Genomic DNA, 55,188 nt, shown 5'->3' on the forward strand with positions numbered 1-55,188 from the left:
GCTTCGAGGCGGCCCTGGGAAATTTCCGGCTGGTACGGCGTGTAGGCCGTGTACCAGGCCGGGGATTCGAGGATGTTGCGCCGGATCACCGGCGGAGTGACGGTGTCGTAATAGCCCTGGCCGATCATCTGCACAGCCGTCTTGTTCTTGGCCGCCAGCTTGCGAAGCTCAGCCAGAACCTCCACCTCGCTGAGGGCATTCTGGAGCGTCAGTGCGACGTCCTGGCGGATGTCATTGGGAACCGCGGTGTCTACGAGCGAATCGACACTGTCGTAACCAACAGACTTGAGCATGATGTCAATGTCGGCCTGGCGGCGGGCGCCGATATGCCGGTCAACGAACGTAGTGGAGGTTGAACTAACCGTCACGAAGGAACTCCATTAATAAGGCGGCGCAGGGTACGCCACAGCTAATCGGGTTCCTCCCCACTCTGTATTGGACCTGAGAGTTTCCGCGAAACCGTGCTCGTGGCACTGTTCCGCTTGCACCGTCGGTGAGCACGCGTCAGCGTGCTGCTTTCCAGAGTTGCCTTGCCGCGGCGGTGCGTGGGCCTGAGAGATTCCTGGGGAGGATTTGCTCCTACGGCGCCTGCATCACATGCCTGCAGGACTCTCCCGCCGCAGATCAAAGGCGTATTCAGTTATGTGAATCAGATCGTGGTTGCCGGTGACGGCTGCCACAACTCTCAATTGTCCTATGGACTGCCCGCGTCTGCAAATGTGGTCACCGACCCCGCCCGGCTTTCCCAACTAGCTCGCACTAAATGTCGTTTTGGAGCGTCTAAACGACAACAAGTGCGAGCTAGTTGGGCCCCCACTCAGTTACGGAGGCGTTCGACGGCGGCCAGCAGCGCACCGACGTCGGCGCTCCTCGCGCTGGCCTTGACTTCCGTATCACCGGCGCCGCCTTCAAGCATTGCGTTGAAGTAAAGTCCATCGCCCATGTACCGGACCGCTTTGGCCATCTCGGGCCCCACTTCTTCGGCGAGCACATCGAGCCATTGTTGCTGGATCCCGGCGAAACGCCTGCGGGTTTCTTCATGGGCTACTTCCGCGAGCCGCGTGGCTGCCACGAACACCCTGTCCAAAGGGGTATCCGCCCACAGTGAAGACTTGATGAAGAATGCGGCCGCACCTTCGGGCGCTGCCTTCATTGCTTCGATGTCCAACGCGGCCAGCCCGTCCATGCGTTCGAGCAAGGAGCTGATCATGGCTTCCTTGTTGGGGAAATGGTAGAGCAGGCCGCCCTTGGAGACGCCTGCGCGCTTGGCGACGGCATCCAGGGTGGCAGCCCGCTCCCCCACCTCGATCAACAGGGCTTCAAAGGCATCCAGGACAGCGTCCCGGGCAATAGGTTTTCGCGGCATGGTGTCCATCATCCCTTAGTTCGATGCGGCAGTTCGATGAGTCAGATTGAAACTATACCGTCCAGACGGTACAGTTATTTTCATGTTCAGCCCGTCCACAACCCAGCACCCTCGCACCCCTTCGATCCAATCCGCCCCGTGGCGCGATTGGGCTGCCCTGGCACTCCTGATGTTCCCCGTGCTGCTGGTGGCTGTGGACAATACGGCGCTGACATTTGCCCTGCCGCAAATCGCCCGTTCGCTGGAAGTCGGGGGCGTGCAGCTTCTGTGGGTCGTCGATGCGTACCCGCTGGTTCTCGCAGCCCTGTTGGTGTCCATGGGAAACCTGGGAGACCGGATCGGCCGCCGCCGCTTGCTGTTGATCGGCAGCACGGGCTTCGCCGCCGTTTCCGCGGCCACCGCCTTCGCGCCGTCGGCGGAATGGCTCATCGCCGGACGTGCCAGCATGGGCGTCTTCGGAGCCATGCTCATGCCGTCCACGTTGTCCTTGATCCGCAACATCTTCCCGGACCCGAACCGCCGCCGGCTCGCCGTGGCAGTGTGGGCCGCAGGATTCTCCGGCGGCGCCGCCCTCGGGCCGATCTTCGGCGGCTGGCTCGTGGAGCACTTCTGGTGGGGTGCCGTGTTCCTGGTTGCGGTGCCATTGTTGCTGCCCCTGCTCGCCTTTGGCCCCTCCCTCATTCCCGAGTCCAAGGATCACAACCCTGGCAAGCCGGACGTTCCCAGCGTCGTGCTGTCCATCCTGACCATGGCCCCCGTGGTTTATGGCATCAAAGAGGCCGCCGTGCACGGTTTTGGCCCTGGACCCGCGGCCTTCATGGCTTTCGGCCTGGCCATGGGAATCGTCTTCGTCCGGAGGCAGGGCTCTTTGGCATCGCCCATGTTGGACGTACGGCTTTTCCGGAACAAGGTCTTCAGCACGGCCATCACGGCCAACGTCTTGTCCCTGTTCTCAATGACCGGCTTCATTTACTTCTTCGCGCAGCACTTGCAGCTCGTGGAAGGCCAATCCCCCATGCAGGCGGGGATCTCGATGGTTCCGGCATTGCTGGCCACCATCGTGGCGGGCCTGGTGGTGGTTCCGCTGGTCAACCGGATCCGCCCGGGCCTGGTGGTGGCATCGGGCTTGGCGCTGAGCGCAGTGGGATACCTCGTGGCCGCCCTGGGCAACCACAGCCAGGGTCCGGGGTACCTTTTGACAGCACTCCTACTGCTGGCCATAGGGGTTGGCTCGGCGGAGACCATCTCCAACGACCTGATCCTCGGCGCGGTTCCTGCCGACAAGGCGGGCGCTGCATCGGCGATCTCCGAAACGGGTTACGAGCTCGGTTCATTGCTGGGCACAGCCGTCCTTGGCTCCATCCTGACAGCGTCCTACCAACACCACTTGCTGCTTCCAGGCGAATTGTCCGGCCATGCAGCCGAACGCTCGCGGGAGACGCTCGCCGGAGCCGTGGACACCGCGGCCGCACTGCCCCAGCCATTGGGTGACGCCCTGGCCACCGCCGCGCGTGCCGCCTTTGAATCGGGCGTCCACATCACGGCAGCGATCGGGCTGATACTGATGGCCGGAGCGGCAGTCCTTGCCGCCGTCGTGCTCCGCCGCGTGCCGACCGCAAAGTAGGCCAAGGCGCCCTTCAACGAAGGCTTGGAGGGCATCGACGAGTTGTCGGTGCCCTCTTTTGCGTCCTTCCACATTTGTCTTCGTCGGCGAAGTGGGATCTGCAAGGCAGCGGATCGAGCCTGCGATTTGCAGTGTGATTTGTTTGTGATATCACTGGAAAAGACATGTGATCCCCTTGTTTTTATTTCGCTTCAGCGCGATTATGGTGGAATGAGCAATCCAGCAGGGCCGCGCATTGGCCTGCGCGCCCACTTCGACGCCATGAACATGGAGGTGCCTGAACTGATTCAGGCACTCAGGGACATTCTCGGGGCCCGACTTGTTGCTTACCTTGGATCAGTCAAGGAAACGCGTGCAGTCCGGCAATGGGCTGACCCAGAAGATCCACGCAAGCCCTCGGCTGCCGTAGAGCAGAGGCTCCGCGATGCCTATCAGATCGCCGGTACGCTTCGCGAGGTAGACTCCGCCACAGTCATCCAGGCCTGGTTCCAAGGGATGAACCCCTACCTGGAGGATCATTCCCCTGCCATGGTGCTGCGGGAGGGGCCTCCTGAAGAATCCAGGATCAGGGTGTTAGCCGCCGCGAGGGCGTTTTCATCCCCATCAGCAGCATGATTGGAGGCTTGCTGGAGGGAGAATTCATCGAACGCAGGGTTTGGCGCGTCGGTTTCCGTCCAGAGCCCTGGGCATGGTCCGACTGGAGCTGGGCCGAACATGGACGGTTCCAGGGTAGATGGGACGACCCGGACGGAGAATTCCGAACGATGTATGCCGGCGCTACTCTCCAAGCATGTCTCGCCGAAATCCTGGCAGGTCTTCGCCCCTCGATAGAGACGTCCGCAGAACTGGCCGAAATCCAAGAAGATCCGCTCGATGCCGCAATGTATCCCACCTGCCCTGCCGAGACTGTCAGTTACAGCTGGCTGGAGCCCCGGATCGCCTCCAGGGCCACGTTGTCCGGCCACTTCTGCGTCATCACGTCAATGGCGTCTATTGCCGCACTGCGTCCTGTTTTCAAGCAAATGGCAGCCGGGCAAGGATTTGACGACTTCGACGCAGCCACGCTGAAGGACCAGAAGGCGCGCCCCATCACCCAGGCGGTCTCAAAGTTCGTTTGGGGTCTAGGCGATTTCAACGGCATAAGTTTCAATTCTCGTCTGGGCGATGACAACACTCTTTGGGCCATCTACGAACGACCGGACGAGCCAAACCACGTCAGCCCTCAACTGAGTCACCTTGAGACCCATTCACTCACGCCAGAGGATCCGGCAATTGTTGAGATCTTTGCACTATTCAACCTGCGGTGTGGCGAGTAATTGAGGCTCCGCACAGGAGTCGTTGAGTCTAGACAGCCCGGTTCAAGGCAGCATCAGGCGAACTGAAACTACGGGTAATTCCGCCCAAGGTAGCGGTGGCAAGCGTCGAGAGGTAGTCGTGCCGGCGTCGGGCAGTAATGCGCGATTGGGGCTCGAAGGATTGCCCGGGATCGTCGGCGTAATGCGCGGACAGCCCATCGCGCATGAGGCGGATGCCCTCGGCGCGCTGTTGGGAGACCGCAGCGTGCGTGGAACCGAGTTCCTCGGCTAGCTCCTTGACAGTCCGCCCGCCGAAGTAGATCTCCTCGACGATGTAACGCATCTTTTCCGGGAGGGCCTCGACGGCGGCGCGAAGGTACTTGAGACGCTCATCGGCCAGGACCGAGTGCTCCGGGGAGATGGTGTCCGCGGCGACAGTGTCCACGACGACGTCGTCCAGCGGCGACAGCGTCCGTGCGGCATCGGCCAGGGCGGCTTCCACCACGCTGCGTTCGACACCCAGGGCTGATGCGGTTTCGGCCACCGAAGGCGTGGCCAAGGACGCCGGACAGCGTCTCCTGGACCGACATGGTTTCCTTGATGCGTTTGCGCGCAGATCGCGTGGCCCAGTCGCTGGCCCGCATCTCGTCCGCAAAGGCTCCGACGATCCGGCGGCGCGCAAATGCGCCGAAGGGGACTCCGAGGTTCGGATCGAAGGAATCGGCGGACGTTATCAACGCCACGGACCCTACCGATGCGAAATCGTCGCGCGACAAATGAGAAGCTCTCGCGCAGAGCTCCGACACCAAATAGCCAACGAGTGGCAAGTGCTGCAGCACCAACTCGTTGCGTTCTTCGCGATTCAAATTAGTCCCCCCATGAGACCTGTTTATTGAGTTGCCAAGCCTGATTCCAAGGGCTTCATGGGCGAGCTGCTGAGACGATGCAACGTGCCGAAGATTACATGGAACAGACATGTATTCAGTGAACATATCATCTGAAAAATAACAATGCGTGTACGCTCATGAAAAAGATACAAAAGAGGCCTCGGAATCATGTTCCGCTGGCCAAACCGGGGAATGGGGAACCGTGGGGGCGGATGAGCTTTCGGCGACGCTGTGGCGTGAGCGGAGACAGCTGGAACTGCTGTTGTACCGGCTCGAAACCCAGTTGCTGCACGTTCGGGCAGGCAACTGGCATTGGTTGAAATTCACTGCCGCTGACGTGGAAAAGGTCCTGGAAAACCTTCGGTTCGACACCCTTGCCCGGAACATCGAGTCGTCGGCCGTGGCTATTGAATGGCGCTTGTCGGCCAATGCCACGCTGCCGCTGATCGCTTCAGTGGCCCCGCCCGTAATCTGGCCGGAACTGCTTCAGGAACACCACCGTGAGCTGGTCTCGGTGCTCAAGCAAGTGGAAACAACCGCGGCCGCCAACGTCGAGGCTCTCCAGATGGGGCTGCAAGGGGCTGGGAACCCGCCGCTTGGCTCCGCTCAGCCCGGCGACGCGGCCCCGGCGGCGCCGGGAGCGGTCGCATGTGCTGACACCGTGGATGACGTGATGCTGCTTGCGGAAAACGCCAATATCGAACGGGCCCTGGCCGTGACGAGGGATTGCTCACTGCCGCTCCTCAAGGAGTTCCTGGGCTTGGACTAGGGACGGCTACCGGTGGACGACAGTGTGCAAGAGAATAAAGCTTGGCTGTCCCGAGTTCGGGTTTGCATCGAAGGCGTAAACCTCCGAAAAGTTGCACGATTGCCTGTCCAATTTTGCCCACTCAAGGACTTCCAAGAGGCTGCCAGACGCAATATCGAAGGCCTGCGACTTGTCCCAAGCACCACTGTTGGGGTCGAGCCAGACGTCTATCACTCGAAAAGACGGATCGACACAGATCAAGTTCATGTCCCGCTCGTCAATCGTCCGAATCTTCATCGCAATCAGTCAGATCGCATTCTTGTAGACAACTTGGGTGACTTACGCGCCTAATCCGCCTTCGACTTCCGGACAGGCGGACGCAGCCCGGCAACGAGTTCCTCGGCTTCGGGGCCGGCCTGGGCAGCAGCAAGGTTGGCAGCGGCGATCGCCTCAACCACTTCGCGACGCTGGATGGACACCCCGCGGGGGGCCTCGATCCCGATCCGCACGCCGTCGCCGCGGCCTTCCATGACGGTGATGACAATGTCCTCACCAATCATGATCTGTTCGCCCGGCTTGCGTGTCAGTACCAGCATGCTCTCAATCTACCTTTCCGAGCACTGCAACGCGGGCGGGCTTGCCGTCCACCCACCCGATAGGAAGACCGAGCCCGTTGACCGTCTCGGGGCTTGCGGTCTCTGACGCGCCGAAAACAGCAAGGGCGTCGACACGGACACGCTCGGCGGTCAGTGCGGTGGAGAGCGCCCGCACCCAGGCTGCCGTGTCTTCCGCTTTCCGTCCGGCGTCGGCAACCAGCCACAACTGGTCTGCGGCGAGCGCTGCGATGTCCGCCGCATGCGTCACGGCTTCCCCCGGCATGCCGAGTCCGTACGCCACCAGCACGGTGTGGCCGGTGAGCACCGCTTGGGCGCGCGCCGCCGTCGCGCCCTGGCGCCCCGCCACGTGAAGGTGCCCGAAAGCGGTCAACGCTCCGGCCGTCCGGACGTCGGAACCGCCCTCGGCGATGGACATTTCCAGCGCTGGTCCCAAGGCATCGTCGCCGAGGCCAAGCAAGACGATCAGGTTGCCGCTGCCGGCAAGTGGCATTGGCACGGACACCGGAACGGCGTGCCCGACGGTGGCGGCCGGCAACGCGGTCAGCACCCCTTGCGTTTGCGGTCCGGCGACCGGCGCCTGGAACTCGCCGAATGGATCCAACTTGCCTAGCTGCTCCAATATCCCGGCAAAATCCGGGGAGGCGGTTGATACCCCTGCCGAGGGCCGGTGCAAGTCCATCTCGGCAGCGTCGGCTTGCTCCAGGAGCGCGGCGATAGCGGGCCCCTGCAACGCATGCGCCGCCCCGGCAAGGTGTGCCTCCCCGCCAACGTGGGCATCCCAACTAGCTCGCACTTGTTGTCGTTCTGAGCCGTCAAAACGACAACTATTGCTAGCTAGTTGGGTGGAACCGTCTGCCGGAACCTCGATAGTCGCCTCGTAGCGATTGGCTGCGAAGAGCCCGGCGATCCCCGGATTGGTGACTTTCTCGGCGGAGACGATCCGCGCCCCGGACCCGTACTGCTGCTCGGCTTTCACCCGGATGGCGTCCAGGGATGTGCCCTTAAGCTTGTATTGCTTCGGCATGGCGGATCACCCCCACGGTTTCGATCTGGATGTTTGCGGACGTCACTTCGCGGTAGGACAACACGGGAACACCGCCGTCGGGAGCCGCCACGAGCCGTCGGACCGCGGGCCGCAACGCCGGGGCACACACCAGAACGGCTTGCCGTCCGGCATTTGCTGCGGCCTCCACCGAAGCCTGCACGGAGGCCAGGACGGTGTCCAAACGCGCTTGGCTCATGACGATCTGGGTACCCCCTTCGGCCGGGCGCATGTCTTCGAGCATGGACTGTTCCAGGAGGGGATCGATCATGATCACATTGAGCACCGAGCCGTCCAGGAACTTGGCTGCGAGCGCGGGCCCCAGGGATTGCCGGGCGGTTTCGACCAAAGCCTCGGGCTCCGTGGAAACCTTGGCACGCAGGGCAAGGGCCTCGTAAATACGCGGAAGATCGTTGATGGGGACCTGTTCTTCGAGGAGGCCCTGCAGCACCCGCTGCACCTCGGCCAGTGACATGAGCCCGGGAATGAGTTCCTCGACCGCGGCGGGGCTCTGCTTGCGCACGCCTTCCGTCAGCACCCTGACGTCCTCGCGGGTGAGTAGCCTTGAGGCGTTGGCCGAGACGATCGACGACAAGTGGGTCACCAGCACGGAAACCCGGTCGATCACGGTTGCCCCGGTCATTTCGGCGCTGTGGCGCATCTCTGTGGGTATCCACTTTCCGACAAGCCCGAAGACCGGTTCCACCGTGGAGGTACCGGGCAGGGCGTCAAGATAATCGCCGAGGGCCAGTAACTTGCCCGACGGCGCCGTGCCGCGTCCGGCTTCCACCCCGGCAATGCGGATGGCATAGGTGGCCGGTGGCAGCTCGACGTTGTCGCGCGTGCGGACGGGCGGAATCACGATCCCCAACTCCATGGCGATCTTGTGGCGCAAAGAGCGGACGCGGGCCAGGAGGTCGTCCGAGGCGCCGGAGACCATGTCAACAAGGTCCGGAGCCAACAAGATCTCGAGGGGGTGGACGCGCATGTCCTGCATGAGCCGCTCGTTGGGGTCTTCTTCGGAGCTCGGGGTGGCTGCTTCCTGGGCGTCCTCCGCTTCACTCTGCTTCTTCTGCTGCGCAGCCAGGCGCCTCGAGCCGAACAGCAGGGCAGCGCCCACCAGCAGGAAGGGCACGATGGGCATGCCGGGGATAAGGGCCATGGCCACTGCGGCGAGTCCTGCGATGAGCAAGGCGTTGGGCGACTGCATGAGCTGCGAGGAGGCCGTGCGGCCCATGTCTTCTTCGGCATTGGACCGGGTGACGATCATGCCCGTGGACACGGCCATGAGGAGGGCCGGGATCTGGGTGACGAGCCCGTCGCCCATGGTCAGCAGGCCGTAGGAGTTCAGCGCGTCGCCCACGTTCATGCCGCGCTGCAGGACGCCGATGGCAATGCCGCCAACGAAGTTGATGATGATAATGATGATGCCCGCGATGGCATCGCCCTTGACGAACTTCGACGCACCGTCCATGGCGCCATAGAAGTCGGCCTCGGCGGACACCTCGGCGCGGCGCTTGCGGGCCTGGGCGTCCGTGATGAGGCCGGCGTTGAGGTCGGCGTCGATGGCCATCTGTTTGCCGGGCATGGCGTCGAGTGTGAACCGTGCCCCCACCTCGGCCACGCGTTCGGCGCCCTTGGTGACCACCACGAACTGGATGACCACCAGGATCAGGAACACCACGGCGCCGATGATCATGGAGCCGCCCACGGTGACCTTGCCGAAGGCATCGATCACTTGGCCGGCGAATCCTTGTCCCAGCACGAGCCGGGTGGACGCGACGTTGAGCCCCAGTCGGAACAGCGTGGCCACGAGCAGCAAGGACGGGAAGACGGAGAAGTCCAGGGGCTTCTTGACGAACATGCTGGTGAGCAGGATCAACAGGGCCAGCAGGATATTGCAGACGATCAGGAAGTCCAGCAGCGGTGCCGGAACGGGAACCACCAGCAGCAGCACGATGCCCACGATTCCCACCGGAACGGTGAGCCTGGCGAATCTGTTGTTCATTGCTGTGTCCTGTCCGGGGTGGTCTGGTTGCTGAGTGCGGTTCGGGGGCTGCGGTGCCGGCTCATGCGGGCGCTCCGGCCATGGTTCCCGCCACGCCCGGCAAGCGGTGCATTCCGCGCGCCGCTCCCCTGGCCTTGAGCGACATGACGAACGCCAGGACTCCCGCCACGGCGCGGTACAGCTCCACGGGGATTTCCTGGCCCAGCTCGCAGGCCGAGTGCAGTGCCCTCGCCAGCGGGATGTCCTGGACCATCGGGATCGATTTCACTTCCGCCTCCTCCCTGATGCGGGCAGCTATCACCCCCGCTCCCTTGGCCACCACGCGCGGTGCCGCTTTCCCGGCGTCGTACTTCAGCGCTACGGCGACGTGAGTCGGGTTGACGATCACGACGTCGGCGTCCGCGATCGCGCCGATCATGCGGTTCCGGCTCATGCTCAATTGGCGCGAGCGCCGCTGCGACCTGATGAGGGGATCGCCGTCGCTATTCTTGTTTTCGTCCTTGATTTCCTTCTTGGACATGCGCGTCTTCTTGCGGTTGCGGCGCATGACCACGAAGATGTCCGCGGCGGCCAGGACCAGGCCCGCCAGCACGGCGAACTGGATCAACGAACCGATGCCCCCGGCCGCTGCCGAAAGGATGCCGGACACCGGCAGTCCCCCTGCGGTGAGCAGCACCGGGATGAGCCCCTGCACCACCGCGTAGAGGACAAGCCCGACGACGGCGGTCTTCAGGAGCGCTTTCAGGCCGCCCCAGAGTGCCTGGCCGCCGAAGATCCGCTTGAGGCCGCTGACTAGGTTGAAGTGTTCGAACTCAGCGCGGAACTTTTTGAAGTGGATGCCGCCCTGCAACGCGGATCCGGCCAGCACTACCACCATGACCACCACGAACAAGGGCCCCAGCACCTGGGCCAAGGAACCGAACCCGGCTTCGAGCGCTGCCACGGCCTTGGCAGGCTCGGGGTTCGCGATGACTCCGCGGACGGTGAACAGTTGGTCGGCCGCAGCATTGGAGGCACGCTCGATGGTGGACGGGATCATCGCTGCCGCGGACCCGACAGCGAGCCAGGCGGTGAGGTCCTGCGAGCGGGAAAGCTGCCCCTTGGACCGGACTTCCCGCATCCGTTTGTCAGTGGCTTGCTCGGTCTTCTCCTGTGAATCCGACATCAGCCCACCCCCATCAGCGTGTTCGCCGCTTGCTCGGCGAGCATGGCAACGAGCCGCGGCAGTGCGAGGAACAGGAACCCTGCGAGCCCCAGGGTGATGAAGACCTTGAGCGGGAACCCCAGGGCGAAGGCGTTAAGTGCGGGCGCCACACGGGTGAGGAGCCCCAAGCCGATGTCGGCGAGTACCAACACCACCAGGAGCGGCCCGGCGATTTGCACCGCGGAGAGGAACATTCCGGTGACAGCCGAAATCATCGCGTGTACCGGCTGTGCCATGTCCAGTCCCCCGGCCAGCGGCAAGGCCGTGAAACTCCCGGTCAGGCCGCCGATCACGAGCTGGTAGCCGTCCGAAGCGAAAAGCAGGGCGAGGGCGGCCATCTGCATCAGCCGGGTGAATTGGGCGCCGCTGATCATCATCTGGGGATCGAAGCCCTGGGCCATCTGGAAGCCGCTGAAGAGGTCAATCAGGCTGCCGGCCGATTGGATGGCCGCGAAGACGAGCATGACGAGGAAGCCAAGGACCAGGCCGCTCACGAGCTCAATGACCACCGCAGTGATGAAGCCTGCGGTGTCCTTGGACGTGTAGCCAACGGAGAGACGCTGGGAAACGGCCAGCCCCAAACCGATGCCGAGCATGCCTTTGATGCGCAGCGGGATTGCCCGGTGTGAGAAGGGCGGGGCCACCACCAGGAACGCCGTCATGCGGACGGAGGCCAACAACATGACCTCAAGCCAGGACTGGTTGAAGGGGAGCTCCACTTCACGCTCCGCCGATCAGCCCGGGTATCCGGGCAAAGAGCTCGTTGGTGAAGGAGACGGCTTCGGTGATCATCCAGTGTCCGCACACCACCAAGGCCACGGCCACGGCGACTGCCTTGGGCACGAAGGAGAGGGTGGCTTCCTGAAGCTGGGTGATGGACTGCAGGAGCGAAATGGCGAGGCCCACCACCAGCGCGGTCACCAAGGCGGGCGCAGCCAGCTTGGCCGCGAGGATCAGGGCCTGGAGGCAAATGTCCAGGACTGCGTTGGTATCCATCAGCCGCCCGAATAGCTCTGGATCAGGGCGGTGATCACGAGTCCCCAGCCGTCCACCAGGATAAACAGCAGGATCTTGAAGGGCAGCGAGATCATCACCGGCGGAAGCATCATCATGCCCATTGACATCAGCGCGGCCGAGACCACCAGATCGATCACGAGGAACGGTATGAAAATGACGAAACCGATAATGAACGCTGCCCGGAGCTCGGAGATCATGAACGCCGGGATAAGGGTCTGCAACGGGACCGATTGCGGGTTGGCCGGGTTTTCCAGCTTGGCCGCCCGGGTCATGAGGGCAATATCTTCTTGCCGGGTGTGGGCCACCATGAAGTGCTGGAGTGGTCCGGATCCGGCCGAAACGGCTCCGTTGAAGTCCAGCGTCCCGTTCAGGTAGGGCTGGATGCCAACGTTGTTGATCTCGGAAATCACAGGCCACATCACGAAGAGGGACAGGAAGAGCGCCAGCCCGGCCAGCACCTGGTTGGGCGGGATGGACGGGAGGGACAAGGCGTTGCGGGTCATGGCCAGCACCACGAATATCTTGGTGAACGAGGTCATCATGAGCAGGAGGGCAGGAGCCACGGAGAGCAGGGTGATCCCGATCAGGGTTACCACTGCGGTGGACGGCTTTCCGTCCAACCCGTTGATATTGATGCTGACATTGCCGCTTGACGGCTGGGCCGGTGCCGTGGGGACCGCGGGTGCGGTTGGCGGCGTCGGGCTGATCGGTGCCGCATGTCCGGTGGACATGCCCAGCCACAGGAACAGGGCCGTCAGCAACAGGGTGCAAAGCACAGCCAGCAATATCCTGCCGGCGCGGCGGCCATCGGCAGGCCCAAGGGTCAGAATCAATTCCGGCGTCCCCTGATGGCCTCGGCGGCCTGCCGCCAGGTGGAACCGGCAAGGATGGAGCCGTGCATTGGCTGTGGTTTGTCCGGTTCGCTGCGGCGGTGGATCTCGCTGCGGCGCGTGAGTCCACTGCCACCGGCGTCGCGGAAGATGTCGGCGAAACTCTCGGGCGCAGGAGCGGTCTCCGGAACCTCCACGGGGACGTCGCTGCTGTGCAGGACGTTGATGGCGTGCTCGGTGACACCCAAAAGGAAGCGCTTGTCGCCAGCGTCGACCACCACTACGGAGGCCTTTTGTCCGACACTCTGCCGGCTGACCACCGTCAGCGTGGTGTTGGCCCGGCGTCGGCCCTTGGCCTTTCCTTTGAGAAGGCGGCGCTGCAGGACCCAAATGAGCCCCAGCACCGCACCCAAGGCCACGAGCACGCGCAGCCCGAGGATGAGCGAATCCATCTAGTAGATACCCTCGGCGACGTCCAGGATGCGGGTAATGCGCACTGCATAGTCCTGGTCCACGACGACCACTTCACCGTGGGCAATCAGCCGTCCGTTGAGGAGGACATCCGCCGGTGCTCCGGCCGAGCGGTCCAGTTCGATCACTTTGCCCGGTTCCAGGGCAAGGGCATCGCGCACGGACATGCGAGTGCGGCCGATTTCCACGGTGAGGGCCATTTCGACGTTGCTGATCAGTCCGAGGCGGGCCGAAACCGCACCGGACTGGGCGTTCCGTGCGGCAGCGGCGTCCTGCACGGTCCCGTGTTCGCGGACCCGGACGGCGAACCAGCCGAACGCCTGGCCGCCGCCGGACGAGGGAGACTGGCGCAGTTCAAAAACTGCGGTTTCGGAGTCGGACAGCAGCCCGGCGGCGTCTTCTTCGCGCAACTCCCCCAGCACGCCGGCGTCGAACGCGTCAGCTGCGTGTTCCATCGCCGGGCGCAGGACGTCAATGGCCGACACAACCGCGGAGTGTCCTTGCTGGGTCCCGCCGGCAGCGGCCAGGAAGGAACGGTCCGTGAGGATGAGTGCGAAGTCCGCGGTCACGGCGCCGACGAAAGTGGCCGTGATCGCGAGGGGTGCATATGGCGCAGCGGCTTGGGACGGGACAATGCCGGAGACGTGCAGCGTGGCAGGGGTCGGCAGCTGCATCGCCAAACGCTCGGCCGCGGACTCGTGCAGGGTCAGGGTGATGCTCATCGCTGGTTCTCCTCGATTGTGACGATGACGGCGGCTGCACGGGAGCCGTTGCGGGCCGGCGCTGCGGTGGCCAGGCGGGTGCCGTTGATGGCGACGTCGAACGGCCGATTCTCCAGGTGCGGCAGCGCAATGACGTCCCCGACGGCGAGGCCCAGGATCTGCGCGGGCGTCACCGGAGTGGGGCTCAACTGGATGGCGACGTCCACCGGCACCTGGGTGACCTGGGCCCGGACCAGTGCCTCGGTGTCGCGGCTGTGGACAGTGGGATTCACGTCGCCGAGCCCGGAAAGGAGGATGTCGGCGGGAATGGCGAGACTCGCTGCGGCAAGGCTTTCGCCCACCTTCACGGTGAATGAGGCCACGATCATGAGCTCCGCCGGAGCAGCGGCTTGGGCGAACTGGGAGTTGTATTGGATGACGTCCATGCGCACCGGGGTGGTCAGGAGGGCGCCAAGCGAATAGCTCAGGTCCTCCAGTCCGTCTTCCACCATGCGGCTGATGAGGGCCTGCTCGATCTGGGTGAACTTCCGATCCGGGACCGCCGTCTCACTGGCCCCACCCAACATGCGGGTGACCCAGGACAATGCCGCCGTGGCAGGAAACTGCATGACCAGCCGCGACTCGCTGCCCTCAATGCGGCACAGGACCATCGAGGTGACCGAAGGCAGGGATGCGGCGTATTCGTCGTAGCTCTGCATGATGAGCTGTTCAAGGGTCGCGGTGGACTTCACGCGCACCTTGGCCGTGAGCTGTGTTCCCCACTGGCGGGCGAATGTCTCGAAGGCGACTTCCAGGACGCGGCTGTGCTGGCGCGGCAAGGTGGTGGGCCTGCGGAAGTCATAGACGTCCACGGTGCGCTGCCGTCCCGCCGATTGATCTTCCTGTTCACTCACGGTTGCCACTATCGGCAAGGAAAGTGCGGGCGTAAGGGACTAGTTTTGGGCGGGCTCAGGCTGGCTTAGGCGGCCGGCGCCTGGTTGATCCTCACCATGTTGCCCGAAGGATCGCGGAAGGCGCAGTCGCGGGGACCCCACGGCTGGTCGATCGGCTCCTGCATGACCTCCGCGCCGGAAGCCCTGACCTTCTCGAAGAGCGTGTCGACGTCGTCGGAGCGGAAGACGATCGGCCCCAGGACACCCTTGGTGAGCAGTTCCTGGAGGGAATCGCCGTCGGCCTTGGACCGGCCCGCGTGCGGTTCGGAAAGCACGATTTCAACACCCGGCTGGTCCGCGCTGCCGAGCGTCACCCAACGGAATCCGCCCTGCGCGACGTCGTTGAGCACCTCGAGGCCGAGGGCATCCCGGTAGAAGGTGAGTGCTTCGTCGGGATCGTTGACAGTGATATGTGAGTACTGCAGTGAAATAGTCATGGCAACGACGTTAGTCCGGGACGTTGACGAGCGCTTCTCGAATCCTGCTCGGTTCTTTCGGGAGGACTAAGGCGTTCCGAAACCGGCGTCGCCGAGAACCTTCTTGCCTTCACTTCCCGTCACCAACGCAATGAAAGCCGCGGCCAGATCCTTGTTCTTGCTGGTGCCGACGGTGCCGATCGGGTAGGTGTTGACGGCCTTGTCCGACTCGGGGAAAGTGATTCCCTTGATCTTGTCCCCGGCGCCCTTGACGTCGGTGACGTAGACGAGTCCGGCGTCGGCCTCCCCGGAGGCGACCTTGCCCAGGACGTCAGTCACGGAAGACTCTTCGCTGACGGGCTTCAGGGTTGTTCCGGTGGCTTTTTCGATGGTTTGGGCGGCGGAGCCGCAGGGTACCTGGCTGGCGCAGACGACCACCTTGACACCCGGCTTGGCGAGGTCCGCGAAGGAACTGATCGACGCCGGGTTGGACGGCGGGACGGCGATGGTCAGGACGTTGGTGGCGAAGTTCTTGGCCGTTCCGTCAAGCAGCTTGGCGTCGGAAAGCTTGCCCATGTTCTTCGTGTCGGCCGAGGCAAAGACGTCCGCCGGAGCGCCCTGGGTGATCTGGGTGACGAGGTCAGAAGACCCGGCGAAGCTCAGGGCCACTTTTGTACCCGGGTTCGCAGCTTCGAATTCGCTGGCCAGCTTGGTGAACGTTGCTTTCAGCGAGGCAGCCGCGTAGACCGTCACCGTACCGGAGAGCTTTGGTGTTTCGCTTGCGCTGGCGGATCCGCTGTTTGCGGTGCCGGCGGGAGTGCTTGAACCGCATCCGGTCATGCTGGCCGCGAGGGCGCCGGCAACGAGCACCGCGGCGAAAGCTTTGGGGATGATCCTCATATGGTGCTCTTTCCTTGGGGTGTTTCGATGATGACTGTGGTGGCCTTGACCACGGCTGTGGCGACCGAGCCGAGTTCGAGCCCGAGCTCGCGGACCGCCTCGCTGCTCATGAGGGAGACGACACGGAAGGGACCGCATTGCAGTTCCACTTGTGCCATGACCTTGTCGGCCGTGATGCCGGTGACCAGGCCGACGAAGCGGTTGCGCGCCGAGCGGCCCACCCGGGTTGGATCCTCGGGCAGCTGGGCCTGGTCCCGCGCGACGTGGGCAAGTTCCAGCCCATCCACGGCTAGCCGGCCTGAATCATCCTTGACCGGAGTCAGGATGCCGTTCTCGGTCCAGCGCCGGACGGTGTCGTCGCTGACGCCCAGGAATCGGGCTGCTTCAGATACTCGAATATTTGGCATGGCTCCAGAATAATCCTCAAATGCGGTAGTGACGGCGTGTAACTTCCGCAAATCAAATATGACCCGTATTTCCGGTGGCGCTCTGCCTGGGTTAGTGGACGTCCCGGACGCAGCAGAGGTCCCGCCCCACTGGGGCGGAACCTCTGCTGTGTGGTGGCCGGCTACGGCCTGAGTCAGTCTGCGGCGACCGCAAGCGCTTCCCGACGTTTGCTCGCTTCGTTTCGGCTGGGCCGCGTGCGTATCTTCGCCACGCACGCGGGCATGGCAGCCACGGCCAGGTGCTCGCGGGCGCGGTATGTGCTCGGCGGCACCCCGACGAGCTCAGTGAACCGCGAGCTGAATGAGCCAAGTGACGTACAACCGACTTCCATGCATGCGTCGGTCACGCTCATTCCGCCGCGCAGGAGCGCCATCGCGCGCTCTATCCGGCGGGTCATGAGGTAGTTGTAGGGGGTCTCGCCATAGGCGGCCCGGAACTGCCGCGAGAAGTGCGCCGGCGACATGAACGCATGGCTGGCCATGGTGGGTACGTCGAGGGGCTTGGCGTACTCGCGGTCGATAAGGTCGCGGGCCTTGCGCAAGTAAGTGAGCCGGGCGATGTCTTCCGGGGTCATGCCATGAGCGTACCTCGGCACGCTCGTCACTTCCATGGTGCCCGACGCCGTCCCGTGACCGGCCGCGACAAGCACACCGGCCGCTATTGGCCGCCGGCCCTCGCCTTGAGCGCCTCGGGGATCAGGGCGCGGACCACTTCGGGCTGGTCCGAGAGGACGACGACGTCGACCCTGCGGTTGAGTTCCATCAGCGCCTCGGTGGAATCATCGTTGACCTGCCTGGCGGATCCGAACGCAACGGCGCCGATGTGCCCAGCCGAAATGCCTCCATGGTCGACGAGGTACCTGAGGACGTTGACGGAGCGCGCAGAAGAAAGCTCCCACGTGGAGGGGTATGAGGTGACTCCGTTGGCTGCGTGGCCTTCCACCATGATTTCAAGGGCCGCCTTCGCCATGGTCGGGGCGATCATTCCAAGGACCTGGCTCGCGCGGGGCGTGAGTTCCGGCCGGTCGGGTTCGAAGAAGGTCTGCGATCCTACGAGCTTCACGGTGAGTCCGCGTTCGTTGATCTGGAACTGCACATTGGCCCCCAGCCCCGCGGCGTCGAGCTTGGACTTCATGTCGTAGCGCAAAGCGGTGAGCCGGGCCGCTTCCTTGAGTGCGAGGTCCAAGTTGGAGAATCCCTGGGCGTCGGCGCTGGTGTATTCCGGCGGAACGACGGTCCCGGTGGCGGTGTCCACCTTCTGGCTGACCACCGTGCCGAACCCCGTGGCGAGCGAATTGCGGAGTTTGTCGAATTTGGCCTGGTCCACGGTGGACATTGCGAAGAGCACGATGAACATGCACATGAGCACCGTGACCATGTCCATGTAGGAAGCCATCCAGCGTTCGTCGACGTGTTCTTCCGCCGGAGGTGAACCGCGGCGGCGCCGGGACCTCATGCGGCCTTGGACGAAGCGAATTTGCCGGGGCGGGCTTCGTCGTCGTCGCTCTTCTTTGCGGATTTCGCCTTGCCGAGCCGGTCCGGGGGAACCATGGCGCGGAGCCGTTCGGCGAGCAGGAGGGGCTGGGTACCGTTCTGCACCGCCAGCATGCCCTCCATCAGGAGGGTCATGCGTTCGATTTCGAGCTCGGACAGTCGCTTGAGCCGCGAGCTGAACGGCAGCCAGATGAAGTTCGCGGACAACAAACCCCAGAGGGTGGCCACGAAAGCGGAGGCGATCATTGGTCCCAGATGATCGGGCGAGGAGAGGTTTTCAAGGACGTGAGTCAGCGATACCACGGTGCCGATAATGCCGATGGTCGGCGCGTAGCCGCCCAGGCTCGCGAAGAATTTGGCGGAGACGTGGTCGCTGCGCATCTTGGAATCGATCTCGTCCTCCATGAGGATGCGCAATTCTTCGGCATCGGTGCCGTCGGCGATATTCTGGAGGGCCCGGGCCAGAAAGGGATCTTTCTCGTCCACGGCCGCCTCCTCAAGGGAGAGAAGACCCTCGCTCCGCGCCTTCTCCGCAAAGCCGATCAGCTGGTCGATACTGTCCTGCGGCTTGTCGGTCTTTCCTTTGAACGCTTTGGGGAGGTCTTTGAACGCCCGCACGGTATCGCGGAACGTGTTCCCGGCCAGGCCTACGGCCAGGGTGGCCCCGAAAACCAGGACCATGGGCGCGGGAAGCAAGAGGGCCATGAGGTTGGCGTCTTCGAGGGTCACCATGGCGACCACCGAGCCGAAGGCCAGGAACAGGCCGATTATTGTTGAGGGATCCATGGCTTACCTTCCGTCCGGGTCCGGTGTGCGGACGAGGCTCAAGGGATAGCCCGTCACGGTGGGGAGATCCTGTGCCCGCCGAAGAATATAGGCCCGGTAATTCGCAATCAGTTCCACGACCTCGGCGAGGCTTTCCCGCACAACGTACGTAGCGCCGTCGAGCGTCACCAGATGGGTATCCGGGCTTTCGTGGATCCGTTCAATGATGTCCGGATTCACGGCAAAGCGGGTGCCGTTCAGGCGGGTGACAACGATCATGGGCCGTTTCTGCTTTAGGTAGGGAGGCTCTTGCAGGAGTGTGGTTCAGTTCCTACTGTCGGCCGGAGGCAGGCTCCCGTTAGCTTGCCGCCGATCTGCGTCGCTCCGGCTACCCCATCACCCCAGGTCCACCGACCGCGGTCAGGACTTGCGGACCAAGCGGGAAAGCGCCATGGGAAGCGTCAAAACTGCGACGGCGGGGACCACCCACCAGCTTCCTCCGACTCCCGAGGAACTCAGTGCCGCAGTGACCGCAAAGGACGCGGCTACGGCAAGGGCCACCCTCCAGTCGTCGCCAATGATGAAGTCGTACCAGAACAAGCCGAACCGTTTCAGCGACTCGATAACCGACGTCTTGCGTGGCGCTTTGGGAGGGGTCGTCCCGGCGGTCGCGGTGCGGGTCCGCGTTGCGGCCCCGGTCTCCGCGTCACCTGAATCCAACGAGGCTCCCGCCGGAGAACCGCCGTCGGGGATGGCACCGCTGAACCCCGGGGCGGACTGGCTTGGCGCGGACACCGCGGCGGGCGTTGCTTCGGACGGACGGCGGCGAAGGACAAGCACGATCGCCAGCGCGATGACCGCCAAGGCCGGGATGATGACCAGGAGGGAAAGATCAGCCACGGGCCACACGGCGCCTGCACCCTCGGCGCCCCAGAAGATGCCGAAGCCCGTCAGCATGATGCCGACAATGAACTTCATGGTGTTCTCCGGCACTCGGGAAAGGGGTCCGCGCACGATGATCGCCGCAACGGCCACCAGGACAACTGCTGCTGCTGCGGTCCACGCGGCCAGTCCGAGTTGGCCTTGGATGTTGCCGAAGGTGACCACGATGAACGCAACTTCCAGTCCTTCGAGCAGGACCCCCTTGAAGGAAAGGGTGAAGGCGTACCAATCGCTCACTCCGAAGCGGGACTCACCGGACGCGGACTGTGCCGAGGCAAGTTCCCGACGATAGATCTCGTCCTCGTCGTGAAGGGCCTTGTGACCGCTGGCGCGAAGGATGGCCTTGCGCATCCACTGGAGGCCGAAGACAAGCAGGAGCCCTCCGACGAAAATGCGCAGGATGTCCAAAGGAATCAGGGCGATCGCGGGCCCGAAGACGATGACGACGGCGGCCAGGACAACCAGGCCTGCGCCGACGCCGGAAAGGGCTGAACGCCAATCCCGGGCAGTGCCTGCCGCCAGGACGATGGTGGCGGCTTCGACTGCTTCGACCAGGCAAGCAAGGAAGACCGACAGGAGCAACGCGGTGGTATTCAAGGGTGTCGCTCTCTCTCGGAGGCGTGAATGTAACGGCTGTTAGATTGTCAACCTAATGACGGTGACTCCATACTCATAACAGATTCTACTGTTCTGATGTGTGAAAAGTTAAGGCTTTCAACACCTCGCTCTTGGATCCGTTCAACGCGGGACGGGAGCCGTGGGTCGGCAGTCCGGGAGCTGCGGCGGATAGAATCCGAACATGCGCCCTGCCGAATCGACCGACACTCCGGACGCGGGCGGGGCAGCCGAGTGGCTGATTCTCGTCTACCGCGTCCCCTCCGAGCCCACCCGGTTGCGCGCAGCGGTGTGGCGGCGGCTCAAAGGATTGGGTGCCGTCTATCTGCAAAACTCGATCGCCGCGCTCCCGAAGTCACCGGCGGCGGAACGGGCACTTCAGAAACTGCGCCACGAAATTCTTGACATGCCCGGAACGGCAATCCTTATGTCTTCTACCGTCATCGCAGGCGACTCCCACATCCTGAACCTCTATCAATCGGCCCGCACCGATGAATACGACGAGATCGTTGACCGCTGCAAGGATTTTCTCGCCGGGATCGAGAAGGAATACCAGGCCAACCACTTCACGTATGCCGAGCTCGAGGAAAACGAGGTCGACTACACAAAGCTCGTCAACTGGCTCGCCAAAATCCGGGCGCGTGACACCTTCCAGGCACCTGGCTCCACTGAGGCGGATGCCGCCCTGGCCCGATGCGCACAGGCCCTGGAGGACTACGCAAGCAGGGTCTACTCAGAAGAATCCGAGGCGCACTGAGCGGCACACCCCCACTCGCGCATTAGGTCACGTAAACCTTGCGTAATACATGTGATTCCGGTCACGATGGGGCGTTCTGGATGGAAATTTAGGTATGGCTAACCTAAAGTTTCAAGCTGTGAGCCCGCAGTTCCTTCCCCCGGGCTCCCTTGGATTTGCTCGCAGAAAGAAGCCCTCATGAAGATCCGCGCAAATGCGCTGGCCGGCATCGCACTCGCCGCCGCTGCAGCCCTCAGCCTGACCGCTTGCGGCAACGGCACCGCCTCCTCCGCAGCCACAGACTCCGCTTCCGCCGACGCTAAAGTAGCTGGCGAAATCACCGTCTACAACGCCCAGCACGACACCCTGACCAAAGAGTGGGTGGACGCGTTCACCAAGCAGACCGGCGTCAAGGTCACCATCCGCCAGGGTTCCGACACCGAGCTCTCCAACCAGATCGTCCAGGAAGGCGCGGCGTCCCCGGCCGACGTCTTCCTCACGGAGAACTCCCCCGCCATGGCCCAGGTTGAGAACGCCGGCCTCTTCGCCGACATCGACAAGGCCACAGTGGACCAGGTCCCGGCCGCGTACCGTCCGTCCACCAACAAGTGGACAGGCATCGCCGCCCGCTCCACCGTCCTGGTGTACGACAAGACGAAGATCAGCGACGACAAGCTGCCCAAGTCGATGCTGGACCTGGCCAAGCCGGAGTGGAAGGGCCGGTGGGCCGCTTCGCCGTCGGGCGCTGACTTCCAGGCCATCGTTGCGGCACTCCTTGAGCAAAAGGGCGAGGCCGCCACCACGGAGTGGCTCAAGGGCATGAAGGACAACTTCAAGGCATACAAGGGCAACAGCACCGCCATGAAGGCAGTCAACGCCGGCGAAGTCGACGCTGCGTTGATCTACCACTACTACTATTACGGCGACCAGGCCAAGACCGGCGAGAACTCCAACAAGGTCACCCCGTACTTCTTCAAGAACCAGGACCCGGGCGCCTTCTTGTCCGTCTCCGGCGGCGGAGTGCTGAAATCCTCCAAGAACTCCGCGGCTGCTCAGGCCTTCATCAAGTTCATCACCGGCAAGCAGGGCCAGGAAGTCCTCAAGAACGGCACTTCCTTCGAATACGCCATCGCTTCCAACGTGGACTCGAACGCTAAACTCGTTCCCATCAAGGATCTCCAAGCCCCCACCGTGGATCCGGCCAAATTGAACTCCGCGAAGGTCACCGACCTGATGACCAAGGCAGGACTGCTGTAATTCCGTGACCACTGATCTATCGGCCCGCATCTCCCCGGAAGTTCCGGAGGCTTCGGCGAGCACGACGACGGCGGGCAGGGGCAAGCGCCCCCGCCCGCCTTTCGGCGTTTCTGCAATATCCCTCCTGGCGGTGCTGATCGCACTGTTTTCGCTCATCCCGCTGGGGTACGTCGCATACATGACGGCCGCGACCGGGTGGGACACCGCCGTCGCGCTCATTTTCCGGCCGCGCGTTGGCGAGCTGCTCCTCAACACCGTCATGCTGGTGGTCTTCACGGTCCCCATCTGCCTGGTGTTGGGAGTCGGTGGCGCGTGGCTCGTGGAGCGGACCAAGCTGCGGGGGCATCGCTGGTGGGCCGTGGCCCTGGCGGCCCCGCTGGCCATCCCGGCGTTCGTCAACAGCTATGCGTGGGTGACCGCCGTCCCCTCGCTCGAGGGCATCTGGTCCGGCGTACTCATCGCCACGTTGTCCTATTTCCCCCTCGTCTACATTCCCGCGGCGGCGACGCTGGGGCGTTTGGACCCCGCGATTGAGCAGTCGGCAGCCTCCCTAGGTTTGGGACCATGGGCCATCTTCTTCCGGGTTGTGCTGCCTCAACTACGGATCGCCATGACTGGTGGCGCGCTCCTGGTGTCGCTGCACCTGCTGGCTGAATACGGCGCGTTCGCGATGATCCGCTTCGACACGTTCACCACCGCGATCATGACCCAGTTCCAATCCACGTTCAACGGCACCGCCGGGAACATGTTGGCGAGCGTCTTGGTGCTCTTCTGCCTCATCCTGCTTCTTGCCGAAGTCAGGAGCCGCGGTAACGCGCGCTACGCCCGCATCGGTTCCGGCGCCCAGGCCAAGCCAACCAAGCTTCCCCTGCACCACTACCAGATTCCGTCCCAGCTCGCCCTGCTTGCCCTCACCGTTTTGGCGTTCGGATTGCCGATCTTTTTTGTCCTGCGCTGGGTGGTGGCCGGTGGCGCCCGTGTCTGGTCAGCCGACGAATTCCTTCCGGCGCTGCTCCAGACCCTCGCTTATGGCATGGTAGGCGCCGCGGCGACAATCGTCGTCGGCTTCCCCATGGCCTATCTGGCCGTGCGGCACCCGAGCTGGTTCAGCAAGATGCTTGAACTCTCCAATTACGTCACCAGCTCCCTTCCCGGCATCGTGGTGGGCCTGGCCTTTGTGACCGTGAGCATCCGAATGGTCCCGGGCGTGTACCAGACCTCCGGGGTCCTGATTGCTGCCTATGTGCTGCTGTTCCTGCCGCGGGCCCTGGTCAACATCCGCTCCGGACTGGCCCAGGCTCCGAAGGAACTCGACGAGGCCGCGCAATCGCTCGGCAAGACCCCGCTGGTGTCCTTCCTGAAGGTGACGCTGCGCCTCACCGCTCCGGCCGCCGCCGGCGGGGCCGCGCTAGTGTTCCTCGCCATCGTCAACGAGCTGACGGCAACACTGCTGCTCTCCCCGAACGGCACCCACACCCTGGCCACCGAATTCTGGAGCAAGAGCAGCGAGATCGATTATTCGGGCGCGGCACCCTACGCATTGCTCATGATCCTGCTGTCTGCCCCCATGACGTACTTGCTTTTCCAACAGTCCAAGAAAGTAGCCGGACAGTGACCGAACAATCCCCCTCAAGGCTTCCGTCACCCCGCGTAGCGGCTTCGGTGGCTCCCACCACCAACACGCACCTGGACATCGCCGAGGTCACCAAGAACTTTGGATCCCAGGCCGTGCTGAAGGGCGTGAACCTCTCCGTGGCCAAGGGCGGAACAACCGCCATCGTCGGGCCTTCCGGTTCCGGCAAGACCACTTTGTTGCGCCTCATCGCCGGCTTCGAACACCCGGACACGGGCTCCATCAGCCTCAACGGAAACACGGTAGCCGGGAACGGGATCTGGGTGCCCGCCCACAAGCGGCATGTTGGCTACGTTGCCCAGGACGGCGCGCTCTTCCCGCACCTGACGGTTGGGCAGAACATCGCGTTCGGGCTGGACAAGTCAGCGCTCGACGGCGGCCGCCGCGCCGTGAAGACGCGCGTCCAGGAGTTGCTCGACATGGTTTCCCTCGATGCGGACATGGCCAAGAGGCGGCCCCATCAGCTCTCGGGAGGCCAGCAGCAACGGGTGGCACTCGCCCGCGCCCTGGCCCGCGAACCGCAACTCATGCTGCTCGACGAGCCCTTCTCCGCGCTCGACGCCGGCCTCCGCGTGGCCACCCGGCGGGCCGTGGCGAAGGTCCTGAACGAAGCCGGAGTGACCACCATTTTAGTGACGCACGATCAAGCCGAGGCCCTGTCCTTCGCGGATCAAGTGGCGATCATGCGCGGCGGAAAGCTGGCGCAGATCGGCAATCCCTTCGTTGTGTACACGCGTCCTGCAGATCGGGCAACGGCCGAATTCCTCGGTGATGCCGTCATCCTGGACGCGTGGATGGAAGGCTCCTTGGCCACGTGTTCCCTGGGCGGCATACCCGTACGCCGTCCCCCGGCGCAGGGCCTCGTGCAATTGATGCTCCGCCCGGAACAGATCCGGATCGCTCCCGACGGTCCCATCCGCGGAGTGGTTGTCGATACCGACTACTTCGGCCCCGAGACTACGGTGCGGATCAAGCTCGCGCCGCGCGTTCCCGCCGAAGGTGCAGCCCGGACCTACCCGGGCGGCGGCGAAGTCATCACCATCCGCCACTGGAACGCTTCCATCACGAGGCCCGGCACGGAACTGTGCCTCCGCGTGGTGGGCGAAGGCGTGGCGTTCCCTGTGGAGGGTTAGGCAATCCGCCTGATGCCGACGCCGCCATGGGACCCGATGGATGCCTTCACCTGATCACGAATTCCCCGATGATGGTCTTACCGTCGGACTCGTAAACAGGTACGGGAAATGACTTTCCGCGTCGGGCCTCTTGCCAGGCGAGTGCATCCTCCGGGCTCTTGAAAGTCTTCATGGCCGCCGTCCCGTCGGCTTCGTCGAGGTCCGTTTTGTAGGCGTACCCGGACTGACCATTGCTTGCCATCACGGCAACAAGGTCAGGACTGCCGTTCTGGTTCTCAGCACCGAACGTATTCCCGCCAAGGTTCACGCCCCACGCTGTTGCTTCCCGCTTAATGTATTTGGCTGTGAGGCGCCAACTGTTTGCCGGATCTGTCTTGATCGTCACGCTGCGTTGGCCGGGAAGGAGCTTGATCGTGTAGCCGGACCAGCTGTCGCTTGTTCCGACGTCGGGGGCCGCGCAAGTGCTGCTTGCTCCGTCTTGGTATTCAAATCTTCCCGGCGTCAGGCAGGTTAGTTCCAGCCCAACTGCATTGGCTCCGACCGGTGGAACGCCAAGTGTCACGGATGCCGTTCCGGTGTGCGTTTCGGTCACGGCAGGGGCGAGCGTGGTGATGCGGTCGCCGCCGGGAATTGTGAGGAATCCGGCGGCCGCAGCACCGACGCCGCCCAGGACTCCTGCGCCAGCCAACGCGACTCCCCCGATCCACAGCCGCCGCGTTCGTTTCCGCGAGCGAACGGGGGATGCAGTCTGCACTCGGCAAACCAGTTCTGCACGCAATGCTTTGCTGAACGTCTCGTCCAGAGGGAGTCCGTTCATCGTTTGCCTCCTTCAAAGGCTGGAATGGATTTCGCATCAACTGGTCCGGTGATCGCACTTTTCATCCGCTGACGCGCCCGGTGCATCCGAACTTTGGCGGTCCCAGGAGTCATTTTCAGGATCCCTGCAGCGGCAACAACCGAATACCCCTCGAAAATCACCAGACTGACCAGTTGCAAATCGACTTTGCCGAGCGTTCCCAAGGCTTTGGCTGCATCCCCGGAGATGGTCTTCTGCAAGTACGCCGACTCACTGGACTCAGCGGGCTCCGGTGTTCGCTCGATTGACGCCAAGAGCTTTCGGTACCGAGCGGTAGATCTCGCCGTGTTCCTGGCCGCGTTGGTAGTGGTCACAAGCAGCCATGGAAGAACTGAACCATCGACGATGCGCACCCGGTGCCTCTTCCGCCACAATTCCAGGAACGCTGCGGCAAGAACGTCTTCAGCATCGTGACGGTCGGCGGTCAGCCGATAGGCGTGACGGAAGACTCTCTCACGGTATCGGTCGAACAATTTCCCAAAAGCGTCGCCGTTGCCCTGTAGGCTTTCCGCCCAGAGCGCCCGCTCATCAGATTCAACGTTCCCCATGCACTGTATTGTCCGCGACGGGCCAAAAGGTTACGTCGAACAGTGAGATTTCGGGAAAGCGGCCTGCTACGGATTCATTGGAACTGACGTGCCGACGATTGCGCACCGCATCGCGGGCGTGCTAGCGTTGCGGCGATCGTGATCTATCAGCAGGAGGTGAGTCCCATGAACGCAGTGTCCGCAATGGGTGCTCCCCTGCAGTCCACGATCGCGCGACTGACTTAGTCGCCACCGGGAGCGCCAAACAGGCAATTCGCGAAAGGCGACTCCCATGAACACAACACCTTTTTTACCTTTGCACTCCCGCAAGCGGGCGCTGGTCCTCGGCGGCGGCGGATCGACAGGCAACGCCTGGCTGATCGGCGTCATGGCCGGCCTCATTGATGCCGGGCTCGATGTGACCGACGCCGACCTGACCATCGGCACCTCGGCCGGATCGACGGCCGCGGCGCAGATTGCTGGAGCGACCCCAACCGAGCTATTCGCCAACATCCTTGACGCTGTCCCACAGCAACGGTCCCTTCCGGTCGGGTCCGGACCGGGACCCGCACCGGCCAGGCCGGTGATGAACCATCTGGAGCGGATCAACAAGATCATCGCCAATGCCCAGAACGCGGCCGACATGCGCCGGCGACTGGGCGCGGCGGCGCTCGAGATGGATGCGGCGTCGGATGGCTCCTGGTCAACACAATGGCGCAGTACCGTCGCCACCCGGCTACCCAACCAGCACTGGCCGGAACGAACGGTGCTCATCACGGCGGTCGATGCCCGTACCGGAGAATCGGTCACGTTCGACCGCCATAGCGGGGTCGACTTGGTGGACGCCATCGCAGCCAGCTGTTCCAGCGGCTTGCCATACAGGATCGGAGACAAGCGGTACCTCGACGGCGGTTACCGCTCCAACGCCGAGAACGCCGATCTGGCAGCCGGATACGGACGGGTTCTGGTGCTCTCCCCCTTCGGTGGCAGATCATTGCAACCGCTGGAGTGGGGCACGCATCTGGCGACGCAGGTCGACGAACTACGCGCACGCGGCAGCCGAGTCGAAACGATCTTCCCGGACAGCAACGCTGAGCACATGTTCGGCGCCAATGCCATGGATCTGTCGCGGCGCCCGCCCGCGGCCCAGGCGGGTTACGAGCAAGGCAGAGCCCTTGCCGGGCAGCTCGCCGAGTTCTGGAGCTGAGTCTCCGGGGGGTTACTGACTCCGGGACAGGCATAGCCTTATGGCATGACCGCAAGCTACAGATACGACGTGAAGATCCTGCATCTTCTCGTGTCATCCGGCCACGCCTACTTCGGCCGCGCACGCGATGGTGCCGCCGAGGTGCCCACCACGGATGCCGAGCAGGTCGACGTCGTAAGCGGCAAGGGCATCGTCGGTGACCGGTTCTTCGGCAAGGCCGCGCACATGGACGCCGCAGTCACCTTGATAGCCATCGAGTCTCTCGAAGCGATGGCCGCTGAGTTAGGCGTCGCACCCTTTGACCCGCTCCTCACGCGCCGGAATGTAGTCCTCCGGGGAGCCCATCTGGCTCCCCTACTTGGCGAAGAGTTCGCTCTGGAATCCCGTGGCGTCCTTGTGCGGTTCCGGGGCGGACGGCCTGCCCACCCTTGCGCTTGGATGGACCAGGTCCTGGCTCCGGGCGCGCACGCGGCCATGCGAGGCCGGGGCGGCGTGCGCTGCCAACCGCTTTCGTATGGCACTCTGCATCGTGGCCCAGCTGTGTTAATTAGCCCTGTACCGCTTGATCCCGAGAAGGCCGGCGAGGCCACGCTTCTCCGGGCTTCACGGCTTCCGTAGGCCGATTCCTACAACTGCCGGGGTTCCGCGTCGGATGGAGCGATCGATGCGTTGGCTTGATCGGCCAAAGAGCCCTGCCTACGACTCGCCAAGAGGAACGGCACCGCGATCAACTCGATGACGCCGCTGATCGCCAATGAGGCGGAGTAGCCGTACACATCGGCGGCCCGGCCCAGCAGCGGCTGCACCACCACTCCACCGCTTGATCCCATCAGCGAGTCGAAGCTAAGCACGGTTGCCCGCTGCTTCGACGGGATCATGTCGTTCACGTAGGCCTGCCGTACCGGTGTGGCCGCCGAGTCGACCATGGCCCAGAACGTCAACAAGGCAAGGGCCACCCAGAAAACACCCGTGAACCCGAGCACCACCAGAATCGATGCGCTCACCACTCCACTCAGAATCAACACCGTAGTGCGTTTGCGAACGAGGCGCCGGATACGCGGTGCAAGCCACCCGCCCAACACCTGCGCTCCGGCCACGATGGCCGCGGCCAGCCCGGCCACGGAGTACGCGTGCCGGTCGCCGAAGAGCTGAAGCAAGTACGGCTGCAGGGCATAGAACACGTAGATCCCGACGCCGGCGCTGAACGGCGCTGCCAGCATCACGTACCGTACAGGTGGATTTTTCAAACCGTTCTCGATCGAGGCGTCGAGGACGGCACGGGTCGCCTTGAGTGGATGGGCAGAGCGTTCGGGAGTGAACCCGACGTCGCGCATGAGCAAGAAGGCCACGACGAACATCGCGAGGAGCACGCCCACGCGAATCAGGAACGGCACTCCCAGGTTGGTGGCCTGCGCGATCACCCCGCCAGCCACTGAGCCCGCAAGCATGGCGGCACCCGACACCATCTGTCCGCGCCCGAGCACCGTCTCCAAGCCGCCCTCATATCCAGTGAAGCGCAACGCGTCGACGAGCCAGGCCTCCACGGCACCCGAGAAGAAGGTGAAGCCCAGACCGAGCAATACCGATACCACGGCCCACCACCAGAACGGGGCGGAAAGCTGCCAGAGCAGAAAGTAGAGGTAGGTGGATCCGGCCAGTGTCACAGTGCCAAGAAGGAACGAAACGCGGCGTCCCCAACCATCGGCCACCACTCCAGTCGGCACTTCGAAGACCACCATGCCGGCCGTGAAGAAGGCGTTCGCTGCAAAGGCCTCGAGGTTGCTGAGTCCCGCATCCAGCAGGAAGAGGGTATTGATCCCCCAAATGAACGAGGCCGCAAGGGTATTGCCAAGGGTCAACGTGAGAAAGATGCTTTGAATCTTTCTGGCGGCGGGGTTCATCAAGGTGCTGTCCCCGCCAGGACGAGGGGGAACCACGAGGCCATTCTCGTCTGCTTCGGCGACGCACGCCAGAGCTGGGCGGGAGCGGTCCGCTATGAAAAAGTTCTGCAGATTTCCGGGCCATTCGGCGGGCAGGTGCTCTTTTACCTATTAATGTCAGACCCCTCTGGAATGCTTTGGTTATGGCCGGGAACCGGGGAACACAGCTGATCGGAGCGGGCGCGCCGTCGGGCGGCGCGGTTCCGGATGCTGCCGTGCCGGGCGTCCGAGTGCAGGACCTGATCGACGCCGTGAGATCGCTTCACCCAAGCCTCACGAACAGCATGGAACCGGCCGACCTGATAGACCAGTTGCGTGCCCTGGAGGATCTGAAGTCCGCGGCCGCGGCCGCGCAGGCCCGGATTGCTGCCGCGTTCGATGCCGCCCAACGCAGCGCCGACGCGGCGGCGGGTGTACCGGCCGAGGAACAGGGACGCGGGGTCGGAGCCCAGATTGCGTTGGCCCGGCGGGAATCCCCGGCCCCCGGCTCCACGGCCTCGCCAAAGCCCTCATGAGCGAAATGCCGCACACCCTCGCCGCCCTCGAATCGGGACGGTTGAGCGAATGGCGGGCCACGTTGCTGGTGAAGGAAACAGCCTGCCTGTCCGCCGAGGACCGCTGCGCCGTGGACGAGGAGTTGGCCGCCGACACCGGAGTCTTCGACGGCGCCGGGGACAAGGCCATCATCGCCGCGGCCCGGGCCGCGGCGTACCGGCGGGACCCGCGCTCGGTCACGCAGCGGGCCAGCCACGCGGCGGCGGAACGGCACGTGAGCCTGCGCCCGGCACCGGACACCATGACCTACCTGACCGCCCTGCTCCCGGTCGCCCAAGGCGTGGCCGTGCACGCGGCCCTGACCCGGCACGCCGACTCGCTGCGCTCTTCCGGGGAGACCCGGTCCCGGGGCCAGATCATGGCCGACACCCTGGTCGAACGCACCACCGGCACCCCCGCAGGCATCACCGGGGTGGAAGTCCAGCTCGTCATGACCGACCGGACACTGTTCCAAGGCGATGCCGAACCGGCCCGGCTGCCCGGCTACGGCATCGTCCCGGCCGGCTGGGCGAGGACCCTCCTCAACGACAACACCGGCAACACCAAACCCGGCCAGGACCAGGATCTCAAGCTCTGGCTCCGTCGGCTCTACACCGCCCCCGGGACCGGGGACCTCGTCGCCGCCGATTCGAGGGCGCGGCTCTTCCCGGCAGGCATGCGGCGCTTCATCCGGGCCCGCGACGACACCTGCCGCACCCCCTACTGCGACGCGCCCATCCGGCACTTCGACCACATCATCCCCTGGCACGACGGCGGCACCACGAGCCTGGCCAACGGGGCGGGCCTGTGCGAAGCCTGCAACCACACCAAAGAACTCAACGGCTGGACAACACAAACCCGGTCAGCAAAAACACGCCCCGGGACACGGCATGCCCTCGACATCCGCACCCCCACCGGACATACCTACCGATCGACAGCGCCGCCCCTGCCAGGAACCCACGAGCCGGAAATTCAACCTGCGCGTTCCAGGCACCACCGGCGCAGGCTACGACACCACGCCAAAGCGCTCAAATACGCCCGCGTCACCAACCTGCAGGCCGCCTAAGAAGGCAAAGCCGAGCCTGGCGCCGTGTCATCTGGCGCCGTGTCATTCGGAGCCGTGTCCTTCCGAGCCGTGTCCTTCCGGGCAAGCGGCAGCGTGATCCTCATGACCGTTCCCCTCGGACCACTGCGCTCAACCTCCACAGTGCCGCGGGCCCCGGTGATGATTTCACGGACCAACGCCAATCCGATTCCGAAGCTGCGCTGGCCAGGTGCGCCCTCGGGGCTGTGTGTCCTCACGAAGCGGTCGAAGATCCGGGTCTGGTCAACTCCCTTGATCCCGGTCCCGGAATCAGAGACGGTGACCACCGCGCGGTTACCGAGCACCGCCGTCGTGATCCCCACTTGGCCACCAGCGGGGGTGTGCGCCAGCGCATTGTCGGCCAGGGCAAGGAGGGCACGGCGGAAGCCATTGCTGTCAATGAGCGCGAAGGGGCGGTCCTTTTCCGTCAGGGCGACGCGGACGTTTTTCTCTCCCGCGAGCTGTTGCAAGCTCTCGACGACGGCGCCCGCCACCTTGGCGAGATCGCTCGGCTCTGCGGCGGCGTCCGGGGGCGAGCCGGTGGCCGCGACAAGCAATTCGTTGACGATGCCGGTGAGGGTCGCAGTGTCGTTGCGGATGCGGGCGAGTGCTTCCCCGGTTCTGGAGTCCGCGGGGGCATCGCGCTGGGCGAGCTGGACGCGTGCATCCAGGATGGCCAGGGGTGTGCGCAGTTCGTGGCTGGCGTCCTGCACGAAGCGTCGCTGCAGTGCGAGCGCTTCGCCCAGGGGCCGGATGGCACTCCGCGCGCTGAGCCAGCCGATGGCCCCGGCAAGGAGGATCCCCCCAGTGCCGGCAACGATCATGGCCTTCAGGAGGTCCTTTGTGTCCAGGTACGCGTACGCGGAGTCGGTTTCGCCTGGTCCAGGCAGCGTTGGATGCTGTGCCTGGTTGAAGAGGTAGATCGCGGCGGCCGCCAGCAGGCAAAGAACCAAAATCGCGCATGCCGCGCTGATCCGTACCGCGATCTTCAGCGAGGCTTTGCGGAGCGTCGCCTGGTCCGGGTTTTCAGTCATGGGAATTGTTCTCAGTCATGGGGGTCGCCGATCTGGTATCCGAGGCCGTGGACCGTCCGGATCACCGTTTTGGAGATCTTACGGCGCAGGTGGTGGACGTAGGTGTCGATCACGCCCGGCTGGTCCGTGGGGTGGAACAAGGTGCTGATGAGGTCTTCACGGGTGAAGACACGTTCGGGTTCGCCGGCCAAGGTTTCGAGGAGCCCGGCTTCCTTCGCCGTCAGGGTGACCACGGAACCGTACACCGAGCGCATGGAGCGGGCAGCGGCGTCGAGCTCCCAATCCCCGATTCCCAGAGTCGTGGGCGGCTGGGCGTATGTCCTGGTCAGCGCTCGCAAGCGGGCGGCCAACTCCATGGCGTCGAACGGTTTGCTCATGTAGTCGTTAGCCCCCGCGTCGAGGCCCCGGATCTTCTCATCGGTGGCACCGAGCGCCGTCAGGATGAGGATCGGGGTGGCGATCCCCTTGGCCCGAAGGGCTTTGATCAAGGCGATGCCGTCCATGATGGGCAGCCCCCGGTCAATGACCATCGCATCCCAACTCCGGGTCAAGCCGACGTGGAGGCCATCACGCCCATTGACAGCCAGGTGAACGGTGAAGTCCGGCTCCAGGAGTTCGCTGATGAGCGGTCCCAGGGCGGCGTCGTCTTCGACCAGGAGGAGGGACGGCCGCTCAGCTGTTGTCATGCTGTCTATTCTTCCCCGGCGTGCCCGTTCGTGGCGCCCACCTTGGCCTTGCGCCGTTTTTTGAGGAACTCGACTCCCCACGGCAAGACGGAGACCAAAACCATGATCACGGCGATGGCGTCAATGTTGTTCGCGATGAACTCGTAGTGTCCCAACCAGGAGCCCAGGAGCGTCACGGAGGTTCCCCAAATGACGGCGCCGGCGATGTTCCACAGGGTGAAGGATTTGTAGTTGTAGCGGGCGATGCCTGCGCTCAACGGGGCAAATGTCCGCACGATGGGGACAAAGCGGGCCAGGACGATCGCGGGGCCGCCGCGGCGCTTGAAGAATTCCTCGGCCGTATCCAGGTGCGCGGTCTTCAGGACCCTGGCATCGTCCTTGAACCAGCGCCGCCCGAACTTGCGCCCGAGCATGTAGCCGATCTGGTCTCCGGCGATTGCGGCGGCGGAAACGACGGCGATCAACACCGGCAATTCGAGCTGCAGTTGCTGGTGAAGCAGGCCGGTAGTGAATAGCAAAGAGTCCCCGGGCAGGAACGGGAAAAGGAGACCGGATTCGATGAAGACGATCAACGCCACGACGCCCAGCGCCGCGGGACCCAAGCCCTGAAGGAGAGTGGTGGGATCAAGGAATGCGGGCATGGCAGAAAGTACGTGCATGGGGTCCTCCTCAGGATCCGTGTGCTTGGGTTGCGGCCGTGTCCGAGGCGGTTGCTTCTGACGAGGTTGCTTCTGACGCAACGCCAAATGGCAGCCGCCCGATGACTCGCGGTGCGTACCGGTTCCAGAGCCCGGCCAAAACGATGACTATGGCGGTGGTGGCCAGGAACGACGCCACAACGTCGCTGGGGTAGTGGACTCCGATATAGATCCGGGACCACGCCACCACCACGGCCAGGACGGCGCCGGCCCACGCGGTGATGACGCCCCATCGTGTGCCCCTGACCAGGAAGTACAAGGCGAAGGCGAGCGCTACGGCGAAGGCGGTGTGGCCGCTAGGAAAACTGTTGGAACCCGTTTCCGGGGCCAGGGGGTCGAAAAGAAGCGCAGGATTGGGCCGGTGGCGGGCAACGATAAGTTTGAACACCTCGCTGGCAACCCAGCCCGAACATGCGAAGAGCACAAACATGACCGCCCGTACGAAGGACTTCCGAACCAGGAAAACGAACAAGCCGATCACCAGGACAATGCACACTCCGGCTACCGGGGCGAAGAGGAAGTTCAGCGCCATGGCCACGGTGGTCAGTGCGCCCACGTGATGGCGGCTGAGTTCCTGGTCAACTCCGAATTCGCTGGTGGTCACGCCTGCTACCGACTGCACGCTGAAGCCAATGGCAAGGACTGCCGCGGCGAGCACAATGCCCCACAGGAGCCAATACCGAGGCTGTGGAAGCAACGGCACACCGTGACCGACGACGGCGGAAGTGCGGACTTCCGCGGAAGTGTTCTGCTTGGCGCGCGATGACATGAAATCTCCAGTTCGGGTGTGGAGGCCGTTGTGAGGCCTGCTTCCACTCTCGCGGGCGGCACTTAAGAAGCTCTTAAGAACTCCTGCTCAGAGCCCCTCTCCCCTTGACCCGCAAGTGGATGAGCCCCAGAGTTTAGGAACCTACTGTCCGCCAATCAAAGGATCTGGGATGTCCGAATTTGCGATCTCGAAAGACGGTACCCGCATCGGGTATGACCAATACGGCGAGGGACCTGCCGTGATCCTGGTCGGCGGCGCGATGCAATTCAGGGGCTTCGACCCCAACACCGTGGAAATGGCCAAGCTCCTGGCCGCCAAGGGGTTCACGGTCCTCAACTACGACAGGCGCGGCCGCGGGGAAAGCGTCGAGGCCCCGTCATTCAGCCTGAAGGACAACATCGACGATCTCGCCACGCTCATCGACATCGCAGGCGGCAAGGCTGCGCTCTTCGGGAGCTCTTCCGGTGGCTCGATCTCCCTGGCAGCGGCCGCAGCAGGACTACCCGTCACGAAGCTGGCCCTGTGGGAGACTCCCCTGAGCGATGAACTCGGCGCCGGCGGGGCTGAATTCTTCGCAGGGCTCCAGGAACGGATCGCATCCGGCGACAAGGCCAGCACCATCGAGTACTACATGAAGGACATGCCGCCGGAGTGGCTGGCCGGCGCCAAGAACAGCCCAGGATGGCCCACCATGCTCGAAATGGGCCCCAGCCTTTCAGCCGACGCCGAATCCCTCGCGTGGACCCAGTCCGCGCCACGCCCCCAGCTATGGTCCGGCATCACCCAACCCACCCTTGCGATCGTCGGCGAGCAAACCATCCCGATCATGCCGAAAGCGGCCGACTCCATCGTGGCCAATATCCCGAGTGCCCGGAAAGCCACCATTCCGGGCGCCAACCACGGCTGGGAACCCGGAGTCATGGCTGACGCACTCGCTGAATTCCTCGCCGAGTAATACGGCACACGCTTCCACTATGGAACTAGCCGCGATCGCCGTCGAACTTTACACACTGGTTCCCTCGGCCTTCACGGCGGCCCGCACCGAGCGGGCCAAGGAAGCCAAGTCCGCGGGGCACGCCGAACTGGCGAAACAGATCGCCCAGTTGCCCAAGCCTTCGACGGCGGCGTGGGCCGTCAACATGCTCGTCCGGCACGGCACCAAGGAATTCGCGGGCGTCTTGGAGCTGGGGGCATCGCTCGGGAGCGCCCAGGAGCAGCAGGATCACGAGCGTCTCCGCACGCTCGGCCAACAGCGCCCGCGCGTCCTGGGCGCCGCCGTCGAGCAGGCCCGGGCAGTGGCGGAAGGTCTGGGCGTCAAGGTCAGTGGCGCCGCCGCGATGGAGATCGAGGCCACATTGAGGGCCGCCATGACCGATCCCGGCGCTGCGGCCGCGCTCCGCAGCGGGCAGCTGGTGCGTTCGCTCGCCACGAACGGATTGGAACCCGTGGACCTCACGGGCGCGGTGGCGATTTCCGGCGCACTTCCCGCGGCGGGTACCACCAACGAAGAGCCCGACGACGGCGGCCGGCAGCGCGGGCGGGCAGACTCGGAGGGTGCACGCGCCGACTCGGAGCGCGAACGCGAGAAGGCACAAACCGCGCTGGTGGAGGCTGAGCGCAACGCGGACAAGGCTGACCTGGAACTCGCCCAGGCCGAGCGCGAAAAGTCCGAGGCCGTGGGCCGGAGCGAGCACCTCGCCGTCCAAGTCAAAGCTGCCAAAGACAAGCTGGCTGGGTTGCAGCAGGAGCTCGCTTCGACGGAGTGGGCGATCACCCTGGCCGAGCGGAACCGCAAACTGGCAGCCCGGCTAGCCGCCCGGGAACGCCGGAGCGCGGAAACGGCGCGGGCCCGCTTGGAGGGATTGTCCTAGAACGGGGCGTGGCATCAACGTCCGGTATACCGGACATTCCGCCGCCTATTCTAGGAGAATGTACAGTCAATCCGTGCGGCCCAAGGCACCGGCTGCGGCCCAGGTGCTGGCGGTTCTCAGATACGTCGCAGGCCAGGCCGGCCCGGTCAGCGCGTCCATCATTGCGCGCGATGTTGGCTTGCCCCGGTCAACCACGTATCAGCTCATTACCTCCCTGATCGATGACGGCTTTTTGGTTCACCTTCCCGAGGAGCGCAAGTATGCCTTGGGAGTGACCGCCCATGAGTTGGGGACAGGGTATTCGCGGCAAGCTCCGATCCAGCGGATTGCCCGGTTCCCCCTGTCCCGGCTCGTCGCCCGGACCCGGCGAACTGCCCATCTTGCCGTGATGCACGGGCGCGACGTCGTTTACGTGATCGAGGAGCGGGCTCCGCGGCAAAGCCCCCTTGTCACAGACACCGGGGTCCGGCTTCCGGCCCACCTGACGGCCAGCGGCAGGGCGATGATGGCCCAGATGGATCCCGCCCAGGTGGCTGCGCTTTTCCCTGGACCGGAGGCGTTCGCCGAGCGCCACAGCAAAGGCCCGCAGTCCTTGCCCGCCTTGCAGGATCTCTTGGCGCGGGCACGGTCGCTCGGATACGCGTGGGAGCAGGACGAAGTCACGGAGGGATTTTCCTCTGTTGCCGTCGCCGTCCTCGACCGGCAGCGCTATCCGGTGGCAAGCGTGACGTTGACGGTGTCGAACCGGGCGTTTCCCGGCGGAGGCACCCGGCACCGGGCCAAGGACGCCGAGACCGCCGAGGAACGGGCGGTCCGCATTGAAGACGTCGCCCGGGAGTGGATTCCTGACGTGACCAGATGCGCCAGGGAGATTTCCCGCAGGCTGGGCACCCAGGCCTGATCCCGACGTCGTTTCATACGTGGCGCAGGAGACGCGCGCTCACATATATGGCCAAATGCCAGGACGCTCGCTCACATGATGTGAGCGAGCGTCCGAAGGGGAACGGCGCAAAGGCTAAACTGCTGCGGCGTTCGGCACTGAGCCGACCACTGGAGCTACTACCTCCGAGCCGGGTTGAGTCGGGTAGACCATCTCGGCCGGAGCGTTGGAGTTTCTCTTCGCCAGCGGGTAGAACACGATTGCCGTGACCACGAGGCCTACGAGCCAGGAGATATCCGCCCCGCCCAGAAGGTCGGTCATCGGTCCGGTGTAGAGGGTCTGCGCCAGGAACGGGATCTGGACGACGATGCCGATCGCGTAGCTGAATAGCGCGGTCTTGTTCCAACGTCCATAGCGCCCGTTCAGGTCGTAGAGGGCCGGAATGTCCACCTTTTCCTTGGAAACCAGATAGTAGTCCACCAGGTTAATGGAGCTCCAGGGGATGAATACCATCAGCAGGAGAAGAACGAAGTTCTTGAAGTTGGCGATGAAGTCGGGGGAGGCGAGGACCGCGATGAGTACCGAGAGTCCGATAAAGCCGATCACATAGGCGAACCGGGTCCATGACGCCACCGCGGACCTGCGGGTGAACGCCGTGACCGAGGTAAGCATGGTCATGTAGCCGCCATAGGCGTTCAGTGTGTTGACGGTCAGTTTTCCGGTCACGATGACCAGGTAGATGACCACCGCTATCAGTCCGCCGCCGCTCAGATTCCCGAGGAAAGCGACTTGGCCGTCCAGGAACCGTGCGCCTTTGGGCAATGCGAGGGCAGCGAAGAGCGCGCCGAGAGTCATGGACCACTGGGAACCAATCACCGTGCCGAAGTACGCCGACAAGAAGGTCTTGCGTGTTGGGGTGTTGGAAGGCAGGTACCGGGAGTAGTCGGCCACGTACGGACCGTACGTCAGCTGCCATCCGGCGCCAAGCGAAATGGCGAGCAGGAAGGTGGGGAACTCGAAACCGCCGGCTCCCAAGAGTGCGCCGACGTCCTGGCTGGTCAACAACCGGATGCCCAGGTAGGTGAAGCCGAGGATACCCACGACGGTCGCAATGCGGCCCAACATGTGGATGTACTTGTAGCCCAGGGTCGCCACGATGATGGTCAGCACCCCGAAGACGATCATGCCGACGGCAGGGGTGCCCGTGTGGAGGATGAGGCTGATTGCCTGTCCGGAGAGGACAGTACCGGTTGCGGCGAAGCCGAGGTACATCACGACCACCAGTACCAAGGGAATCACCGCCCCGAAGATTCCGAACTGCGCCCGGCTGGAAATCATCTGCGGCAAGCCGAGCTTCGGCCCTTGGGCCGCGTGGAGCGCCATGACTGCGCCGCCCAAGAGGTTTCCAACCAGGAGGCCGATGATCGCCCACAGCGCGTCCGCGCCGAACAGTACTGCCAAGGCGCCGTCGACAATGGCCGTAATCTGCATGTTCGCCCCGAACCAGAGCGTGAACTGCTGGCCAGGCGAACCATGGCGTTCATTTTCCGGGACAAAGTCAATGGAACGACGCTCAACGCGCGGCCCACCCGTTCCCGCTTTTCCTGTGGCCTGCATGCCTAATCCTCACTTTGACAACCGAAGTCCGATGTCCCCAACTGAGAATCAATCAGAGCACGCAAAGTGACAGTGATCACGAAAAGGCGTCCATCTTTAGTCCGATATCCCGGACGATAGGGCAAGAGCTGTCGTTTACCCCTTTTTGTCCCTCTTAGCGCCGTCGCCGCCCGCCAGGCCCATGAACATCGTCTTGTGCAACACGTCCACATGCCGCCGCGACACCTCCACCGCGCCGCGATCGTCGCCGGCCCGCAGGGCATTCACGAGCGCAATGTGGTCCCTATTGGACTCATGGAGAAACTCGATCGGGTACGGGATGAAGTAGGCGTAGAGCTCCGCCAATGCCTCGTTGTAGACATCGACCGCCGGGCCCAAGCCCGAGGACGCCGCGAGCAACCGGTGAAACTGCTCGTCGGCCTGGTGATACTCGGACCAATTGGTTGATCCCGCCATTTCGCGGGTAAGCCGCTCCAGCTCATCAAGTTGCGCTGCCGTGACATTGACCGCGGCGAAGTGGGTGACCGCGCATTCGAACAGCAGCCGACGGTCCACAAGCCGGTTCACTGCAAGGGATTCGGCGGGCGACGCAGCGAGCTGCTCGAGCACGTTCTGCGGCGGCTCGTCAGCGACAAAGGTTCCGCCGCCACGTCCACGACGGCGGACAACGACGCCCTGATCAGCCAGGCTCGCCAGGGCCCTGCGAGCGGTGATCGGGCTGACCGATAGGCCCAGCGCGACGTCTTGCTGGTCGGGCAGCCTCTCCCCCGGCTGAAGCAGCCCCAAGGATATCGCCATGCCGATCCGCAGCCGCACGGCGTCGATTGCGCTCCTGCGGTCGATTCCGAGCAAAGGGGCAGCATCGATGGGTGAGTCGCCGGTGGTGTCGTCGAGCTGACGGGTCATATCCGCTACTTTACGGGGCAAAATCCACCTTCCTTTTATTTGATCATTATGATCTAATATGAGGCGAGTCACAACGACAACGTGGAGAAACCAGTGCAACGCATCCTTCCCCTCATCGCCGCCCAAGCGTCACCCCGGCTGATCGGCGAGCCCACCGAGACCTTCGCAGCCGAGGTCGCCGCCGCCGTCGCGATCCAACCGCACAGCAAGCTCGTGGTCTTCCCGGAGCTGCACCTTTTCGGGGACTCCAACCCGGACCTGCAGCGTACGGAAGTCCTGCAGGACTCAGCCGAGCCGCTGGACGGTCCGCGCGTCAAGGAACTGCGGCAACTCGCAGCGGACCTGGGTATCTGGCTGGTTCCAGGCAGCGTCTGCGAACGCGGTCCCGAAGGGCAATTGTTCAATACCCAGTTGGTCCTCTCCCCGGAAGGTGACCTTGCCGGCTACTACCGCAAGGTCTTCCCTTGGCGCCCCTTTGAGCCCTACGATCCCGGCGATCGATTCACGACCGTTGACCTGAAAGGGATCGGCAGGGTCGGCCTGAACATTTGCTACGACGCGTGGTTCCCCGAGGTAACCCGCCAGCTGGCGTGGATGGGCGCCGAAGTCATCCTCAATGTCGTCAAGACCACGACGCCGGATCGCAAGCAAGAACTGGTCCTGGCCAAGGCAAATGCCATTGTGAACCAAGTCTTCATGGTCAGCGTCAACTGCGCGGGTCCCACCGGCAAGGGCCTCAGCCTGATCGTCGACCCCGAGGGGAACACCATAGCGGAGGCCGACGACGACGCCCCCACCCATCTCGCCGCGGAACTGGATCTCACCGCCGTCGAGCATGTCCGCACCCACGGGACCGAAAACCTCAACCGTCCCTGGTCCCAATTCCGCCCCGGCGAGCCGCCCATCGAGCTGCCCGTCTACCAAGGCCGCATCGACCCAACCACGTGGACCCCTCGGTCCTCCAACTCGTAAGGAACCACCGGTGACTACGCAACCGAGCCTCACGCGCGCCCTGAAACTGCCCTCGCTGGTCCTGTTCGGGCTGGCTTACCTGACCCCGCTCATCGTCCTGGCGATCTTCGGCGTGATCGCCGAAACCACGGGCGGCGCATCGCCGTCGGCCTATCTCGTGGCGATGGTCGCGATGCTCTTCACCGCGCAGAGCTACGGACGGATGGCTGTTGCCTATCCGATGGCCGGCTCCGCGTACACCTATATCCGGCGCTCCATCGATTCCCGGATCGGATTCCTGGCCGGTTGGGCTGTCCTGCTGGACTACCTGTTCCTGCCGATGGTCATCTGGCTCATCGGGGGTTCCTACCTCACGGCGCAGTTCCCCGACATTCCCATCGGGGTCTGGATCGTCGCGTTCATCGCCATCACCACGCTGCTCAACGTGGTTGGCGTCAAGGTGGCGGACAAGGCCAACTACCTCCTGATGGCTTTTCAGCTGCTGGTGATAGTCCTGTTCGTTGCCCTGTCCGTGGGAACCTTGGTCTCAACCTCCGGCGCGAGCGCCCTGATCAGCACCGCTCCGTTCTTCAACGACACGTCGAGCTTCGACAAGATCACCGCCGGCGCCGCCATAGCCGCGTACTCGTTCCTCGGCTTTGACGCCGTGTCCACCCTCACCGAGGAGACCATCGAGCCGAAGAAGACCGTCCCGAAGGCGATCATGCTCGTGGCACTCATCGGCGGTGCGATCTTCGTTGTCGTGTCCTACACGACCCAGCTGATCCACCCCGGCGGGGTGTTCGACGATTCGGCGTCGGCGGCGTCGGACATTGCCTTGAAGATCGGTGGGCAATTCTTCGGCGCAGTTTTCCTCGCGGGACTCGTGGTGTCCCAGTTTGCTTCCGGGCTCGCGGCACAGGCCAGCGCCTCGCGCCTCGCGCCTGCTCTACGCCATGGGCCGGGATTCAGTCCTGCCGAAGAAGGTCTTCGGCGCGCTGAACAAGTCCTTCCACACGCCGGTGTTCAACCTGGTCATCACCGGGGCGGTGGGACTCATCGCCATGTTCCTGGACGTTGCCACCTCGACGTCGTTCATCAACTTCGGCGCCTTTACGGCCTTCACACTCGTCAACATCTCGGTCATTGCCTACTACCCGCGCCAACGACGCTCGGGGCAACGGCTCAGCGTATTGTTCTACGTGGTCATGCCGGCGGTGGGCGCGATCATCGACGGTTTCCTGCTCTCCCAGCTGGACTCGAAGGCCATCACGCTGGGGCTGATCTGGCTCTGCGTCGGCGTCGTGGTGCTGGGCATCATCACCAAGGGGTTCCGGAAGGCACCACCGGAAATGGTGATGGAGGAAAAAGAAGCCGCCCTGGTATGACGACAGATCACAGTGTTTCCCGGAACACTGAGAAATGAGGACTGCATGCGCATCACCCTGGCCCAGATCGATTCCGGCACTGACGTCCGCCGTAACCTCGACCTCATGGCGGATTACTGTGCACGGGCCGCCCGCGAGGGCTCTGACCTCATTGTGTTCCCGGAGTACTCGACGTATGAGAAAAGCCGGGTGGACCGGAGCTTCGTGGACATGGCCGAACCCCTTGACGGCCCGGTGGCTGCCAAGCTCCAGGCGACGGCTGCACGTTACGGGATCGCCGTCGTCGCGGGCCTCCTGGAAGCATCCGGTGAGCGGAATCGGGCCTTCAACACCTTGGTGGCCATCGATCCGGACGCTTCGCGCCTTGCCAGCTACCGGAAGATCCACCTCTTTGACTGCCAAGGATTCCGCGAATCGGATTACATCAAAGCCGCGCCTGAGCCCGTGCCTGTCACCTTTTCCTGCGGCGGCATGACTTTCGGGTTGATGACCTGCTACGACCTGCGCTTCCCCGAGTTGGTGCGCATCCTGGCCGATGCCGGGGCCGAGGTGCTCCTCGTCTGCTCGTCTTGGGTCCCAGGCACTGCAAAGACCGAGCAATGGGCCACGCTGGCCAAGGCCCGGGCAATAGAGAACGGCGTGTACGTGGCGGCGGTCTCCCAGACTCCGCCGGTGTCCATCGGCTACAGCATGCTCATTGATCCCCTCGGGACTGTCCTGCATATGCTCGGCACGGAGCCGGCCACCGCGACGCTGGACCTTTCACCGGATGCCGTCCGGGCAGCCCGGGACCAGTTCCCCACCTGGCGGCACCACCGGCTCGTCTAGGAATCTCGCGACCTCTTCTAGGCCGCCCAACTCTGTGCTAAACCAAAGTCAAGATGCACCCACGCATCGAAGGAGAAACGCCATGAGCACTACGACGGACAAAGGATCGGGCCGCGGACTGGAGGTCCGGTCGATTGACTACGTTCCGCTGAACGAGCGGCACGGCAAAGTCTCACACATCGGGCCGTTGTGGTTCGTCAGCAACGCCCAGATCGCCACTCTGGCCGTAGGGTTGATCAGCATCACCACCGGCGGCAACCTGATCTGGTCGCTGCTCGCGATCGCCATCGGGGTGCTCGTCGGCACGCTGTTCATGGCCGCGCACTCTTCGCAGGGCCCCCAACTCGGCCTGCCACAAATGATCCAGTCCCGGCCGCAATTCGGCTACATCGGCGCCCTGTTGGTTTGGCTCTTCGCCTACCTCCAGTACGCGGGCTTCAACATCTTCAACACCATCCTGGCCGGCCAAGCCATCCAGGAATCGGTCAACGTCGGGTCCCAAAACCTGTGGTTCTGGGTAGTCACCATTATTGCCGTCGTCATCGCTTTGTTCGGCTACGACCTCATCCACGCCTTTGAGCGCTACCTGACCTACCTGACCATCATCATGCTCGCGCTGCTCACCATTGCAGCCGTAAAGCTGGCCATTCCCGCCGGCGCATACAACCTGGCCGACTTCCATCTGGTGCCGTTCCTGGGCCAGCTGGGGGTCGCTGCCGGATACCAGATTTCCTGGGCCATCTACGTCTCGGACTACTCCCGCTACCTACCGCCGTCCAGCGGACGGGGCACCTTCCGGTGGACGTTCTGGGGCAGTGCCCTCGGCGGTATTTGGGTGATGTTCCTCGGCGCCTACATTGGCGCCGCAGCCGGGGAAAACTTCGAAACCATCGGCTCAATCAAATCCACGGCCGACCAGCTCTTCGGCGGATTCGGTGGCATCGCCTTGTTCGTCGCCGCCTTGGGCTTGCTTTCCGTGACTGCCCTGAACATGTACGGCGGTTCGCTCACCCTCATATCGTCCATCGACAGCGTGCGACAGATCCGGCCGACCCTGAGGCTCCGGATCATCACGATCTCCATCACCGCTCTCATTTCCGTGGTCCTGGCGAACCTTGCTTCGTCCGACTTCCTGGCCAACTTCAACGACTTCCTGCTGCTGGTGCTGTACTTCTTCATTCCGTGGACGGCGGTCAACCTCACTGACTACTTCATCGTCCGCAAGGGCCACTACGCCATCGCAGAGATCTTCAAGCCGGACGGGATCTACGGACGCTGGGGCTGGCCTGGCATTATCTCCTACCTCGTCGGCTTTGTGCTGATGATCCCCTTCTTCTCCGCCGGTAAGCTCTTCGTCGGGTTCATAGCCCACGCCCTTGACGGCGCCGATATCTCGCTGTTTATTGGACTCCCCGTCTCCGCTGGGCTGTACTGGCTGATGACCCGGCGTATCGACGTCGAGGCAGAGACCCGCTTGGCCAAGGCAGAGGCCGAGGCCTTGGAGGCGGCCGCGCACGAACACATCCTGCCGTAGCTCCGTTCTCGACGGAGGTCAGGCAGTGGCAATGACCGTGGACGTCGCCAGAACGTTGCCGGACTTGTCCAAAGCCTCGACGGCGGCCCTCGGCGCGGCCGCCACCGCCGTCGACGTTTCAAAGCCCCGACGCGGAACCGTCACCGCTTCGGACATGGACCCGGGACCGGTTCCGGTGAGGAACCTCCACTTGGCAACCTCGGTTGCGCCGTTCCAGCTGGTGTAGAGCTGCATTGTGGACCCGTTGCCGGGCACCGCGGCCAGGTCGGGGACGGTGTCCGGCCGGCCTGTCCACGGCGAGCGGTAGGTGCGGTAAGAGGCATCGCCCAGTCCGGTCGCCTCGAATACCGCTTTCCCATCGGGAGTGAATTCTGTGGCCGCGGGGTCCGCTCCCCAGCCCACCAGGACATGCCCGCTATCAAGGAACTGCAGGTTCCCTTCGGCGTCGCCCCGGTGGCCGCCCCGGCTGAACTCCTGCTTGACGACGGCGGTGCGCGCCTTTTCGTCGACGGCGAGGAGCAGCCCCCGGGATGTCCCGGTGGTGCCTTGGTTGTAATGGTTGTCGAACATGCTGATGATGCCGTTGGGCCGGCGTCGAACATCATGCTGCCAAGCGAAGACGGATTCCGGAGTCATCGAGAAGTCGCTGCGCTTCCCGCCCAGGCGCCAACGGATCTTTCCGTCCGAACGGCCAATCAAGTAGGCGGTGTGCGTGTGGCGGGATGAAACGAGGAGCGCGTCCCCGCTCTCGTCCACGGAATTGAGGTGGAAAGGATCGAACGCTTTCGTGGCGTCGGAACCGTCGGCCTTGGGGTTGTCGGACGGGCGCAGATAGGACTCAGTCAGGTCAATGTGGTCCGAGGCCGTCCAGTCGAAGAGGACCTTGGCGGAACGGATGTTGATTTCCTGGACGTGGCAGTCAAACATGTAGCCCTGCGCGGGTCCACCCACCGACGTCAGGTCGTGCCGGACGGTCGGGTAGGAGATCATCAACGCCGTCCCGGCGGGGGTAATGGTGAACTCGTGCAGATCCGCTTGCAGCCCGTTGCCCGTGTTGACTTCGGCCACGGTGCGGTAGTGGACGTCCTTGATGACGCCCTTTCCTGCACCATGGCCACCCGTTCCAATTCCAGTCCAATAAGTCAGTACTGCTTGGCCTTCGAAGGCTTGCACGCGAAGGTCCGTCACGCCGGAACCTGTGGGTTCCATCCATATCGGTTCTCCGTGGTTGTCCATGATCAGCCCGTTGGTGCCGTGGCCCATCGGTCCCACGAACAGGAGGCCTGCGCCCGTCGGCCCGGTAGCCCAACTGGCAACGCGGGCAGCGGTCAAAGCAGTTGAAACGAAGCTGCGGATCGCAGGGGCGGAAGCCGTGCCGCTCGCCGACGGCGAGGGTGACGCCACCGGCGTCGGAGAAGCTGCGCTGACCGGGGCCGTTCCCCCGGGCAACACGCCTGCCTTGGCGATCCCGAGTCCGGCTAGCAATCCGGCCCCTGCCATTCCCGCCCCGCTTAGGAACCTACGCCGGCTCACCCCGAAGCGGGATTCGCGGTGTTCCCGTTCGCCACTCCCAGACTCCGTATGCTGCTCCACCCCCTCAGGATAGAACCGGAACACAGTGCGGGAACCGGACAAAAGCTGCAAGTTTGCTGTAAGAGGGCGGGGCGGGAACTCGGTGTGTGGTGCGGGCCGTCCCGGCGTCACGCGGAGCAGGTTTTTGTTGCCACTCATCGGCCGCGAGCTGAAGATTCCGGGGTTTAGGCGGAGTCGCAGTGCCAAGAAGTTGCCTCGCGTGACGCGTTCAACTCTGGCTGGCTTTGGCGTGCGCGGCCTCGTAGTCCTGGTCGCTGACGGGTTCAAGCCACGTGGCGCTCTCCCCGTTGTCGTGCTCCACCAAAGCAAGGTGGCACATCATGTTGTCTTGGGTGGCGCCGTGCCAGTGTTCCTCGCCGGGCGGCGTGTGGACCGTGTCTCCTGCGCGCATGAGGATCACACTCCCGTCCCGGCTAGCAACGAATCCGACCCCGTCGGTGCAGTGCAGGGTCTGGCCAAGGGGGTGGGAATGCCAGTTCGTACGGGCGCCGGGGGTGAAGCGGACTATCGCCGCCACGAGACGCGAGGGGGCCTCGCCGTTGTGGAGGGAGTTGAGGTAGACATCTCCCGTGAACCTCTCCGTTGGGGCTTTGGTCGTGGGGGTAGGGGGTACGAGCTTCATCGTGTTCCTTTCGCTAAACGGGACTGATTCAAGAAAACCAGTCCCCGCGTCCGCGTGGGAGTGCCTGTTATACCAGGTACTGCCAGTGCCTGTTTCAGAAGCCTTGGGCTTCTTGGATGGTGATGGCGATTTTCCCCCGCACTTTGCCGGCGTCGAAATAGCGCATGGCGTCCGGAACCTGCTCCAACGGATAGCTGCGGTCGACAGTCGGGGTGAGGGTTCCGCCGTCGATGAGCCCGGCAAGATATTCGAGGTCTGCAGCGCCTTGCGTCGCCATGACCATGGCGAACCGCTGACTGATGAACGGAGACAGCGCCAGGGCCCTGAATTGCCGGTCGATACTACCCGTCCAGGAGCCGCCTTCTTCGCCGCCGGTGATAACGGCCGTGCCGGTAGGGGTGAGAGCCCGGCGGAGGCGAGCCAGCGCGGGGTTTCCGGCGATATCCAGGATCAGATCATAGTGTTCAGTGCCGTCGGCGAAGTCCTGCTTGGTGTAGTCGAGGACGTGGTCGGCGCCGAGCGAGCGCACCAGGTCCATTTTGGCTGTACTGCAAACGCCGGTGACCTCGGCCCCGGCTGCTTTGGCGAGCTGAACAGCGTAACTGCCTACTCCGCCCGAGGCGCCAAGGATCAGCACCTTCTGTCCCGGCGCTACCTGGCCCGCGGCGCGAAGAGCCTGCAGCGCAGTGCAAGCGGAAACCGGGACCACGGAGGCCTGTTCGAAACTGATGTTCGCCGGTTTGAGCGCGAGCTGGCTTTCGCGGGCCGTCGCGTATTCGGCAAAAGTGCCCTTCCCGACCCCGAAGACGGGGTCCCCGACGGCGAACCGGGTCACTGCTGCTCCGACCGCCATGACCGTGCCGGCAAGGTCCAGCCCGGGGACAGGGTTTTTCGGGGCGCGGATGCCGAAGGCCAGGCGTAGCGTGTAGGGCAGGCCCCGGGTCACATGCCAGGTCCCCCGGTCCAGGCCTGCAGCATGGACCCGAACCAGCACCTCGTTTTCGGCAATCTTCGGTTTGGGGATCTGCGCAATGTGCAGGACGTCGGCGGAGCCGTAAGCCTCCTGCACGATGGCCCGCATCGTGCAGGACGCATACGGCTGCGCCGCGGGCGAGCCGCCCAAAATCGGAGTCTCCGCAGCATGCTGACCAGCGGTCATGGCCGTTCCTTTCCAGTCAATGGGGTGCATAGCTTTTCGTACGCCGTACTAAAAGAGGTTATCGTACAATGTACTAAACCGCTAGAGTCCAAGGAGTCCCGATGCCGGACACTGCACAGCCCCTCCCCCGGCGGCGCCTTCCGCTGAGCCGCGAAAGGGTGCTCGGCTGCGCTGTGGATCTCGCCGACGAGTCCGGAATCGCAGCGCTGACCATCCGCTCGCTCGCCCAAAGCATGGGAACCAAGCCCATGTCGCTCTACTACTACGTGGCCAATAAGGATGAGATTCTGGATGGCATCGTGGACATGGTCTTCAGCGAAATCGAACTTCCCTCCCCTGCGGGCGACTGGCGGGAGGAAATGTACCGACGGGCCCACGCGGTGCGCAGCGCGCTCAAACGCCATCCCTGGGCGGTCGGGCTGCTGGAAAGCCGTTCATCCCCGGGCGAAGCCAACCTGCGCCACCACGAAGCGACGCTGGCGACTTTGAGGGCAGCAGGCTTTTCCGTTCAGATGACAGCCCATGCCTACGCCCTGCTCGACAGTTACATCTACGGATTCGCGCTACAGGAAGCCGCCCTGCCTTTTGACGGCCGGGACACCGCCGCTGAGATCACAGCGCCGATCGTTGAACGCTTTTCGACCGGGCAATACCCCCACATGATGGAGCTCGCCACTGAACACGTCCTCAAGCCCGGCTACGATTTCGGGGACGAATTCGACTTCGGGCTAAACCTCATCCTCGACGGCCTCAGCCGGTCGATGAGGTGAGCTAGAGATGCCCGGCGAATCCGAAACCACACCCGGTCCCGGACCGCGTTCTTGGGACACGCGCTGTTGTGTGGTCGGCGGTGGGCCGGCCGGCATGATGCTTGGCTATCTGCTGGCCCGCGCCGGAGTCGAGGTGACAGTGCTGGAGAAGCACGCCGACTTCTTCCGTGACTTCCGGGGCGACACCATCCATCCGGCGACCACCGACGTACTGGCCGAACTGGGTTTATTGGAAGAGTTTCTGCGCCTGCCGCACACAGAGATACCGGAACTACGTCTCGGCATTGACGGACAGACCTTCGGGCTAGTGGACTTCCGGCGCCTGCCCACCCGGTGCAAGTTCATGGCGTTCATGCCGCAGTGGGACTTCCTGAACTTTCTGGCCAGCCAGGCCAGGCAATACCCCGCCTTCCGACTGGAAATGAGTACCGAAGCAACCGGCTTGCTCCGCCGCGGCGAGCAGGTGATCGGCGTACGGGCGCGCACGCCCCAAGGCGATGTGGAGATCCGCGCGGATCTCACGGTCGCGTGCGACGGCCGGTTCTCCGTGATCCGGGAACACACGGACCTGCCTATTCGGGAGTTCGCGATGCCGATCGACGTGCTGTGGTTCCGCGTGCCACGCAGCCAGGATGCGCCGCCGACCCTGGGCTACCTCGGCGGCGGCCAGATCGTGCTCGCCATCGACCGCGGCGACTACTGGCAGTGCGGCACGATCATCGGGAAAGGAACACTCACGCAGGTTCAGGCCGCGGGTCTGGCCGCTTTCCGAGAGCGGGCGGCACATGCCGCACCATTCCTGGCCTCCGGTCTGGCCGCGCTGACCGACTGGGACCAGATCAAGCTGCTCTCGGTGCGCTCCAACCGGCTGCGCCGCTGGTACCAGCCCGGCCTGTTGTGCATCGGCGACGCCGCGCACGCCATGTCACCGGCCGGCGCCGCCGGGGTGAATTACGCCATCGCCGATGCCGTCGCCACGGCCAATCTCCTCGTAGTACCACTGCGCACGGGCACCATCGCCGGCGCCGACCTCCAGCGACTGCAACGACGACGCGAACCCGCGGTACGTCTCGCACAAGCCTTGCAGCGACAGCAGACCCGCCAACTCGCTCGCCTCGCCCAAACAAACCCACCCATCCAACTCATGCGGCTCATCAGCCACATGCCACCGATCAAACGCCTCCTGGGCCGCATCGTCGGCCTCGGCTTCCGCCGCGAACACATCCACAGCCCTCATCACGCGAACCACCGGTAATCCAACCGTGGATCCCCGTTCCGCGGAGACCTATGAAACCACGGGGGTGGATGTGACGTGGGTGACAAGAGTGGTGATTGGTGCGAAGCTTGTCGCGCCGAGTTGACTGTTCTGTCAAGTCGGATCTTGTTGATCCTCAGGGAGGTTTCGTGAAGAAGATTCTTAGCGTTTCCGGGACGTTGTTGCTATTGCTGAGTGCGGTCTCAGCCACGGCGCCGGCGGCAGTTGCCCAACCATCTCCGTCCGCCAATTGGCATGCGCAGCGTGTCTGCGGCGATGTCCCGAGCGGCATTGCGTCGTGTTTTGCCCTCAAATACGTCGATGATTCAGCGGCCAAGGCGCTGGCGCAAGGAGGACAAGCCAAGCCCGCTTCGAGCACGCCGCCCGCCACTGGCAAGACCCCTGCGGATATACAGAGCGCCTACAACATCACAGGCCTGAAGTCCGGCGGCCGAACCGTCGCAATCGTAGATGCGTATGGGTATCCGAACCTTGAACGCGATCTCGGCGTTTACCGCTCACAGTTCGGCCTTCCGGCATGCACGGTCAGCAACGGCTGCCTCACCATCAAGGACCAAAACGGCGGCAGCAAGCTTCCCAGGTTCAATTCCGGATGGGCCGACGAAACCGCCCTCGACGTCGACGCCGTCTCGGCAGCGTGCCCGGACTGCAAGATCCTCGTGGTTCAGGCGACAACAGCCAGCATCAGCGATCTTGGTACAGCCGTGGCAACGGCCGCCAAACAACCAGGCGTCGCTGCGATCTCCAACAGCTACGGCGGCGGAGATTCCGCAGACTCCAGCTACGGCGCGTACTACAACCACCCCGGCATCGCCGTGACAGCGTCAACCGGTGACAACGGGTACTCCGGCTCGTCCTACCCCGCTTCCTCGAGTTACGTCACCGCAGTCGGCGGCACATCGTTGGTCAAGAACACCAGTACCCGCGGATGGGGCGAGTCCGCCTGGTCCGGCTCGGGATCCGGATGCTCAAGTGTCAATGCCGCGTTGCCGGCTGCTGCCACCTTCGGCACGGCGTGCGGCAAGCGCGCCTCGGCAGACGTCGCCGCCGTCGCAGATCCGCAGACCGGATTGGCAGTGTATGCGCCGAGTAGCAGTACCAGCTCGTCATGGGCACAGTATGGAGGCACGAGCCTGTCCTCACCCCTGATCGCTGCCATGTATGCGCTTTCCGGAGACTCCGGCGGCTCCGCAGCGCTGGCCAACTCTCTCCCGTACACAAACTCCGGGAAATTCAATGACGTCGCCTCGGGTTCAACGGGCACGTGCTCCACGAGCCCGTGGTGCCTTTCCGGCACCGGATGGGACGGACCCACGGGCGTCGGCACTCCGAACGGGGTCGGCGGACTCTAAAAACGCAGTAATTGCCTGAAGGGTGGCCGGCGTCCAAGGATGCCGGCCACTCTTGTGTCTGTGAACGGGCAGCGTCACGCCGAGCAGACTTTCAGCGCCCCCAACAGACGGCAAGCCCGGGATTCCGGGGTTCCGGAGGCGTCGCAGCGCCAAAAAAGTGCGTGGCGTGACGCGACCCGGGTTCGGCGCAGCCCGGAATGCTAGTGCTTCAGGTTCGTCAGCTCCTGCAGGACCTCATCCGACGTCGTGATGATGCGGGCGTTCGCCTGGAAGCCGCGCTGGGCCACGATCAGGTTGGTGAATTCCTGGGAGAGGTCCACATTGGACATTTCGAGGGCTCCAGCAGTCAAGGTACCGAGTCCGGCGTCGCCCGGTGCTCCCAACTGGGCCGTGCCGGAGTTGGCGGTGGCCACGTATGTCGAGCTACCGGATTTCTCGAGGCCGCCGGGGTTGGTGAAGCGGGCAAGGGCCACGCGTGCCAGAACCTGTTTGCTGCCGTTGCTGAACGAGCCGATGAGTGAGCCGTCGCCGCCGAGGGTGAAGGACTCCAGTTTGCCTGCCTCGGATCCGTTCTGGCTGCCGACCGTGAGTGTGCTCATGGCGGCGAAGCCGGTAACAGTGGACATGTCCACCGTGATACCGCCGACGGTCATGGCACCGCCCGAGGTCAGCGCACCGTTCGTGAACGTGAGCGTCGAGTTGCCCGTGGCGCCGTTGGAGTCTGCCCCGGCCACATCCCAGCCGCCCGCAGCGCGGCTGAACGTCAGGGTCAGGCTGCGCGCGGCGCCGTCGGCGTCGTAGACCTTGACCTGGCGCTCGACGCTGGTCCCGACGGCCGCATCGGACGGGAGGTTGCCGTCCAGCGACGCCTTGGTGGTGGCAACGGCGGCCGACGTCGTATTGGGCGAGAGGGCGATCGGGCCAACGGGGCCTCCCAAGTTCACGGCCCCGTTTGCGGCGGACCAGCCCTGCAGGATGCCTCCGTCGGGGCTCACGAGACGGCCCGCCGCGTCCATGTCGAAGGCGCCGGCGCGGGTGTAGAGCTGCTGGCCGGCCTTGCTGGTGACGAAGAAGCCGTCGCCGGAGATCATCATGTCAGTGGCTCGACCGGTGTTCTGCGATGAACCCTGGCTGAAGTTGGTGCTGACTCCCGCCACGCGCACCCCGAGGCCGATCTGTGCGGGGTTGGTGCCACCGGTTTCGGCCTGCGGGGCGCCGGCGCCCTGGGTCATCTGCGAGAGCGTGTCCTGGAACTGGGTGGAGGAAGCCTTGAAGCCGGCCGTATTCACGTTGGCGATGTTGTTTCCCGTGACGTCCAGCATGGCCTGGTGGGCACGGAGGCCAGAGATTCCGGAGTACAGCGAACGAAGCATGGTGTTGCCTTTCTTCGGGTGGTTCAGGGGAGGAGAGTCAGGCGGTGGGCGAAGCGGTGGGCGAATTGGCGGCCGTCATCCCGCTGATGGAGTCGAGCGGAACGTTCACTCCTCCGACCGCCACAGTGGGGGTTCCGGCCGCAAAGGAAACCGAGCTCGCGACGCCCGATCCCTTTGTCCCGTCCGCGAGCGCGTAGCTGACGTTGTGCCCGATGATTTGTGCCGCGGCGCTGCGCATCTGGAGCGAAAAACTCTCCTTGGCGTCTGCGGTGAGTTCCGTCATTTTCTCCATCATGGACAGCTGGACGGTCTGGCTCATCATCTGGTTCGTGTCCATGGGGGCGCTCGGGTCCTGGTTTTTCAGCTGTGTCACCAGCAGGGACATGAACATGCTCGAGTCCATGGTCTGCGCGGGCTTGGCCGCGGTGGCTCCAGCCGTGGTTCCGGGCTGGACTCCGCTGCTTGCCGCGATGGCTTGGATGGTCACTATTGGCTCTCCTTCATCAAACGAGAATGTCCAGGCTGCTGGTAATACTTCGGGGAGGTACAACGGCGGTCCGCGCCAGGCGAAGCGACTCGCCGTCGCTGCCCCGTGGGAAAGCAGGGCTTTCCGCCGGGCGCCGGTCCCGGGGGTCCGAGCCGCCCGCACCGGAATCGGCCGGAGCGTTGTGCTCGGACAGGTCGAGGCTGGCACCGAAGCCCGATTCCCCGAGTCCGCGCCGCAGTTCCGGCAGGATGCTGCGCACTGCCTCACGGCCGGCTTCTCCGGGGGCGAACAATTCGATCCGAACCCAAGCGCCCTCGATATGCGCCCGGACAGTCAGTGGACCGAGGTCCTCCGGCGACAGCTTCAAGGTCATCACGTGCGCGCCGGGCGCCGCGGATGCAAGCGAGAACAGCGGCACGGACACTTGGGGCAGCAGCTTCGCCGGGTCCGCCAAGGGCGTGGGCGTTGCGATGCCAGGAGGGGCTGCAGAAGGGGCTCGCTGGAGGGGCGACGCTGGCTGCACCAGCACCGGAATTCCGGCGTGAATCCCCGCGGGAAGCCCAGATGCCGGGGCGGCCGGGCCGTCCTGCCCGAGGACCCGCTGCGGGTCCTGTTGCACGGCGGGTTTCCCGGTGGGAAGGACGACGGCGGTCCCGGACTCGCGCGGCTGCGCTGCGGTCACGTTGACCGCTGGTTCGAGGCCAACGGGCAGCTTGCTGGTGGGCCGGGTGCCCGGCAGGGCGGAGGGCAGTGGGCTGGCGGGCACGGTGCCAGCCGGCTGTGGGCTGGCGGGCAGAGCGGAGGCCGGCTGCGGGCTAGTGGGAGGTGAGCTATTGGGAAGTGGGCTGGCCGGGAACGGACCAGCTTGGGTGGGGCTTTGACCAAGGCTCCCGAGTGGCAGCGCTGCCGGCACAGCATCGCCTACCCCCGATCCAGCCGGCGTCGCGTGAGTGCTGCCCGCAGGCATCCCAACGACGAGACTTGCTGTTTCCGAGATGCCTGCAATCGTTTTGGCCGGGGCCGTACCGTCAACGACACCGTCTTTGACCGGCACAGCGATGCCCGGCCGGCTCGCCTGCGGAGCTGCGGTTCCGACTGCTACTCCGGCGGCCGCAAGTCCACCCGCAACAGCGGCGACACCTGCAAGAGCAGCCGCATCAACCGCACCAGGCGAACCAGGCGAACCAGGCGTATCAACCGTGTCCTTGGCGACCTTCGACCCTTCTGGTTTGGCGACCGAGGCGACCGTCCCGGGACCGCCGTTGGCAGGCTTTCCCTGAGCGCCGCCGTCGGGCGCTTGCTGTGCGGTCCCGTCCGAGGTCTTCGCGTCGGATGCCAACACGCCGCTCATCACGGCATCAAAACCGGCGGCAGCGCCAGACTGCGGTAAGGGCGCAGAGCCGGCAATTACCGGACGCGGGCCAGCCGCACCGGCTGAAGGCAACTGCATCATGAGCCTCCCGCGGGGACAATGCGGCGGATGGCGGTCAAGTTGGACTGCTGCTCCCATGCATCGCGGATCTGGATGGTCTGGCCGGGGACGGGTGCGTCGATCGCTTTGCCGTTGCCGAGGTAGATGGAGATGTGTTCGCCGCCGAAACTGACCAGCAGGTCACCGGGCTTGGCCTGCGCCAGGGAGGCCACGGGAGTGCCTTGCCGCATCTGGTCGCTGACGACGCGTGGCAGCTCAACGCCGAGATCCTTGAAGACGCGCTGCACAAAGCCGGAGCAATCCATGCCCACCGCCGGGTTCGTGCCGCCCCAGACGTAGGGGACGCCCACGTATTTCTTAGCGTCAGCCACCACGGCGTCGCCCGTGACAGCGCCGGTAGCAGTGCCCGTACCAGCACCCGAAAGCGCGCCCACGCCCAAAGATGAAGCGAGCTGGCTCACGTCCGGCGTCGTCGAGCCCCCGACGGCGGAGCTCAACGCTTGCGCGAAGGACGCCGCGTCCGTGGAAGAGGCCGTTCCCGCGTCTGTGGAAGCGGTGGCGACCGCGGCAGTGGCCTGCGGACGGACCCCCTGGCTCAGTTGCTGCAACATCGATTCGATGCTCTGGATGCGCCCGATGGCCTCGGTCATGCTCATGAGGTGGCCTTCCGGTGCCACGCGGAGGACGCAATCTCGTCCAGCACGCTTTGTTCGG

Annotated in this window: 57 protein-coding genes, 3 pseudogenes and 2 riboswitches (1 of these 62 only partly in view); of the genes and pseudogenes, 21 read left to right on the top strand and 39 right to left on the bottom strand. The window is 64.1% G+C overall.

Annotated elements, in window-relative coordinates; genetic code table 11:
- Together AB4074_RS05525 and AB4074_RS05530 are read right to left on the bottom strand one after the other, a co-directional pair.
- Positions 1-368 (bottom strand): annotated as a pseudogene (locus AB4074_RS05525) (glycine dehydrogenase (aminomethyl-transferring)); the annotation flags it as partial.
- 52 nt (positions 369-420) lie between these two features.
- A riboswitch (glycine riboswitch) is annotated at positions 421-528 on the bottom strand.
- 1 nt (position 529) lies between these two features.
- Positions 530-627, bottom strand: a riboswitch (glycine riboswitch).
- A gap of 190 nt (positions 628-817) precedes the next feature.
- Entirely contained in the window at positions 818-1,366 is a 549-nt protein-coding gene (locus tag AB4074_RS05530; protein ID WP_441412464.1) for a TetR/AcrR family transcriptional regulator, read from the bottom strand.
- An 82-nt stretch (positions 1,367-1,448) separates the two neighbouring features.
- On the opposite strand from AB4074_RS05530, the gene AB4074_RS05535 reads away from it, so the two are divergent.
- The 3 genes from AB4074_RS05535 to AB4074_RS05545 all read left to right on the top strand — a co-directional run bounded on the left by AB4074_RS05535 (position 1,449) and on the right by AB4074_RS05545 (position 4,306).
- Positions 1,449-2,990, top strand: coding sequence for an MFS transporter (locus AB4074_RS05535; protein ID WP_441412465.1), 1,542 nt, complete (start codon positions 1,449-1,451; stop codon positions 2,988-2,990).
- A gap of 210 nt (positions 2,991-3,200) precedes the next feature.
- Positions 3,201-3,605 carry a hypothetical protein gene (locus AB4074_RS05540; RefSeq protein WP_441412466.1) on the top strand — a complete coding sequence of 135 codons (405 nt, stop codon included), beginning with the start codon at positions 3,201-3,203 and terminating at the stop codon, positions 3,603-3,605.
- An 8-nt stretch (positions 3,606-3,613) separates the two neighbouring features.
- Positions 3,614-4,306, top strand: coding sequence for an RES family NAD+ phosphorylase (locus AB4074_RS05545; RefSeq protein ID WP_441412467.1), 693 nt, complete (start codon positions 3,614-3,616; stop codon positions 4,304-4,306).
- 28 nt (positions 4,307-4,334) lie between these two features.
- Here the strand turns inward: AB4074_RS05545 and AB4074_RS05550 are convergent, their stop codons facing one another.
- Positions 4,335-4,844, bottom strand: a complete 510-nt coding sequence (locus AB4074_RS05550) for a sigma-70 family RNA polymerase sigma factor (RefSeq protein ID WP_441412468.1) — start codon at positions 4,842-4,844, stop codon at positions 4,335-4,337.
- Between the two features lie 127 nt (positions 4,845-4,971).
- Positions 4,972-5,277: pseudogene (locus AB4074_RS05555) on the bottom strand (sigma-70 family RNA polymerase sigma factor); the annotation flags it as partial.
- Positions 5,278-5,374: 97 nt separating this feature from the next.
- Between AB4074_RS05555 and AB4074_RS05560 the strand changes: the two are divergent.
- Entirely contained in the window at positions 5,375-5,941 is a 567-nt protein-coding gene (locus AB4074_RS05560) for a hypothetical protein (RefSeq protein WP_441412469.1), read from the top strand.
- Between the two features lie 326 nt (positions 5,942-6,267).
- On the opposite strand, the gene AB4074_RS05565 is transcribed toward AB4074_RS05560, so the two are convergent.
- From AB4074_RS05565 to AB4074_RS05650, 18 genes are all read right to left on the bottom strand, one after another.
- Positions 6,268-6,516: a carbon storage regulator gene (locus AB4074_RS05565; RefSeq protein WP_234751526.1), complete on the bottom strand. Its 249-nt coding sequence runs from the start codon at positions 6,514-6,516 to the stop codon at positions 6,268-6,270.
- A gap of 4 nt (positions 6,517-6,520) precedes the next feature.
- Positions 6,521-7,561 (bottom strand): hypothetical protein, encoded by a 1,041-nt coding sequence (locus AB4074_RS05570; RefSeq protein WP_441412470.1) that lies wholly within the window; start codon positions 7,559-7,561, stop codon positions 6,521-6,523.
- Entirely contained in the window at positions 7,539-9,587 is a 2,049-nt protein-coding gene (locus AB4074_RS05575; protein WP_441412471.1) for a flagellar biosynthesis protein FlhA, read from the bottom strand. The genes AB4074_RS05570 and AB4074_RS05575 overlap by 23 nt, the downstream gene beginning before the upstream one ends.
- Positions 9,588-9,648: 61 nt before the next feature.
- A complete protein-coding gene (locus tag AB4074_RS05580; RefSeq protein ID WP_441412472.1) occupies positions 9,649-10,752 on the bottom strand; it encodes an EscU/YscU/HrcU family type III secretion system export apparatus switch protein in 1,104 nt (367 codons plus the stop codon).
- The gene (locus AB4074_RS05585; protein ID WP_441412473.1) at positions 10,752-11,510 is read right to left on the bottom strand and encodes a flagellar biosynthetic protein FliR; all 759 of its coding nucleotides are present in this window, start codon (positions 11,508-11,510) and stop codon (positions 10,752-10,754) included. The genes AB4074_RS05580 and AB4074_RS05585 overlap by 1 nt, the downstream gene beginning before the upstream one ends.
- Before the next feature lies 1 nt (position 11,511).
- Entirely contained in the window at positions 11,512-11,787 is a 276-nt protein-coding gene (gene fliQ / locus AB4074_RS05590) for a flagellar biosynthesis protein FliQ (protein WP_078106307.1), read from the bottom strand.
- Entirely contained in the window at positions 11,787-12,635 is an 849-nt protein-coding gene (gene fliP / locus AB4074_RS05595) for a flagellar type III secretion system pore protein FliP (protein WP_441412626.1), read from the bottom strand. Before fliP ends, fliQ begins: the two co-directional genes overlap by 1 nt.
- A 2-nt stretch (positions 12,636-12,637) precedes the next feature.
- Complete coding sequence (fliO, locus tag AB4074_RS05600; protein ID WP_441412474.1) at positions 12,638-13,090, bottom strand: flagellar biosynthetic protein FliO; 453 nt, start codon at positions 13,088-13,090, stop codon at positions 12,638-12,640.
- Positions 13,091-13,831, bottom strand: a complete 741-nt coding sequence (gene fliN, locus AB4074_RS05605) for a flagellar motor switch protein FliN (protein ID WP_441412475.1) — start codon at positions 13,829-13,831, stop codon at positions 13,091-13,093.
- The gene (locus tag AB4074_RS05610; RefSeq protein WP_364539400.1) at positions 13,828-14,724 is read right to left on the bottom strand and encodes a flagellar motor switch protein FliM; all 897 of its coding nucleotides are present in this window, start codon (positions 14,722-14,724) and stop codon (positions 13,828-13,830) included. The genes fliN and AB4074_RS05610 overlap by 4 nt, the downstream gene beginning before the upstream one ends.
- A 65-nt stretch (positions 14,725-14,789) precedes the next feature.
- Positions 14,790-15,200, bottom strand: coding sequence for a VOC family protein (locus tag AB4074_RS05615; protein WP_441412476.1), 411 nt, complete (start codon positions 15,198-15,200; stop codon positions 14,790-14,792).
- Between the two features lie 66 nt (positions 15,201-15,266).
- Positions 15,267-16,079, bottom strand: a complete 813-nt coding sequence (gene modA, locus AB4074_RS05620) for a molybdate ABC transporter substrate-binding protein (protein ID WP_441412477.1) — start codon at positions 16,077-16,079, stop codon at positions 15,267-15,269.
- Positions 16,076-16,486, bottom strand: a complete 411-nt coding sequence (locus AB4074_RS05625) for a TOBE domain-containing protein (protein ID WP_059388228.1) — start codon at positions 16,484-16,486, stop codon at positions 16,076-16,078. The genes modA and AB4074_RS05625 overlap by 4 nt, the downstream gene beginning before the upstream one ends.
- A gap of 173 nt (positions 16,487-16,659) precedes the next feature.
- Positions 16,660-17,100 carry a helix-turn-helix transcriptional regulator gene (locus AB4074_RS05630; protein ID WP_390282203.1) on the bottom strand — a complete coding sequence of 147 codons (441 nt, stop codon included), beginning with the start codon at positions 17,098-17,100 and terminating at the stop codon, positions 16,660-16,662.
- 83 nt (positions 17,101-17,183) lie between these two features.
- A complete protein-coding gene (locus AB4074_RS05635; protein WP_441412478.1) occupies positions 17,184-17,981 on the bottom strand; it encodes an OmpA/MotB family protein in 798 nt (265 codons plus the stop codon).
- Positions 17,978-18,805, bottom strand: coding sequence for a motility protein A (locus AB4074_RS05640; protein WP_441412479.1), 828 nt, complete (start codon positions 18,803-18,805; stop codon positions 17,978-17,980). The genes AB4074_RS05635 and AB4074_RS05640 overlap by 4 nt, the downstream gene beginning before the upstream one ends.
- Positions 18,806-18,808: 3 nt before the next feature.
- Entirely contained in the window at positions 18,809-19,063 is a 255-nt protein-coding gene (locus AB4074_RS05645) for a flagellar FlbD family protein (RefSeq protein WP_269994903.1), read from the bottom strand.
- A gap of 141 nt (positions 19,064-19,204) precedes the next feature.
- On the bottom strand, positions 19,205-20,323 hold the full coding sequence (locus AB4074_RS05650; protein WP_441412480.1) for a COG4280 domain-containing protein: 1,119 nt from the start codon (positions 20,321-20,323) through the stop codon (positions 19,205-19,207).
- Between the two features lie 202 nt (positions 20,324-20,525).
- Between AB4074_RS05650 and AB4074_RS05655 the strand changes: the two genes are divergently transcribed.
- The 4 genes from AB4074_RS05655 to AB4074_RS05670 all read left to right on the top strand — a co-directional run bounded on the left by AB4074_RS05655 (position 20,526) and on the right by AB4074_RS05670 (position 25,100).
- Positions 20,526-21,098, top strand: coding sequence for a Chromate resistance protein ChrB (locus AB4074_RS05655; protein ID WP_441412481.1), 573 nt, complete (start codon positions 20,526-20,528; stop codon positions 21,096-21,098).
- Positions 21,099-21,275: 177 nt separating this feature from the next.
- A complete protein-coding gene (locus tag AB4074_RS05660; RefSeq protein WP_441412482.1) occupies positions 21,276-22,334 on the top strand; it encodes an iron ABC transporter substrate-binding protein in 1,059 nt (352 codons plus the stop codon).
- A 4-nt stretch (positions 22,335-22,338) separates the two neighbouring features.
- The gene (locus tag AB4074_RS05665; protein ID WP_441412483.1) at positions 22,339-23,949 is read left to right on the top strand and encodes an ABC transporter permease; all 1,611 of its coding nucleotides are present in this window, start codon (positions 22,339-22,341) and stop codon (positions 23,947-23,949) included.
- Positions 23,946-25,100, top strand: coding sequence for an ABC transporter ATP-binding protein (locus tag AB4074_RS05670; protein WP_441412484.1), 1,155 nt, complete (start codon positions 23,946-23,948; stop codon positions 25,098-25,100). The genes AB4074_RS05665 and AB4074_RS05670 overlap by 4 nt, the downstream gene beginning before the upstream one ends.
- A gap of 46 nt (positions 25,101-25,146) precedes the next feature.
- On the opposite strand, the gene AB4074_RS05675 is transcribed toward AB4074_RS05670, so the two are convergent.
- A complete protein-coding gene (locus tag AB4074_RS05675) occupies positions 25,147-25,917 on the bottom strand; it encodes a peptidase M56 family protein (RefSeq protein ID WP_441412485.1) in 771 nt (256 codons plus the stop codon).
- On the bottom strand, positions 25,914-26,504 hold the full coding sequence (locus AB4074_RS05680; RefSeq protein WP_441412486.1) for an RNA polymerase sigma factor: 591 nt from the start codon (positions 26,502-26,504) through the stop codon (positions 25,914-25,916). Before AB4074_RS05680 ends, AB4074_RS05675 begins: the two co-directional genes overlap by 4 nt.
- A 271-nt stretch (positions 26,505-26,775) precedes the next feature.
- Between AB4074_RS05680 and AB4074_RS05685 the strand changes: the two genes are divergently transcribed.
- On the top strand, positions 26,776-27,690 hold the full coding sequence (locus tag AB4074_RS05685; protein ID WP_441412487.1) for a patatin-like phospholipase family protein: 915 nt from the start codon (positions 26,776-26,778) through the stop codon (positions 27,688-27,690).
- A gap of 45 nt (positions 27,691-27,735) precedes the next feature.
- The gene (locus tag AB4074_RS05690) at positions 27,736-28,308 is read left to right on the top strand and encodes an MOSC domain-containing protein (RefSeq protein WP_441412488.1); all 573 of its coding nucleotides are present in this window, start codon (positions 27,736-27,738) and stop codon (positions 28,306-28,308) included.
- Positions 28,309-28,316: 8 nt separating this feature from the next.
- Here the strand turns inward: AB4074_RS05690 and AB4074_RS05695 are convergent, their stop codons facing one another.
- Positions 28,317-29,591 (bottom strand): MFS transporter, encoded by a 1,275-nt coding sequence (locus AB4074_RS05695; protein WP_441412627.1) that lies wholly within the window; start codon positions 29,589-29,591, stop codon positions 28,317-28,319.
- 182 nt (positions 29,592-29,773) lie between these two features.
- Between AB4074_RS05695 and AB4074_RS05700 the strand changes: the two are divergent.
- Positions 29,774-31,230: pseudogene (locus AB4074_RS05700) on the top strand (HNH endonuclease).
- Here the strand turns inward: AB4074_RS05700 and AB4074_RS05705 are convergent.
- The 4 genes from AB4074_RS05705 to AB4074_RS05720 are packed head-to-tail and all read right to left on the bottom strand — an operon-like array spanning position 31,227 to position 34,435.
- Positions 31,227-32,282: a sensor histidine kinase gene (locus tag AB4074_RS05705; protein WP_441412489.1), complete on the bottom strand. Its 1,056-nt coding sequence runs from the start codon at positions 32,280-32,282 to the stop codon at positions 31,227-31,229. The pseudogene AB4074_RS05700 and the gene AB4074_RS05705 sit on opposite strands and share 4 nt — an antisense overlap.
- 11 nt (positions 32,283-32,293) lie before the next feature.
- Positions 32,294-32,968, bottom strand: coding sequence for a response regulator transcription factor (locus tag AB4074_RS05710; protein ID WP_441412490.1), 675 nt, complete (start codon positions 32,966-32,968; stop codon positions 32,294-32,296).
- A 5-nt stretch (positions 32,969-32,973) separates the two neighbouring features.
- Positions 32,974-33,627, bottom strand: coding sequence for a DedA family protein (locus tag AB4074_RS05715; protein WP_441412491.1), 654 nt, complete (start codon positions 33,625-33,627; stop codon positions 32,974-32,976).
- A gap of 10 nt (positions 33,628-33,637) precedes the next feature.
- Positions 33,638-34,435: a phosphatase PAP2 family protein gene (locus AB4074_RS05720; protein WP_441412492.1), complete on the bottom strand. Its 798-nt coding sequence runs from the start codon at positions 34,433-34,435 to the stop codon at positions 33,638-33,640.
- Between the two features lie 169 nt (positions 34,436-34,604).
- On the opposite strand from AB4074_RS05720, the gene AB4074_RS05725 reads away from it, so the two are divergent.
- Genes AB4074_RS05725 through AB4074_RS05735 form a run of 3 tightly spaced genes read left to right on the top strand, consistent with a single transcriptional unit; the run spans position 34,605 to position 37,207 of the window.
- Positions 34,605-35,390 carry an alpha/beta fold hydrolase gene (locus tag AB4074_RS05725; protein ID WP_441412493.1) on the top strand — a complete coding sequence of 262 codons (786 nt, stop codon included), beginning with the start codon at positions 34,605-34,607 and terminating at the stop codon, positions 35,388-35,390.
- 19 nt (positions 35,391-35,409) lie between these two features.
- Positions 35,410-36,306 (top strand): hypothetical protein, encoded by an 897-nt coding sequence (locus tag AB4074_RS05730; RefSeq protein ID WP_441412494.1) that lies wholly within the window; start codon positions 35,410-35,412, stop codon positions 36,304-36,306.
- Between the two features lie 58 nt (positions 36,307-36,364).
- Positions 36,365-37,207 carry an IclR family transcriptional regulator gene (locus AB4074_RS05735; RefSeq protein WP_441412495.1) on the top strand — a complete coding sequence of 281 codons (843 nt, stop codon included), beginning with the start codon at positions 36,365-36,367 and terminating at the stop codon, positions 37,205-37,207.
- A gap of 114 nt (positions 37,208-37,321) precedes the next feature.
- Here AB4074_RS05735 and AB4074_RS05740 read toward each other — a convergent pair whose 3' ends face one another.
- A complete protein-coding gene (locus AB4074_RS05740) occupies positions 37,322-38,803 on the bottom strand; it encodes a purine-cytosine permease family protein (RefSeq protein WP_441412496.1) in 1,482 nt (493 codons plus the stop codon).
- Positions 38,804-38,938: 135 nt separating this feature from the next.
- Entirely contained in the window at positions 38,939-39,709 is a 771-nt protein-coding gene (locus tag AB4074_RS05745; protein WP_441412497.1) for a FadR/GntR family transcriptional regulator, read from the bottom strand.
- A gap of 93 nt (positions 39,710-39,802) precedes the next feature.
- On the opposite strand from AB4074_RS05745, the gene AB4074_RS05750 reads away from it, so the two are divergent.
- The 4 genes from AB4074_RS05750 (at position 39,803) to AB4074_RS05765 (ending at position 44,410) form a co-directional block, all read left to right on the top strand.
- Positions 39,803-40,681, top strand: a complete 879-nt coding sequence (locus AB4074_RS05750) for a carbon-nitrogen hydrolase family protein (protein ID WP_441412498.1) — start codon at positions 39,803-39,805, stop codon at positions 40,679-40,681.
- A gap of 10 nt (positions 40,682-40,691) precedes the next feature.
- Positions 40,692-42,086 carry an APC family permease gene (locus AB4074_RS05755; RefSeq protein ID WP_441412499.1) on the top strand — a complete coding sequence of 465 codons (1,395 nt, stop codon included), beginning with the start codon at positions 40,692-40,694 and terminating at the stop codon, positions 42,084-42,086.
- A 7-nt stretch (positions 42,087-42,093) separates the two neighbouring features.
- Positions 42,094-42,876 (top strand): carbon-nitrogen hydrolase family protein, encoded by a 783-nt coding sequence (locus tag AB4074_RS05760; protein WP_441412500.1) that lies wholly within the window; start codon positions 42,094-42,096, stop codon positions 42,874-42,876.
- Between the two features lie 82 nt (positions 42,877-42,958).
- Positions 42,959-44,410 carry a purine-cytosine permease family protein gene (locus tag AB4074_RS05765; RefSeq protein WP_441412501.1) on the top strand — a complete coding sequence of 484 codons (1,452 nt, stop codon included), beginning with the start codon at positions 42,959-42,961 and terminating at the stop codon, positions 44,408-44,410.
- A gap of 18 nt (positions 44,411-44,428) precedes the next feature.
- On the opposite strand, the gene AB4074_RS05770 is transcribed toward AB4074_RS05765, so the two are convergent.
- The 3 genes from AB4074_RS05770 to AB4074_RS05780 all read right to left on the bottom strand — a co-directional run bounded on the left by AB4074_RS05770 (position 44,429) and on the right by AB4074_RS05780 (position 47,784).
- Positions 44,429-46,003 carry an arylsulfotransferase family protein gene (locus tag AB4074_RS05770; RefSeq protein ID WP_441412502.1) on the bottom strand — a complete coding sequence of 525 codons (1,575 nt, stop codon included), beginning with the start codon at positions 46,001-46,003 and terminating at the stop codon, positions 44,429-44,431.
- Positions 46,004-46,211: 208 nt separating this feature from the next.
- Positions 46,212-46,625: a (R)-mandelonitrile lyase gene (locus AB4074_RS05775; protein WP_441412503.1), complete on the bottom strand. Its 414-nt coding sequence runs from the start codon at positions 46,623-46,625 to the stop codon at positions 46,212-46,214.
- Positions 46,626-46,719: 94 nt separating this feature from the next.
- On the bottom strand, positions 46,720-47,784 hold the full coding sequence (locus AB4074_RS05780; RefSeq protein WP_441412504.1) for an NAD(P)-dependent alcohol dehydrogenase: 1,065 nt from the start codon (positions 47,782-47,784) through the stop codon (positions 46,720-46,722).
- Positions 47,785-47,885: 101 nt separating this feature from the next.
- Here AB4074_RS05780 and AB4074_RS05785 point away from each other — a divergent pair, with 101 nt between their 5' ends.
- The 3 genes from AB4074_RS05785 (at position 47,886) to AB4074_RS05795 (ending at position 51,182) form a co-directional block, all read left to right on the top strand.
- Positions 47,886-48,554, top strand: a complete 669-nt coding sequence (locus AB4074_RS05785) for a TetR/AcrR family transcriptional regulator (RefSeq protein WP_441412505.1) — start codon at positions 47,886-47,888, stop codon at positions 48,552-48,554.
- Between the two features lie 7 nt (positions 48,555-48,561).
- The gene (locus tag AB4074_RS05790) at positions 48,562-49,809 is read left to right on the top strand and encodes an FAD-dependent oxidoreductase (RefSeq protein WP_441412506.1); all 1,248 of its coding nucleotides are present in this window, start codon (positions 48,562-48,564) and stop codon (positions 49,807-49,809) included.
- 149 nt (positions 49,810-49,958) lie between these two features.
- Complete coding sequence (locus AB4074_RS05795; RefSeq protein ID WP_441412507.1) at positions 49,959-51,182, top strand: S53 family peptidase; 1,224 nt, start codon at positions 49,959-49,961, stop codon at positions 51,180-51,182.
- 200 nt (positions 51,183-51,382) lie between these two features.
- Here AB4074_RS05795 and AB4074_RS05800 read toward each other — a convergent pair whose 3' ends face one another.
- From AB4074_RS05800 to AB4074_RS05820, 5 genes are all read right to left on the bottom strand, one after another.
- Positions 51,383-52,555: a flagellar hook protein FlgE gene (locus AB4074_RS05800; protein WP_441412508.1), complete on the bottom strand. Its 1,173-nt coding sequence runs from the start codon at positions 52,553-52,555 to the stop codon at positions 51,383-51,385.
- A gap of 37 nt (positions 52,556-52,592) precedes the next feature.
- The gene (locus tag AB4074_RS05805; RefSeq protein ID WP_441412509.1) at positions 52,593-53,042 is read right to left on the bottom strand and encodes a flagellar hook assembly protein FlgD; all 450 of its coding nucleotides are present in this window, start codon (positions 53,040-53,042) and stop codon (positions 52,593-52,595) included.
- 16 nt (positions 53,043-53,058) lie between these two features.
- Positions 53,059-54,393, bottom strand: a complete 1,335-nt coding sequence (locus tag AB4074_RS05810) for a flagellar hook-length control protein FliK (RefSeq protein WP_441412510.1) — start codon at positions 54,391-54,393, stop codon at positions 53,059-53,061.
- A 98-nt stretch (positions 54,394-54,491) separates the two neighbouring features.
- Positions 54,492-55,130 carry a C40 family peptidase gene (locus AB4074_RS05815; RefSeq protein ID WP_441412511.1) on the bottom strand — a complete coding sequence of 213 codons (639 nt, stop codon included), beginning with the start codon at positions 55,128-55,130 and terminating at the stop codon, positions 54,492-54,494.
- A protein-coding gene (locus AB4074_RS05820; RefSeq protein ID WP_441412512.1) for a flagellar FliJ family protein crosses the window boundary here: on the bottom strand, positions 55,127-55,188 show its end. Its footprint extends 364 nt past the window's final position; 62 of the gene's 426 nt are visible here — the last part of the coding sequence; the start codon falls outside the window, past its right edge; its stop codon occupies positions 55,127-55,129. The genes AB4074_RS05815 and AB4074_RS05820 overlap by 4 nt, the downstream gene beginning before the upstream one ends.

The organism is Arthrobacter sp. 2MCAF14, assembly GCF_052115645.1.
GTDB lineage: Bacteria > Actinomycetota > Actinomycetes > Actinomycetales > Micrococcaceae > Arthrobacter.

Coding starts and splice junctions, on each gene's coding strand:
- AB4074_RS05530 (WP_441412464.1), bottom strand. CDS start 1,366: ATGCCGCGAAAACCTATTGCCCGGGACGCTGTCCTGGATGCCTTTGAA.
- AB4074_RS05535 (WP_441412465.1), top strand. CDS start 1,449: ATGTTCAGCCCGTCCACAACCCAGCACCCTCGCACCCCTTCGATCCAA.
- AB4074_RS05540 (WP_441412466.1), top strand. CDS start 3,201: ATGAGCAATCCAGCAGGGCCGCGCATTGGCCTGCGCGCCCACTTCGAC.
- AB4074_RS05565 (WP_234751526.1), bottom strand. CDS start 6,516: ATGCTGGTACTGACACGCAAGCCGGGCGAACAGATCATGATTGGTGAG.
- AB4074_RS05570 (WP_441412470.1), bottom strand. CDS start 7,561: ATGCCGAAGCAATACAAGCTTAAGGGCACATCCCTGGACGCCATCCGG.
- AB4074_RS05575 (WP_441412471.1), bottom strand. CDS start 9,587: ATGAACAACAGATTCGCCAGGCTCACCGTTCCGGTGGGAATCGTGGGC.
- AB4074_RS05580 (WP_441412472.1), bottom strand. CDS start 10,752: ATGTCGGATTCACAGGAGAAGACCGAGCAAGCCACTGACAAACGGATG.
- fliQ (WP_078106307.1), bottom strand. CDS start 11,787: ATGGATACCAACGCAGTCCTGGACATTTGCCTCCAGGCCCTGATCCTC.
- fliO (WP_441412474.1), bottom strand. CDS start 13,090: ATGGATTCGCTCATCCTCGGGCTGCGCGTGCTCGTGGCCTTGGGTGCG.
- fliN (WP_441412475.1), bottom strand. CDS start 13,831: ATGAGCATCACCCTGACCCTGCACGAGTCCGCGGCCGAGCGTTTGGCG.
- AB4074_RS05615 (WP_441412476.1), bottom strand. CDS start 15,200: ATGACTATTTCACTGCAGTACTCACATATCACTGTCAACGATCCCGAC.
- modA (WP_441412477.1), bottom strand. CDS start 16,079: ATGAGGATCATCCCCAAAGCTTTCGCCGCGGTGCTCGTTGCCGGCGCC.
- AB4074_RS05625 (WP_059388228.1), bottom strand. CDS start 16,486: ATGCCAAATATTCGAGTATCTGAAGCAGCCCGATTCCTGGGCGTCAGC.
- AB4074_RS05630 (WP_390282203.1), bottom strand. CDS start 17,100: ATGACCCCGGAAGACATCGCCCGGCTCACTTACTTGCGCAAGGCCCGC.
- AB4074_RS05635 (WP_441412478.1), bottom strand. CDS start 17,981: ATGAGGTCCCGGCGCCGCCGCGGTTCACCTCCGGCGGAAGAACACGTC.
- AB4074_RS05640 (WP_441412479.1), bottom strand. CDS start 18,805: ATGGATCCCTCAACAATAATCGGCCTGTTCCTGGCCTTCGGCTCGGTG.
- AB4074_RS05645 (WP_269994903.1), bottom strand. CDS start 19,063: ATGATCGTTGTCACCCGCCTGAACGGCACCCGCTTTGCCGTGAATCCG.
- AB4074_RS05655 (WP_441412481.1), top strand. CDS start 20,526: ATGCGCCCTGCCGAATCGACCGACACTCCGGACGCGGGCGGGGCAGCC.
- AB4074_RS05660 (WP_441412482.1), top strand. CDS start 21,276: ATGAAGATCCGCGCAAATGCGCTGGCCGGCATCGCACTCGCCGCCGCT.
- AB4074_RS05675 (WP_441412485.1), bottom strand. CDS start 25,917: ATGAACGGACTCCCTCTGGACGAGACGTTCAGCAAAGCATTGCGTGCA.
- AB4074_RS05680 (WP_441412486.1), bottom strand. CDS start 26,504: ATGGGGAACGTTGAATCTGATGAGCGGGCGCTCTGGGCGGAAAGCCTA.
- AB4074_RS05685 (WP_441412487.1), top strand. CDS start 26,776: ATGAACACAACACCTTTTTTACCTTTGCACTCCCGCAAGCGGGCGCTG.
- AB4074_RS05690 (WP_441412488.1), top strand. CDS start 27,736: ATGACCGCAAGCTACAGATACGACGTGAAGATCCTGCATCTTCTCGTG.
- AB4074_RS05695 (WP_441412627.1), bottom strand. CDS start 29,591: ATGAACCCCGCCGCCAGAAAGATTCAAAGCATCTTTCTCACGTTGACC.
- AB4074_RS05705 (WP_441412489.1), bottom strand. CDS start 32,282: ATGACTGAAAACCCGGACCAGGCGACGCTCCGCAAAGCCTCGCTGAAG.
- AB4074_RS05710 (WP_441412490.1), bottom strand. CDS start 32,968: ATGACAACAGCTGAGCGGCCGTCCCTCCTCCTGGTCGAAGACGACGCC.
- AB4074_RS05715 (WP_441412491.1), bottom strand. CDS start 33,627: ATGCACGTACTTTCTGCCATGCCCGCATTCCTTGATCCCACCACTCTC.
- AB4074_RS05720 (WP_441412492.1), bottom strand. CDS start 34,435: ATGTCATCGCGCGCCAAGCAGAACACTTCCGCGGAAGTCCGCACTTCC.
- AB4074_RS05725 (WP_441412493.1), top strand. CDS start 34,605: ATGTCCGAATTTGCGATCTCGAAAGACGGTACCCGCATCGGGTATGAC.
- AB4074_RS05730 (WP_441412494.1), top strand. CDS start 35,410: ATGGAACTAGCCGCGATCGCCGTCGAACTTTACACACTGGTTCCCTCG.
- AB4074_RS05735 (WP_441412495.1), top strand. CDS start 36,365: ATGTACAGTCAATCCGTGCGGCCCAAGGCACCGGCTGCGGCCCAGGTG.
- AB4074_RS05740 (WP_441412496.1), bottom strand. CDS start 38,803: ATGCAGGCCACAGGAAAAGCGGGAACGGGTGGGCCGCGCGTTGAGCGT.
- AB4074_RS05745 (WP_441412497.1), bottom strand. CDS start 39,709: ATGACCCGTCAGCTCGACGACACCACCGGCGACTCACCCATCGATGCT.
- AB4074_RS05760 (WP_441412500.1), top strand. CDS start 42,094: ATGCGCATCACCCTGGCCCAGATCGATTCCGGCACTGACGTCCGCCGT.
- AB4074_RS05765 (WP_441412501.1), top strand. CDS start 42,959: ATGAGCACTACGACGGACAAAGGATCGGGCCGCGGACTGGAGGTCCGG.
- AB4074_RS05775 (WP_441412503.1), bottom strand. CDS start 46,625: ATGAAGCTCGTACCCCCTACCCCCACGACCAAAGCCCCAACGGAGAGG.
- AB4074_RS05780 (WP_441412504.1), bottom strand. CDS start 47,784: ATGACCGCTGGTCAGCATGCTGCGGAGACTCCGATTTTGGGCGGCTCG.
- AB4074_RS05785 (WP_441412505.1), top strand. CDS start 47,886: ATGCCGGACACTGCACAGCCCCTCCCCCGGCGGCGCCTTCCGCTGAGC.
- AB4074_RS05790 (WP_441412506.1), top strand. CDS start 48,562: ATGCCCGGCGAATCCGAAACCACACCCGGTCCCGGACCGCGTTCTTGG.
- AB4074_RS05800 (WP_441412508.1), bottom strand. CDS start 52,555: ATGCTTCGTTCGCTGTACTCCGGAATCTCTGGCCTCCGTGCCCACCAG.
- AB4074_RS05810 (WP_441412510.1), bottom strand. CDS start 54,393: ATGAGCGGCGTGTTGGCATCCGACGCGAAGACCTCGGACGGGACCGCA.
- AB4074_RS05815 (WP_441412511.1), bottom strand. CDS start 55,130: ATGAGCATGACCGAGGCCATCGGGCGCATCCAGAGCATCGAATCGATG.